Origin of the sequence: Bradyrhizobium sp. 157, assembly GCF_023073815.1 — a bacterium.
Classification (GTDB): Bacteria; Pseudomonadota; Alphaproteobacteria; order Rhizobiales; family Xanthobacteraceae; genus Bradyrhizobium.
On sequence record NZ_JADPKF010000106.1, the window covers coordinates 1 to 41,821 of the forward strand.

Sequence of the window (41,821 nt, forward strand, 5' to 3'; positions counted from 1 at the left end):
CCAAGGTACTGCGCGAGTCCGGCATCGAGGTGCGGATTGTCGACCCCAAACGGGTCCGCAGCTTCGCGCAGTCGGCCGGACGCCTGGCCAAGAACGATGAAGGCCTACTATGGCCGCCTGATTGCCAACGGAAAGAAGCCGAAGGTTGCGATCATTGCCTGCATGCGCAAGCTGATCGTCATTCTCAACACGATGGTCGCACGACGACAGAAGTGGGATCCCAGCCGCTACGCGCTCAACTCAGCGAGCGCCTGACCGCTCGGTCCCCGACCGAGCGCATGCCCAGCCAACAGACCGGCGAGCGGACGGGGTCAAGGCCGTCAGCCGCCGCAGGCGGTGGCGCGCGCCGCGCCAGCCTTGAGGCCGGCCGATCAACGGTCTACTTCGACACAGTTGCTCTGTTCTCATTGGGGGGCGAAAGATAAGGGCAAAGCTCGGGCGGAATGCGCCGCGAGATCGTGAAAGCATGTCAGTAATTGGATGTGTGCCAATCCCTCCCCGTCATTGCGAGCGAAGCGAAGCAATCCATTGCGCCGCATATGCGGAGAGATGGATTGCTTCGTCGCTTGCGCTCCTCGCAATGACGTTGCGGAGACAGCGGTGATCACGCCGAGAAGCCGCAGCGTACTGGATGCCCCGCCTGCGCGGGGCATGACACGTGGGGATGAGGTGAGGGCGTACCACGCGAGGAAGCGTAGCCGCCCTCATTCTTCTCTTTCACGCCGCGCGTTGGCCGCTGCCGGCGTCGAGCCCGGCGTACACTCCGCGCTCAAACCCGGCAAAGGCCTCCAGGCATTTTGCGTCGGCGAACGGCAACAGCTGCATCAGGATCACACCGCTGACGTCGCGCGTCGGGTCGATCCAGAAGTAGGTGTTGGCGAGGCCGGCCCAGGCCAGGCTGCCGGCGCTGCGCCCCTCGGCCGTCTGGGCGGTGGTGATGAGGAACGAGAGTCCCCACTTCTTGACGATGTCGGGATAGAGATCGACGTCGTTGGTGTAGATCGGCGCCACCGTCACCATCTTGCCCATCGTGAGATCGCCAATCTGGTTCTGGCTCATCAGCGCGACCGTCTCGGGCTTCAGCACCTGGTTGCCGTTGCCGCGGCCCTTGTTGAGGATCATCTGGGTGAACTTGATGTAGTCGGCCGCGGTGCCGTAAAGGCCGCCGCCGCCCATGTGAAATTCCGGCTCCTGTTCGAGCTCGAACGGGATTGGCGCCAGCGTGCCGTCCTCGCCGCGGGCATGCATGCCGACCAGCCGCTGGCGCATGGAATCGGTGATCTTGAAAGCGGTGTCGTTCATGCCGAGCGGCGTAAACATGTTATCGCGCAAATAAGCGTCGAGCCGGGTGCCGGTCACGGCCTCCACCGCCTTGCCGACGAAGTCGATATTGGTGCCGTATTCCCAGCGCGTGCCGGGCTCGGACATGATCGGCGTCTTCAGCGCGGCGTTCTGGCAGGTGGTGATCGCCGGGGTGCCGGTCTTCTCCAGATATTGCGCGCAGTCGCCGTTCCACATGTTGTAGGCGAAGCCCGCGGTGTGGGTCATCAGATGGCGCAGCGTGATCGGCTTGGTGGCGGGACGCAGCTTCGGCTCGCCATTGGCGTCGAAACCTTCCAGCACCTGTGGCGAAGCGAGATCGGGCAGCACGTTTCCGATCGGCTCGTCGAGCGAGAGCTTGCCTTGCTCCACGAGCTGCATGCCGGCCGCGGTCGTAATCGCCTTGGTCATCGAGGCGATCCAGAACACGCTGTCGGCGGTCATGTCATCGTCCTTGGAAAGGTCGCGCTTGCCGAACGCGCCCTGATAAATCACCTCGCTGCCGGTCGCCGCCATCGCGACGACGCCGGGAACTTCCTTCGCCTCGCATTTCTGCCGCAGAATCTGGTCGATCTCAGCCTTGCTTTGCATGGGTCTCCTCCCGCTTTGATTTTTATGGAAGTGGAACGATCTTCCTCCCGGCCGCGTGATCCCGCAAGCGCTCGGCGAGCGCCGCCGCTGATGTCGCGATCTCGTGATGGGCAAGGATGGGCAGCGGGTGCGCATGGCAGCGGCACCAAACTGCAACACCTCGCCACAATCCGCGATGGATGAGGGCTCGGCGGGTGACCGGATTGGGCAGCCACGATAACGTGATTCCGCGGCGATTCCCGGCGCCGATTTTCTGCAGTAAAGCGTTCAGATTCCAGCACAAACGATGCTGGTTGCAGCATTGATTTGATGAAAATCGTTGTAATTTCGAATTGCGAGGCGCGATGATCTCGACCTGGAGTGAATGGAAGCGGTATCCCCGTCCCGGACGAGGCGAGAACATCGAGGCGCCGATCACGCCCGGGCTCTACGAGGTCCGCTATGCCGGCACCGGCGCGCTGCACTCGTTCGAGGCGGTCGACAACGTCGCCCAGGCGCTGGCGCAGCTTGCGGTCGGCTCCAAATCCTGGTTCGGCCGCCGCGACACGGCCAAGCTGCCCGACCTCGAATACCGCACCTGCGCGACCTCCTCGAAGGCCGACGCCAAGGCCGCCGCGCAGCGCATGATCGGCCGTCGCGAAACCTATATGAGCGGCGCGGCGTGAGTCCGTTCCGTCATTCCGGGATGGTCCGAAGGACCAGACCCGGAATCTCGAGATTCCGGGCTCGGTCCTTCGGACCGCCTAGGAATGACGAACGACTGGCCTCCCTCAACATTCCTTGAAGCAGACCCGCGTCTCCGGCCGGTGCATAGCCGCTGATATCGGCCTATACTCGGGCCAATCCTTCAAGAAAATCCGAGGAGTAACGCCATGAACCCGCCCGTCGCCGCTCGCGCCCAATCCTCCCAGCCCTCACTGCATGACCGCCTGAAAGATCCCTCGCTGCTGCGCGACCGCTGCTACATCGACGGCGCCTGGGTCGGCACGCCGTCGCGCCCGGTCACCAATCCGGTCAATGGCGTGGAGCTTGCAAAAGTCCCGGCGTTCAGCACAGCCGAAGCAACGCAAGCCGTCGAAGCCGCCGAACGCGCCTTCCCCGCCTGGGCCAGGCTCACCGCCAAACAGCGCTCAAACATCTTGCGCAAATGGTACGAGCTGATCGCGGCGAACCGCGAGGATCTCGCGCTGATCCTCACGTCGGAACAAGGCAAGCCGCTGGCCGAAGCGCTCGGCGAAGTCGATATCGGCGGCGCCTATGTCGAATTTTTCGCCGAGGAAGCCCGCCGCGTCTACGGCGAAACCATTCCGACCCAGCGGCCCGATGCGCGGCTCCTCGCGATCAAGCAGCCGATCGGCGTCTGCGGCGCCATCACGCCCTGGAATTTCCCGTGCTCGATGATCACGCGAAAAGTCTCGCCGGCGCTCGCCGCCGGCTGCACCGTGGTGCTCAAGCCCGCCAATGAAACGCCGCTGACCGCGCTGGCGCTGGTCGCGCTTGCCGAAAAGGCCGGCGTGCCCAAAGGCGTGTTCAACATCCTCACCGGCAATTCGTCCGCGATCGGCAAGGTGCTGTGCGAGCATCCTGCCGTGCGCTTTATCGGCTTCACCGGCTCGACCGAAGTCGGAAAGATCCTCTATCAGCAGGCCGCCGTCGGCGTGAAGAAGCTCGGCCTCGAGCTCGGCGGCAACGCGCCGTTCGTGGTGTTCGATGATGCCGATATCGATGCTGCCGTCGAGGGCGCGATGATCTCGAAGTACCGCAACATGGGCCAGACCTGCGTCTGCGCCAACCGCATCTACGCCCAGGACAAGATCTACGACGCGTTCGTCGAGAAACTGTCGAAGAAAGTCGCGGCGATGAAGATCGGTGACGGCACCGAACAGGGCGTGACACAGGGCCCGCTGATCAACATGGACGCGGTACTCAAGGTCGAGAAGCATATCGAGAATGCGGTGCAGGGCGGTGCGAAGATCGTCACCGGCGGAAAGCGCCACGCGCTCGGCGGCAGCTTCTTCGAGCCGACGGTGCTCTCGAACGTGAAGCCGGATGCGCTCGTTGCGCACGAGGAAACGTTCGGCCCGCTGGCGCCGGTATTCCGCTTCAAGGATGAAGCCGACGTGATCGCGATGTGCAACGCCTCGCCGTTCGGCCTCGCCTCCTACTTCTATTCCCGCGATCTCGGCCGCGTCTGGCGCGTCGCCGAAGCGCTGGAGTCAGGCATGGTCGGCGTCAACACCGGCCTGATCACCACGGAAGTGGCGCCGTTCGGCGGCGTCAAGGAGTCAGGCTTGGGGCGCGAAGGCTCGCATCACGGCATGGAAGAATATGTCGAGATCAAATATGTGATGATGGCAGGGGTGTAGCTCCGGGCTTGCTACCTTCGCAACACCGCGATCGTGCGATTGGCGAAGGAAAGCCGCTCCGCCATGACCGAGACGAAATAGGTCAACAGCTTCTGGCCGAGCTCGGGGGCGTCGGCCTTGATCGCCTCGAACTGGTGCTTGTTCAGCACGTACAGCACGCTGGCGATCTCGGCCTGGATCGTCGCGCTGCGCGGCGCGTGCGAGACGAGGCCCATCTCGCCGATCGTGGTGTAGCGGCCGAGGCTGCGCACCCGCGTGATGCGTCCGTCATCTGCCGGCACCATGATGCCGACGCGTCCGTCGAGGATGAAATGCATAGAATCGGCGGCATCGCCGGCGCGCACGATGATCTCGGCGGTGTCGACCTCTATGCGCTGGCAGCGGCGGATCAGCTCATCCGCGTCGTCCTCGCTGTCGAGTATCTCGGTGAACCAGTCGCGCAGATTGGCCGCTTCCTGCGCGAGTCCCTGATGCTGCATGATGATCTCGTTCTCGCACCATTCCAGCGCATGGTCGAGTTCGTCGATCGTGGTGACGCCATCGGTGATGAAGTCGCTCGAGCGCAGCACCTTCGCTGTGCTAGCGGACAGATGCACCAGCACCAGATGGACGCCGAGATCATGCGCGCTGCGTTTGATCTGGGCAAAACTGTGCGCTGCCGACGAATCGATGCCGGTGACGAGCTTGAAGTCGAACAGTAGATACCGGCACTCCGGCTGCTCCTGCAGCAGCGCCTTGACATGCTGATAGAGCCGGTTGGCGGAACCGAAGAACAGGTAGCTCTGCAGGTTCAGCCCCTGGATCTTGCCGCCATGGGCCAGTAGCACTTCCTGGTCGTCGCGCGAACGATCCAGCGAGCTGCGATATTCCGATCCGTCAAAGATGAACTTGATCGCCTCGATCCGTGCCGCGCTGAAAGCAAAGGTCGCGCAGCCGATAATGATCCCGATCAGAATGCCCGGCACGAAGCCCCACTGGACGATGATAACGATGATCACCAGCAGCGACGCGTATTCGGTCCTGGTCAGGCGCTTGCGCGACTCGATAATCCATTTGTGCAGTTGGTCCGCACCCAGATAGAGCAGGAGCCCGCCAAGCACGAATTTTGGCATGTAGCCGAGCAGTTCGGGCGCAATCGCCAGCATCAGCAGCGAGACGGCCGCGGCCGTCAGGCCGGACAGCCGGCCCCTGCCGCCGCTGCTGAAATTCAGGATGGTGCGGCTTACCGAGATGCAGCCGGCATAGCCAGCCAGCGCCCCGGCCAGGATATTGGCAAAGCCGGTGACATTGAGTTCGCGTTCCAGATTGGCTTCGCGATGCGCCGCGATCTCAATGCCGGTGGTGTTGAACAGCGTGCTGGCCGCCGCAACGAAGACCACTGCAATCAGATTGCCGAGCAGGTCCGGCATCGCGGTCCAGGGATAGTGGGCAAGTGCGTCCGCATGCCAAGGCAGCATGAACGCCGAAGGCGGCGGAGGCCCAAAGGAGCCGGTCGCGCGGGCCTGTTCCGGCGAGATGCCGATGATCCAGAAGGCCAGATGCGCCACGATCACGCCGCCGATCAGGATGATCGGCAGGCCGAACGGGCCGCGCGAACGGTGCCATGTCAAATATAGCACCAGCGCCATCGCGCAGGCTGCGGCCAGTTCCGATATTGTGACGATATTGGCGAACTGAGGTAGCGAGCTGAATTTCATCGGATGATCGGTGATCACGCGGATCGCACCCAGCACGATCAGAAGCCCGGTCGCGCCCAGGAAACCGCCGACGACGGGATAGGGCACGTAGCGGATAGCACGGCCCATCCGGGTCAGGCCGAGGCCGCACAGCACCATGCCGGTGACGATGGTCGAGAGGCCGAGCGTGATCAGAACAGGCGTGAGCAGCGGCGCCGACGGATCGGCTGCGATGATGCGCTCGACCAGCGATGCGGCCAGAATTCCAGTCACTGCCGCGGTGGAGCTGTCGGGGCCGGCGACCGCAAATGACAGAGAGCTGCCAAGCGCGATGGTGGTCGCAATCACGGCCGAGCTGATGAAGGTTGCCGCGATACCATAGGACATGTACGGCGACAGCGGCCCCGCAAAGATCAGCAACGCGTAGGACAGGCCGAATGTAATGCCGAGGACGCTCGCCGCGCTCCCACCAAGAACATCATTGACAGCCCGCCTTGCCCGCGGGCCGAAATAGATGGATCGACTAATCACGCGAAAAAAAGCCCCAAACTTCAGCACGTTAGTCGTGGACGAGGGCGGCGTGGGACGACAACAACAATTTTATGACAACCGGGCTCTCAAAGAAGGCACATGGCTGCGCGGCGTCAGTCGGTTCCCACCTCGCCGCCGAACGCGCCATGCCGGCCCACGCCGGCGGCGAAACGCGTTGCGCCCGACAGCGTTTCGCCCGAGGCGATTACCTCGAGTCCGCCGCGCATTTCGTTGGCGATCGCTTCCTCCTCCGAAAGATCCCATTGCCGCAGCGCCGACAGCCGATCGGCGCGCAGGCATTTTTGCGGGAAGGCCGCGATGTCGCTGGCGAGCGCGATCGCCTGTGCGCGGGCTTCGCCCTTCGGCACGACGCGATTGGCGAGCCCCATGCGCAGCGCTTCCTGCGCGCCGACCGGTCGTCCGGTGAGAATCAAGTCGATCGCCTGCGAATGGCCGATCAGCCGCGGCAGCCGGATGGTGCCGAGATCGATCAAGGGTACGCCGAAACGTCGGCAGAAGATGCCGAAGGTCGCGTCTTCCGCGACCACGCGCATGTCCGCCCATAGCGCGAGCTCCATCCCGCCGGCCACCGCAAAGCCTTCCACCGCGGCAATCACCGGCTTCGACAGCCGCAGCCGGCTCGGCCCCATCGGCGCGATCGAATCGTGGCCGCCGAGCTCGCGCGTCTTGTTCGGATCGCCCGCCGCCACCGCCTTCAGATCGGCGCCAGCGCAGAAATAGCCGCCGGTGCCGGTGAATACCGCAACCGACGCACTCTCGTCGGCATCGAAAGCAAGAAACGCATCGTAGAGCTTCCGCGCGGTCGCGCCATCGACGGCGTTGCGGCAATGCGGACGGTTGATGGAAACGATGGTCACGGGACCATCGCGTTCGACGATCACGGAATCGACTTCGGTCATGGGGCGCTCCCTGGATATTATTTCCTGGAAGCTTGGCATTAGACGTGAGGATGACGCAATCCCAACGCCTTCATTGCGAGCGAACCGAAACGTGCGGCGGGATGGATGACGCGGTTAGATATTCAACTCTTCCCCCGTCACGCGCCGGTACGCTTCGAGATAGCGCTTGCTGGTCTCCTCCACCACGCTGTCCGGCAGCGGAGGCGGCGGGGCGTCGCCGTTCCAGCGGCCGGCGCGGCGCTCGGCGTCGAGATAGTCGCGCAGCGGCTGCTTGTCGAAGGAGGGCTGCGGCCGGCCGGGCTTGTAGACGTCGGCCGCCCAGAACCGCGACGAGTCCGGCGTCATCACCTCATCGATCAAGATGATGCGGTCGTCGGCCGCGCGACCGAACTCGAATTTGGTGTCGGCGATGATGATGCCCTGATGGCGGGCGATCCGCTCGCCGAAATTGTAGACCGTGCGCGCCATGCGCTCGAGTTTTTCGGCGACGTCGCCGCCGACGATCTCGCGCATGCGCGCGACCGTGATGTTCTCGTCATGGCCGGTCTCGGCCTTGGTTGCCGGACTGAAGATCGGCGGCTCGAGCTTTCCGCTTTCGAGCAGGCCTTCCGCCAGCTCCTCGCCCGCAAGCGTGCCGGAGGCCGCATACTCCTTCCAGGCGGAGCCGGAGATATAGCCGCGGATCACGCATTCGACCGGAAACACGGTGGTGCGCCGGCACAGCATCGCGCGGCCCAAAATGTCGGCACGATGATTCTTCAACGCGGGCACCTTGCGGATGATCTCGTCGGCGTCGGCGCTTATCATGTGATGCGGCACCACGCCTTCGAGCTGGCGGAACCACCACGCGCTGATCTGCGTCAGCACCGCGCCCTTCATCGGGATGGTTTCCGCCATCACCACGTCAAAGGCGCTGATTCGGTCGGTGGTGAGCAGCAGCACGCAGTCGCTGCCGACGGCGTAGATATCGCGCACCTTGCCGCGGCCGATCCGGGGCAGGGGCAAATCGCTGGCGAGCATTGCGTTCATCTGATCAGGCTTTCGAACAGGCCCGCGCGTTGGCGCGCGGGGCACGAATAAAAGAAAGCGGAGCAATAGCTCACTCCGGCAGCGGAATGAACTCATGTTCCTGCGGAACGGCGGCAAACCGTCCTGTTTTCCAATCCTGTTTGGCCTGCTCGATCCGCTCCTTGCTGGAGGAAACGAAATTCCACCAGATATGCCGCGGGCCTTCCAGCGCGTCGCCGCCGAGAAACATCATCCGCACCGGCGTGACCGCCTTCACCGTGATGCGGTCGCCGGGCCGAAAGATCAGGAGCCGCGGTCCTTCGTAGCGTTCATTCGCGATCTCGACCTCGCCGTCGACGAGGTAGATCGCGCGCTCTTCATGGTCGGGGTCGAGCGGCACGCTGGTCCCGGCCTGCGCCGTCACTTCGGTATAGAACCAGGGCGAGACCATGCTGACCGGCGATGTCACGCCAAAGCCGTGGCCCGCGATGATGCGTGCGGTAAATCCGCTCTCCCTCACCGTCGGCAGCGCTTCGGCCGCGTAATGCTGGAACGACGGCGCGATCTCTTCCGATCCCGCCGGCAGCGCGATCCAGCTTTGCAGGCCCAGCATCTTCTGGCCGTCGCGGCGCTGCACGTCGGGCGTGCGCTCGGAATGCGCGATGCCGCGGCCTGCCGTCATCAGGTTCATCGCGCCGGGCTGGATCTCCTGGATGTTGCCCTCGCTGTCGCGGTGCATGATCGAGCCGTCGAACAGGTAGGTGACGGTGGCAAGCCCGATATGCGGATGCGGGCGGACGTCCATGCCCTTGCCCGCCATGAACTGCACGGGGCCAAAATGATCGAAGAAGATGAAGGGCCCGACCATCTGCCGCTTGCCATGCGGCAGCGCGCGCCGCACCGCAAATCCGTCGCCGAGATCGCGGGTGCGCGGCACGATGATGAGATCGAGCGCGTCGCAGCTTTTGGCATCGCCGAGCACGGGATCGTTGGAGGGTTGCCAGCTCATGGGGACTCCTTCGGGTTTGCGGCGATTATAGCAGGAATTGCGGCGCGGCCTATCCACGTCATTGCGAGCCAACGGGTCGCGCGAATGCGCGCCCGATGACAGGCCCGCGAAACAATCCATAGCGCCGCTTGCCGAGAGATGGATTGCTTCGTCGCTGTCGCTCCTCGCAATGTCGACAGTAAGCGCGTAGATTGGGAAGGCAGAGACAGGAAGCCAATGATCCCTCCGCTCAAACCCGGCGCAAAATTGCTGAAGGTCGACGGTCCCATCATCGAGACCGCGCGCCTGGTCCTGCGGCCATGGCGCAGCGATGACATTGCCGCGAATACGGCGATGCTGTCCGATCCCGACACCGCGCGTTTCATCAGCCCGACGGCAAGGCGATCACCACCGAGGTCGGCGGATGGCGCAACGCCGCCGTGATCTCAGGGCATTGGGCGCTGCACGGCTTCGGCATGTTCGCAGTCGAGGAAAAATCTAGCCGCCGCTATATTGGCCGCGTGGGACCGTGGTGCCCACCGGGGTGGCCGGGGTTTTGAGGTCGGCTGGGGTATTGGCCGGGAATACCGCGGCAGGGGCTACGCAGTAGAAGCCGCGCGGGCGTCGATCGACTGGGTCCTTCGCGACCTTCGAGATCGAGGAGATCATTCATTGCATCGAATCCATCAATGCACCGTCGCAAGCGGTCGCGCGGCGATTGGGAGCGAGGAGGGATGGCGAAGTTGATCTATCCGGCAAGACCAATGAACGCTGGGTGACGTCGCGCGTTCGGTGGAACGCGTTAATCGGCAGAAATTGAATCGCGGAACGATTCACACTAGATTGACCGCGCGGGATGACCCGCGCGAACGGACCATCCGATGCTGCTTTCCACCTTCGACATCGCCTTGCGCGGCGCCACCGTGGCGCTGCTCTTGGTCTTGGCAGCATCACTGTTTCACGGTTTCGGAACGGTGCTCGCCGGACGGCTCGCTGCGGCATTTGCAGTAGGGTCGGCGGCGCATGCCGTGATCTCTTCGATCGGTGTCACATCGAAGGTGCCTCCGGCGCTTGCGCCCGTGATCGCGCTGTCGACCGGCAATGCCGTGGTGTTCTGGCTGTTCACGCGCGCGCTGTTCGAGGAGACGTTCAAACTGCGCTGGTGGCACGCGTTGACCTGGGCAGCGATCGCGGCTTTCAGTTTCGTCAATTGCATATGGCTGGCGCCCGCATCCGGCGTGCGGCTTTCCATCATCGCCGTCAATCTGCTCGCGCTCGGCTTCATCGTGCTGGCCGTAGTGCAGACCATCGCGTCCTGGCCTGCTGATCTGGTCGAGGGCCGGCGCCGCATCCGCGTCTTCATTGTCAGCGTGGCGGCACTGTACGGCGGGCTGAATGCGGTGCTGCAGATATCGCTCTCTGGCAGCGGCGCCGCGGAGATTGCCAACACGCTGAATTCGGCGCTGCTCGCCGCCGTGGTCGCGGCAATCGCGATTGCGTTGATGCGTTTCGATGGCGCCGATCTATTCCCGGCCGCAGCAGTCGTCCGGACCGACCCAATCGAGGCGGCAGCCGCCGTCGAAGCCAGCGCCGCCGATCAAAAACTCATCGATGCACTGATGCGGCTGATGGCCGACGAGCGCAACTATCGCCACGACAACATCACCATCGGCACGCTCGCAGCCAAACTCGCCATTCCCGAATACCGGCTGCGGCGGCTGATCAACCAGCGGCTCGGCTACCGCAATTTCAATGTCTTCCTCAACGAGCACCGGATCGCCGAAGCCAAGGCGGCGCTGGCCGACCCGAGCCAGGCCGAAGTCCCCGTGATTACCATCGCGATGGATGCCGGCTTCCAATCGCTTGGGCCCTTCAACCGCGCCTTCAAGGCTATCACCGGCGTCACGCCGACCGAATACCGCCGGCTCAAGGCGACCGCGGCCTAGCTTGTATCGTCTTGCTATTGCTGTCTAATTTTGGAATCGGCGAGGCGCGTTGAGTATTCGACCAGCGCGCATTCCAAATCCGGCGAGCGGCCATGAGCCGCTTCGTGAACATCCCCGGCACGCGCTGATGCGTCATGCCGGAGGCCTCCGTGACCAGACGAAATCTCATCCTCATCCTCGCCGCCACCACGGCGCTCAGCGCGCTCGCGCTCTCGGCCGCCCACGCCCGCGACGTGCCGAAGGTCGTGACCGGCTTCGTCGCCAGCGTGCTCTGCACCGAGACCTTCGTCTCCGGCCTCGATCCGGCACGGGTGTTTGCCGAGACCTCGTCCGCGATGCCGGGCGCCGGCCTGATCGCCTGGGCGCTCGACTATCGTGTCGATCGTGCGCGTAAGGACGTTACCGTGACGCTGTTCGGCCAGGGCCGGAGCCACGCCGTCTATCGCGGCGAAGGGCTCGGCTGTTATCTCGATCATGGTGGTCCCGTGGCGGCGATTGTGTTGCCGCAGTCGGAGGCCAGGCCGGCATTGCTGCCTGACATCGCCGGTCTGCCGGTCGTGGTGCCGCAGACGCCGCAGCTCGCCGCGGCACTCGACCGCGCCTTCGCCGAGTCGGACAGATCGACGCCGCGCAACACCCGCGCCGTGGTGATCCTGAAGGACGGGCGCATCATTGCCGAACGCTATGCCGAGGCCATCGGCATCGACACGCCGCTGCTTGGCTTCTCCGCCACCAAGTCGGTCATCTCGGCGCTGGCCGGCATCCTCGTGCGCAAGGGCGCGCTGAAGCTTCATGAGCCGGTGCCGATCGCGGCATGGCAACAGCCTGATGATGCAAGGCGCGCCATCACGCTCGATCATCTGCTGCGGCACACCGCGGGGCTAAAGCTCGGCAGTTCGCTGCAGGCGTCACTGGCGTCCGCGCTCGAGCCGGTCAACCGCATGAAGTTCATGGAGCCTGACATGGCCGCCTATGCAGTGAGCATGCCGATGGCGTCGGCGCCGGGCGCAGCTTGGAACTACCATGACGGCAACACCGTCATCCTCGCGCATCTGATCCGCCAGGCCACCGGCGGCAGCGCGGCTCATATGATGGCCTTCGCGCGGCAGGAAGTGTTCGAGCCGCTCGGCATGCACAATGTGACGCTCGAATTCGACGCGTCGGGCAATGCGGAAGGATCGAGCCACTTGCTCGCCAGCGCCCGCGACTGGGCGCGCTTCGGCCAACTCTATCTCAACGATGGCGTTGCCGGTGGAAAGCGCATCCTCCCCGAAGGCTGGGCGAACTATACGGCGACGCCGACGCCGAACGGCTGGATCGGCCAGGGCGCCGGCTTCTGGACCAATCACGGCGACAGTTTTGGCGCTACCTACCGCACCGAGCGCGGCTGGCCGCGCGATGCGTTCTACGCGAAGGGCACGCTCGGACAATATGTGATCGTCGTGCCCTCCCAACGGCTGGTGATCGTCCGGCTCGGGCGCTCGCCGAACTGGCCGCCCGAAGCCGACGGCGTGTTCGAGCTCGTGCGCGACGTGGTCGCGGCAACCGACAGCAAGGGAAGGCTGGCAGGCGCGAATTGAACTGCGCGGCAAATCTCCTTCTCCCCTTGTGGGAGAAGGTGGCGCGCAGCGCCGGATGAGGGGTTCTCTCCGCGAATGCTAATGCGAGAGGTTCACTCGCGGAGAGAACCCCCCACCCGTCTCAATCGTGCTTCGCACGATTGATCCACCCTCTCCCACAAGGGGAGAGGGTACACCGCCGATGTTGAAGCTAGACGCGTAGCCCGGATGGAGCGAAGCGAAATCCGGGGACTGCCAACGGATGGTCTGATCCCGGATTGCGCTTCGCTCCATCCGGGCTACGTACTGAGGCTGGCAGCTACTGCCGCCCTAACTGCGTGGCTTTCTCGACGCGATCGAATCTCTCCAGCGACAGGATCGCATCGGCGAGCTGATCGGCGCGGCCGTTCAGCACGGGGCGGGCGAGCGTGAGGAATTTTTGCTGCATCGCCTGCGCGTCGGGAAACGTATCCGGCTCGCCGGAAGGATCGGCATAGAGCCGCTCATGCACGCCGTCCTCGGTGGTGATCGAGACGCGCGCGCCAAAAGGATGGGTGCGGCCGATCTCCAGTCGATCGTCCTGCACTACGTCGAACTTGTCGGCGAGCGCATTGACGGCGGCATCACCGAGCCGCTCGTAATCGTCCCAGCCGAAGCTGCCTTGGTCGAGCGCCAGCGCGCCGGTGAAGAACATCGAGAATTGGCCGCCGACGATCGAGGTCGGATGCCGCTTGGTGGCGGCATCGCCGGTCAGCGTGATGCCGTTGCGATGAAGACCGATCTCGACGCGCTTGATCTGATCCGGCGTCAGATTGTGTTCCCTGCGCATCGCGATCAGCGCATCCAGCGCCGCATGGGTGTAGCGGCAGCTCGGGTATGGCTTCACACCAATCTTGAGCGTCTCATAGGTCTTGCCGAGGCCTGCGACAGCCTTGTCTGGATGTGCATCGTCGCTGTAGCCCACGAGGAGCCCATGCTTGCCCTCGACCGACTCGGTCGAGCCGATAAAATTGTTGCGCGCCAGCGTCGCGGCAATCACGCCGTTCATCGCGGCGGCGCCGACCTGATAGCGCTTGTTCCAGGCGCCATTGACCAGAAACTGCAGCGAGCCCGCGGCCTGGCTGCCGGAAACGCCGAAGGCCGAGATGATCTGGTCCTTCGAGAGGCCGAACAACTTGCCCGCCGCGGCCGCAGCACCATAGGTTCCCGCCGTCGCGGTGGGATGAAAGCCGCGCGCATAATGCGAGGTCGGATCGAGCGCGTTGCCGAGCCGGCAGCACACTTCATAGCCGGCCACGATCGCGGTCAGTACGTCGCGCCCGGATGCGCCGACCATTTCGCCAACCGCAAACGCCGCCGGCACCACGGGCGCGCTCGGATGCAGCGAGGAGTCGGCATGCGTGTCGTCGAAATCAAGCGAATGGCCGAGCGCGCCGTTGAGCAGCGCGGCCACCGCGGGCGTCCAGGTCTTCGCATCGCCGAATACGGTGGCTTCGCCCTTGCCGTCCAGCGCCAGTGCTTCCAGCATCTTGAGCAGCGATGGCGTCGATTCCGCATCGCGCCGGGCCCGGATCGCGCTGCCGAGGAAATCCAGCGTCAGCACCTTGGCGCGCTCCAGCACCTCTGGCGGGATGTCGGCCAATTTCAGGTCGGCAACATAGGCTGCGAGCGTTGCGGTTTCGTGGGCCATCGTGTTTCCTCGTTTTGCCGGGCAGGGTAGGCGGGCTGATTTCGCCTTTCAAGCCGCCTCCCGTCGCGGGCATCAGCTATGCCTGGTGTCGTCTAGCACAGGCGCGGCGTGCAGATTCTGGAATGCGGCGCATGATGGCCTTCGCGAAACGCATGCTTCGCGGTCCAGGCTCGCCGTCGCCACGGTGGTGATGCCGGCCTCAGGGCGCAACTTGCCGCAGCAGGGCGGGCACGATCAGCCGATGAAACGGCAGGATGATTGCGAGATAGATCCGGCCGAGCCAGTTGTGCGTCTTGACCAGCGTCGTCGCGGTGACCTGCCTGACGGCGCCGGGAGGCGTTACGTCCACCACGACGCGAAAGTCGAGATGACGGTCGTTGAAGCCGGCGATCAGGCGATCCGGCGTTTCGCTGACGACGGGAAAGATTCCGACCATGTCGCGGGGGTCGCCCGGATCGTCACCCGACGTTCTCAGCCCGAGTGGCGCGACCAAAAAATTGCGCAGCGATAACAGCGCCTCGGCCCATCGGGGCTGACGCGCCATCATCCGCTCTGCTGCACGGCGGGCGTCGAGATCGCGGTCGCTGATTTCAATACAGAAGGCGTCGGCGAACTGAGCGCCGGCCAGCAGCGCACCGGCATCGACGGCAGGCGTGATTTCGCGGACGGTCATGGAGACGCCAGTCTGCTCGCCAGCAGCCGGAATCGCAAGACGAGCAGACTGGCGAAGACAACGGTACCGATCGACAATCCGATCCAGACTCCGCTGGCGCCAAGCGGTGTCCAGAACCCGAGTGCGCAGGCAAAAGTAAAGCCGATCAGCCAGTAGCTGAAGGTGGCAAATAGCAGCGGCACGCGCGTGTCATTCATTCCGCGCAGCGCACCGGCGGCGATGGTTTGGATACCGTCCGCGACAAAGAAAGTGGAGCCGATCAGCAGCAGCGTTGCCGTCAGCGTCGCCGTCGCGTCGACGGCTTCGCCGAGGAATATCTCGGCAATCAGGAACCGTCCAAGGATCACGGCGAGTGTCATCGTGGCCATGAACGCCGCGCCGAGGAGTATCGCCACGTAGCCTGCGCGCCTGACGGCGTTGCTGTCGCGGCGCCCGACCGCATGACCGACCCGGACGGTCGCTGCCATACTGATTCCGAACGGTACCATGAACAGGATGGCTGCGATTTGTAGTGCAATCTGGTGCGCTGCGAGTGCTGTGGTGCTGATCAGACCCATCAGCAGGCCGGCAGCGCCGAACAACCCGTATTCCAGCAGAAACGCCATTGAGATCGGCGCGCCGACGATCACGAGCTTCGCCATCAACGGCCAGTCGATACGCCAGATGTTGCCGAGCACGTGGTACTTTCGAAACGGCTGGCGCAGCGCGGTGAACCACAGCCCGGCGAGAAACGTGCCGAGATTGACCATGCTGGTAGCAAGGCCCGCACCGAACAGCCCGAGTTCAGGCAGGCCCCATTTCCCATAGAGCAGCAGATAGACCAGCAACGCATTCGCCGGGATCGCGGCCAGCGTGATCCACAGCACGGGCTCGGGCCGGTTCACCGCGCTCATGAAGCCGCGGATCGCGATAAACCACAGCGCCGGCAGGATGCCCCAGGCGAGGCCGAACAGGTATTGCTGCGCGGGCCCGGCGACGGTCGGCGCCTGGCCAAGTGCAATCAGGATCGCCTCACCGCGGAATGGCAGTGCCATCAGCGGCAGCGCGATCAACAGCGCCGCCCACAAGCCGACGCGCAGCGCGCGCCGTACCATGCGCGGATCGCGAGCACCGAAAGCCTGCGCCGCTAGCGGCGCGACGGCCGATACCAGGCCCATGCCGAAAGTGAAGGTGACGAAGAACACCGTGTGGGCGAGGGCTGCCGCAGCTACCGTTTCGCTGCCGAGCCGACCGATGAACGCCAGATCGGTCGTCATCATCGCGATCTGCCCGAGTTGGGTCAGCGCGATCGGCACCGAAAGCTTCAGCGTCTCGGTAAGCTCAATCGCGAGATGACGGCCGGGCACCGCAGCCGCGGCGGGCGGCGCAACGCTTGCGCGTTCGATTTTGTCGAGCGAGGTCATGGCAACAGACTAATACCGGCGAAGGACGAAAAAGTGACGCCGGCGTCCGCAGCCTAGTGGCCTTCGCGTGCCGGAACTCGGGTGATTCGCGCGCCCAGCGCATTGAGCCGCTCCTCGATGCGCTCATAGCCGCGCTCGATCTGGTCGGCGTTGTTGATCGTTGAGGTGCCTTCGGCCGCGACCGCCGCCAGCAGCATCGCCATGCCGGCGCGGATATCGGGCGAAGTCATGGGGGCGCCGCGCAGCCGGCTCGGGCCGGCCACGATCGCGCGATGCGGGTCGCACAGCACGATGCGGGCGCCCATCGAGATCAGCTTGTCGACGAAGAACATTCGCGACTCGAACATTTTTTCGAACATCAGGATCACGCCGTCGCATTGCGTGGCGGTCACGATCGCAATTGACATCAGGTCGGCCGGGAACGCCGGCCACGGCTGATCCTCGAGCTTCGGTACATGACCACCGAAATCGTCGTGGATCTTCATGGTCTGCCCTGAGGGCACCACGAGATCGTCGCCCTCGACGCCGCAGACGATGCCGAGCCGCTCAAATCCCATCCGGATGGAGCGCAGGTGCTCGACGCCGGCCTTGGCGATGCGCAGCGGCGAACGCGTCACCGCGGCGAGCCCAATCAGTGAGCCGACTTCGATATGATCGGGCTGGATCGAATAGCTTGCGCCGCCAAGCGTCGCCGGGCCGTGCACGATGATGGTGTTGGTGCCGATGCCCTCGATCTTGGCGCCGAGCGCGACCAGAAAATGCGCGAGGTCCTGCACGTGCGGCTCGGAGGCCGCGTTGCGCAAGTATGTGGTGCCATGGGCGGCAACTGCCGCGACGAGCGCGTTTTCGGTGGCGGTGACGCTCGGCTCGTCGAGAAAGACGTCGGCGCCCTTCAGGCTGGCGGCGCGGAATTCCAGCCGGTGGGTGGCCGTGACGGTGGCGCCCAACTGCTCGAAGGCGAGGAAATGCGTATCGAGACGACGGCGTCCGATGACGTCGCCGCCGGGCGGCGGCAGCGCTACCTCGCCGCAGCGGGCCAATAGCGGCCCCGCCAGCAGGATCGAAGCGCGGATCCGCGCGCAAAGTTCAGGATCGAGATCGGCGGCGCGGACCTCCTTGGCGTGGATCGCAAGCCGGTTGCGCGCCTGCCATTCGGCGGAAGCGCCGACCGAGCGGATCAGTTCGACCAGCGTCTCGGTGTCGCGGATGCGCGGCACGTTTTCCAGCGTGACCGGATGCTCGGTGAGCAGGGCGGCCGCGATGATCGGCAGCGCAGAATTCTTGTTGCCGGACGGCTCGATCGTGCCCGAAAGCCGGTGGCCGCCTTCAACGATGTACTGAATGGGAGGCACGGGCGCGTCCTGCCTCACACGTCGACATTGGCGCTGAGCGAGTTATCCTGGATGAACTCGCGGCGCGGCTCGACAACGTCACCCATCAGCTTGGTGAAGATGTCGTCGGCCTCGTCGACCTCCTTGATCTTCACTTGCAGCAGCGAACGCCCGTTGGTATCGAGCGTGGTGTGCCAGAGCTGATCGGGGTTCATCTCGCCGAGGCCTTTGTAGCGCTGCAACGCCACGCCTTTGCGGCCGGCGTCGGTTATCGCCTCGAACAGGCTGACCGGTCCATAGACGGCGGTTTCCGTATCCTTACGGCGCAACACCCCGGTCGGGTTCGGATAGGCCTCCTGAAGTCTCACGGCATAGTCGTCGAGCTTGCGGGCGTCGGCGGAGCCGAGCAGAGCGTCGTCGATGATGGCGACATCCTTGACGCCGCGGATGGTGCGCTCGAAGAAGAAGCCCTCGCCATCGGTGAAGCGGCCGGTCCAGCCGCGCTCGACCTCGTCGGCCAGCGCATCGAGACGCCTGGCTATGTAGTCGGCGGCGGCATTGGCGGTGGCGATGTCGCCGGTGATCCTCGGATTGAGCACGCCCGCGATCGCGGCCTGCTCGACCACCTTGCGGTTATAGCGGCTGTGCAAATTGTTCAGGATGCCGCGGATGACGCGCGCGTCCTCGACCAGCGACAGCAGGTCGCGGCCGCCGCGTTCCGAACCCGACGCCGGCTTGAACACGCAGTCATCGAGGCCGGTCGCAATCAGGTAATCTTCCAGCGCGCGCTCGTCTTTCAGGTACTGTTCGGACTTGCCGCGCGTCACCTTGTAGAGCGGTGGCTGTGCGATATAGAGATGGCCGCGGTCGATCAATTCGCGCATCTGCCGATAGAAGAAGGTCAAGAGCAGCGTGCGGATATGGGCGCCGTCGACATCGGCGTCCGTCATCACGATGATCTTGTGGTAGCGCAGCTTGTCGACGGAGAAGTCGTCACTGATGCCGGTGCCGAGCGCGGTGATCAGCGTGCCGATCTGTTCACTCGACAGCATCTTGTCGGTGCGGACGCGCTCGACGTTGAGGATCTTGCCGCGTAGCGGCAGCACCGCCTGGAATTCGCGGTTGCGGCCCTGCTTGGCGCTGCCGCCGGCCGAGTCGCCCTCGACGATGAACAGTTCGGACTTGGCCGGGTCCTTCTCCTGGCAGTCGGCGAGCTTGCCGGGTAGCGAGGAAACGCTGAGCGGGCTCTTGCGCGTCAGTTCGCGCGCCTTGCGGGCGGCTTCGCGCGCGGCCGCCGCCTGGATCACCTTGCCGACGATGACCTTGGCCTCAGCCGGGTGCTCCTCGAACCACGCCGCCAGCGCCTCGTTGATGACGTTCTCGACCACCGGGCGCACTTCCGAGGACACCAGCTTGTCCTTGGTCTGCGACGAAAATTTCGGGTCCGGCACCTTCACCGACAGCACGGCGGTGAGGCCTTCGCGGCAATCGTCGCCGGTGAGCGCGATCTTCTCCTTCTTCGCGTTAGCGTCGGCATAGCCGTTGACCTGGCGTGTCAGCGCGCCGCGGAAACCGGCGAGATGGGTGCCACCGTCACGCTGCGGGATGTTGTTGGTGAAGCACAGCACGTTCTCATGGTAGCTGTCGTTCCACCACAGCGCCGCCTCGACGCCGATGCCGTTGGATTCCGACCGCACCATGATCGGGGCGGGGACGATCGCCTTCTTGTTGCGGTCGAGATATTTGACGAACTCCTCGACGCCGCCGCTGTAATACATCTCCTCGCGCTTCTCGACCGCGTGTCGCATGTCGGAGAGGATGATGTGAACGCCGGAATTGAGGAACGCGAGTTCGCGCAGCCGGTGCTCCAGCGTCGCGAAATCATACTCGATGTTCTTGAAGGTCTCGCCCGAGGCGAGGAAGGTGACCTCGGTGCCGCGCTTGCCCTTGGCCTCGCCGATCACCTTCAAAGGCGCCAGCGAGTCGCCATGGGCGAACTCGACGAAATGCTCCTTGTCGTCGCGCCACACCCTGAGCTTCAGCGAGCTCGACAGCGCGTTGACGACGGAGACGCCGACGCCGTGCAGGCCGCCGGAAACCTTGTAGGAATTCTGGTCGAACTTACCGCCGGCGTGCAGCTGGGTCATGATGACCTCGGCGGCGGAAATGCCTTCGCCCTTGTGGATGTCGACGGGAATGCCGCGGCCGTCGTCGCGCACGGTCACGGAATTGTCCGCGTTCAGGATCACTTCGACGCGCGTGGCGTGGCCCGCGAGCGCCTCGTCGATCGCGTTGTCGACGACCTCGTAGACCATGTGGTGCAGGCCGGAACCATCATCGGTATCGCCGATATACATGCCCGGCCGCTTGCGCACGGCATCAAGGCCCTTCAGCACCCGGATCGATTCCGCACCATATTCGACGGGAATGGGATGCTCAGTTTCGGCAGGGGTCTGCCGGGCAGGTTCTGTCATGTGAAGCCTTCGAGGATGTCCCGAATCAGCTGCGCAATATGAGGCGCTGATTGATCTATTTGTGCCATGAAACAGGCACCGCGCCTAGCGCAATCTCTCTGTATGCAAGTTGTTGAATAAATGGCGGTTTTTTACTCTTTTTCAAGGTCTCCAAAGGCCGATTCTGGAGGCTCCGAAAAGCGCGATTCGGGGGCTGATTCTGCGCCCTCGAGCGCCGGATTTTTGAACGCCGCACGATGGGAAATGGCAGTCTGCTGCGGACCTGCTAGAGAAGGCGGTGCGGCAGCTTGTAGTCGTTGTCCGCCGTCCACAGCGATCCCGGGTTAGCCCTCCAATTGACCTCGCCTTCACCAAAATACCGGCCGGATGTCGACGGCCTCCGGGCCATCGCCGTGATGCTGGTCCTCAATTTCCATGCATTCCCGGACGCCATGCCGGGCGGCTTCATCGGTGTCGACGTGTTCTTCGTGATCTCGGGCTTTCTGATCACGGGGATCATCGCGCGCGAGCTGGAACTCGGTCGCTTCAGCCTGATCGAATTCTACAACCGGCGGATTCGGCGCATCTTCCCAGCACTGATCGTGGTGCTCTCTGCGACATTGGTGTTGGGCTGGTTCTGGATGCTGCCGTCAGCCTTCGCGCAACTCGGCGGCGACAGTTTCGCCAGCGCGGCGTTCTTGGCCAATATCGCGTTGTTGCTGCAGTCTGGCTATTTCGACGCCGAATCCGCCAAGAAGCCGCTGTTGCATCTGTGGTCGCTCGGCATCGAGGAGCAGTTTTATCTGTTCTGGCCGCTGCTGCTGATGTTCGCAGCCCGGCTGCGAATGAGCGTCATGGCGGTGGCCGTGGTGCTCGGCATCGGGTCTTTCCTGCTCAATGTCGCGTTGATCGGCTCGAATCCCGTTGCGACCTTCTATCTGCCGTTTACCCGCGCCTTCGAATTGCTCACCGGAGCGGCGCTGGCATACGGCTGGAACAGGGTTGGCCACAGCGTCAAAGCGAGCGATCGGCGCGCCTGGATCGGCGTGGCACTGATCGGTGTAGCTGCCGTGATGCTCGACAGCCATCGCGCCTTTCCGGGGTGGTGGGCGGTATTGCCGGTCGCAGGCACCGCCCTTCTGCTGTCATCGCCCGCGGCCTGGGTAAACCGGGCCATACTCGCAAGCCCGCCTTTGGTGTGGATCGGGCTGATCAGCTATCCGCTCTATCTCTGGCACTGGCCGCTACTGGTGCTCGGCGGGATCATCAAATTCGCTCCGCTGACCTTGCCGGAACGCGAACTGATATTGCTCGCGAGCGCGCTGCTGGCCTGGGCGACCTACCGGTTTGTCGAGATGCCGATCCGGTTCGGCCTGCCGAGCCGGCGCAAAATGTTCGGGCTTGGGGCGGGCATGGCGATGATCGTGGTCGCCGGTATCGCCGTCATCTGGGGACGCGGCTTCGATTTCCGGCTGCCGCCGGAAATCCGCGCGATGGCCAACGTGCAGACGGAGAGTTTCAAATGGCGGTTTCACGAGTGCCTGCTCGATCTCAGCCGTGAAACGACATTTGCCGATACCTGCATCGAACGCGATCGGCGTCCGCTGGTTCTGATATGGGGCGATTCGACCGCCGGCGCGCTGTTGCCGGGCCTGCGCAAAGCGCAGGAGGAGCGAGGCTTCGGCATCGCGCAGCTCACCTCGAGCTCCTGCATTCCGGCGCTGAACGCAGATATTGCGAGCACGCCCAACTGCCGTGCGATGAATGACAAGGTCTTGTCGCTGGTTCGGCAGATCAGGCCCGACATCGTGTTGCTGCACGGAACCTGGGAGAAACATCTCGACAACGTGACCGAGACGGTGGCCGCGCTGAAGAGGGAGACGAACGCCCGTGTCGTTGTTCTCGGCGGCGTGCCGATGTGGCGGCGCGGGCTTCCGTCCGAGGTGCTCCGATATTTCATGCTTCATCGCACGCTGATCCCGCAGCGTTCGCCCAATGGCATCCCGCCCAGCGCCTACGATGCCATCATGCGCGCCCGGCTCGAGCCGCTCGGTGCGGAATTCATCTCGGCGTCGGACGTCCTTTGCAACGCGCAGGGATGCCTGACGCGCATTGGCGATGCGGCAGGCGATCTCGCCGCGAGCGATCAGGTGCACCTGACCGAGAGGGCATCGATATTCGTGATCGAAGCGATCATCGACCGCCTGCTCGGCAGCGAGACATCTGCGAGCAAGCCATGATAGCGCGCTCAGTACATCTGCAGCGGCAGCACGTCGCCGCCGGGCCCGATCATCACGCCCCAGGTGTCGCCGGCGCCGATCTCGATCGAGTTATTGCGCGCTGGCCCGCCCGCAACTTTCAGCGCATACTGGTATTTGCCCGGCGGCAGATCGATCATCGGCGGCCTTGCCGATTGCGGTCCGCCGGCGGCGATCCTGATCGTCTGTTTGTTGATCGAAACCGTGGCGTCGCGCTTGCCGATATTGCCGAACATCAGTTTCCGATATTGCCGAACATCAGTTTTGATTGGCCCGGCTTCGGCACGACGTCGGCCTTGGCGGCTGCCGCCGGATATTTTTGCGCGAGATTGACCGTGATCTCGCCGTTCCTGCGGCCGAGCTTGAGGGTGGCCGGACCATCGGCAGAGGTGAACGCCAGTTGCGCCTGGTCCGGCTTCACAATGGCACCTTCGGTCTCCTGCCAGCCGCGCTTGCCGAGTTCGCTGCGGTAGAAGGCGAGCACCGTGTTGAGTTCGGCTGGGATACTGGCCTCCAACTCCCTGCGGAACGGGGCATCGCTGCCGGGCATTTTGCCGGTACCCATCGAAGTCATGGTGCGCTGCTTCGGTAGCGGCAAGGCGGAATCAGGATCGGGATCGAGCGTTTCTGCCATGGCCTTGCCGGACGAACCGCCGGGCGTCTTCGCGGTTTCGGATGCAGCGTTCGCCGTCACGAGCGCCGATCCATTGGCGCTGACGCGGACCTTGGGGCCCATCTGCATGGCAGTGAACGACAGGGTCTTGCGGCCTTTGGAAAATTCCATCAGCGCCATATTGGGTTGGTTGATGACCGAGGGCTTCTCCTTCCAGCCCTGCGGCTGCAGGGAGCTGCGATAAAAGGCTGCGACCGCCCTCACGCTGGAAGCGGAACTGAATTCGAGCCTGCCGTCCGCGCCGTCGAATTTCACATTCTCCGCATTCTCCGGCAAGGGCACCGGGCTCGCGCCGTCGCCACGCGCGCGGAGCGGCGCATCCGACAGATTGGCGGCTTGCGCGACCCGCACCGCCCCATCGGCGGCGATCACCTGCTTCGCCATAGCAGCGGCGTCCTTCATGAACTTCTCGTCCGCCTCCTTCTTCGCCCTAGCGCGTGCGGCCAGCGCCGCTTCGCTCATCTGCGTGACGAGACTGACGACCGTCAGGTCGTACTTTCGCCCGAGCGTCAGTGTTGCGGTCTGTTCGGCGGAGGAGAAATTCAGCGTGACGCTATCGGGCGTGACGACTGCACCCTTCGCCTCTTCGGTCCAGTTGCGGCTTGCGAGTTCGCGGCGATAGAAGGCAAGCGTTGCGGGAAGCTCGGCGATGACCGCTACTTCGAGCTGGCGGCGGACGGAATCGGAGCCGCCTACACTCTTCGCGGTCTTGGTCGGCTTCGGCTTGGGCAGGCCCGCCATTTCGGAATCGGCCTCGAGAGTCTGCGGCAAGGCGAATGGCGCAACCCGGATTTCCACCCCGGTCCGGCCGTCGTTCCGCCGCTGCAGCGTCAGCATGATCGGCCGTTGCCGATAGAAACCGTCGCCGTCGTCATGGGTGTAGTAGGCGCGGATGCCGTTCTCGATGGTCTCGCTGAACTCCGCGTTCGGCCATCGCGCCGCGGCATCGGCGGCGGTGAGCTGTTTCCAGCCGATCGCAGCCATCTCCTTGCGGAAGAAATCGAGCGTCGCGTCCAGGGCGGCAGGCACGATGCAGCCGAGATAGGGCCGGTGCTGGTCAAACACGATGCCGGTCGCCTCGGGCGGGAATGGTACGTTCGAGGTGATCCGGTCGGAGTTGTAGTACACGACGGATTGATCGGGACGGCCGAGGCCCTGAGTGAAACGTACGCTCAGCCCTTGCTGGGCTTTCTTGAACGTAAGGATGGAGCTCTTCTCGTCCAGCGGCCGCAAAAATTGCACCCAGCCGTCGGCGGTGAGCAGTTTTTTGGTGGCTTCAGCCGTGATCGCGACGGCGGTGCCAACGCCGTAGCTCAGGCTATGGGACTGGGTGCGAGAGGTATCTTCGATGGCGCCTTCCAGCCGCGGCAGCGTGCGGACGTCGACGATGCCGCCGTCGGCCCTGGCTGCTAGCGGCATTGCGGCGGCGACCGCGAAGATCAGCGGCAACAGGTGTTTTCGGGCCGGGATGATCCCGCGCTTGGTGTTGGGCATTTTCATCCCCGGTATTGATTGGCCGTTCTAGGCCGCGCGGCCACGAGGGCTGCGCCGTGGTAACGCCGCTTCCGAAAGCTAGTCGTTGCGATGCAGGATTTGGTTCAAGCAAGGCCGGTTCGCAGGCCTCAGGCCCGGCGGCTCACCTGGCCAGACTCGACGTCAAAAATCTCGCCGCCAGCGCCTATATCGACGAAAGCCGCAGGATCGGCGCCGGTCATCCAGACCTGCGCGCCGAGCTTTGCGAGTTCATCGAACAGCGCCTTGCGCCTGACGGGATCAAGATGGGCGACAACTTCGTCGAGCAGCAATAGCGGCACGATCCCGGTCATCTCGGCAACCAGCGTGGCATGGGCCAGCACCAGCCCGATCAGCAGCGCCTTCTGCTCGCCGGTGGATGCGTCGCGGGCCGGCATGTTTTTTGGTGCGTAGATCACCTGCAAATCCGTGAGATGGGGGCCGTCCAGCGTGCGGCCGGCCGCGGCGTCGCGGGCGCGGCTGGCGCGCAGGATCTCGCGGTAGCGATCCTCCACGGCGGTGGCGGATTCATTGACCAGCGCATTCTCCATCCAGCCGTCGAGCATGATCTGCGCGGACGGAAAGGCCGAAGCCGCGCCACGTTCACGCAGCATCGCCGCCAGTCTCGTCACCGTCTGGCCGCGCGTTGCGGCAACCGCAACTGCCAATTCGGCAGTTTCGCGCTCGATCGCGTCACACCAATGGTCGTCATAATTGCGCACTTCGAGCAGACGGTTGCGCGAACGCAGCGAGCGATCCAGCGCGGAAACGCGGCTGGAATGCTCGCTGTCGATCGCCAGCACCAGGCGGTCGAAGAAGCGCCGCCGCTCGGAAGCTGCGCCAAGGAACAGGCCGTCCATCGCCGGCGTCAGCCACACCATGCGCAAATGATCGCCGAACGCGGTTGCCGAGCTCACCGGTTCGCGGTCGATCCGGCACCGTCGGGTGGTGGAGGCGCCCTCCGCGGCCGGCGCATCGATGCCGGTGCCAAGCGTGGCAAGCCCCAGCGCGCCCTCGACCTCGGCCGACACCGCCCAGGAGCCGTCGCCCTGATTGTCGGCAACATCCTCCAGCGTCGCGCGCCGCAAGCCGCGTCCCGGCGAGAGAAACGAGATCGCCTCCAAGCAATTGGTCTTGCCGGCGCCGTTCGGCCCCACCAGCACCACCATATCGCCGCGCACCTGCACGCTCGCCGCGCGGTAGTTGCGGAAGTGCGTCAGCGAAAGGCGATGGATGCGGGAAGGGGTCATGGCGAATAAATCGTCGGCCTTTCTTCCCCTCTCCCCTTGTGGGAGAGGGTGGCGCCTCACGAAGTGAGGCGACGGGTGAGGGGTTCTTACCGCTCGGCGAGTTTTACGAAAATGTCCTCCAGCACGGCAGAGGGTTGTTGCAGCACGTCATTGTTCCAGTACCGCGCAATTCGAAATCCTTCGGCGATCATCACCGCTTCCCTCGCTTCGTCGCGTGTCGATGATGCGTGCTGACCTCCATCGATTTCAATGATCAGCCGCTTCTCGAAGCAGACAAAATCGAGAATAAAATTTCGAAACGGAACTTGCCGTCGACATTTGAAACGCGCGAGGCGTCGGTCGCGAAGCAGTCGCCACATCGCCAATTCCGCATCGGTGGGCTCGTGACGCATCTTCTTCGAAGCTGCGGATGCGCTTGGCAACCGGCCTATGATTTGGTGTATGCGGCGCGAACCCCTCACCCGTCGCCGAACTTCGTTCGGCGCCACCCTCTCCCACAAGGGGAGAGGGGAGGTCCGCGTTCGTTTTGGACGAAGCAGTCACACCCGCATCGGCATCAGCACGTAGAGCGCGCCCTTGTTGTCCTTGTCCTGCACCAGGGTCGGCGAGCCGGGGTCGGCGAGGCGGAGCACGGCGACTTCGCCTTCGATCTGGGCGGCGATATCGAGCAGGTAGCGCGAGTTGAAGCCGATATCGAGCGCGTCGGAGGCGTATTCGACTTCGAGCTCTTCAGTGGCGCTGCCGGAATCCGGATTGGTCACCGACAGAACGAGCTTCCCGGCGGACAACGCCAGCTTTACGGCACGACCGCGCTCGCTGGAAATGGTCGAGACGCGGTCTACTGCCGCCTCGAAATCCTTCTTGTCGACGATCAGTTCCTTGTCGTTGTTCTGCGGAATGACGCGGCCATAATCCGGGAAGGTTCCATCGATCAGCTTTGACGTCAGCACGACATTGCCGAGGATGAAGCGGATCTTGCCCTGCGACAGTTCGATTTTGACTTCGGCTTCATTGTCCTCGATCAGCCGCAGCACCTCGCCCACTGTCTTGCGCGGCACGATCACGCCGGGCATGCCGGTGGCGCCGGAGGGCAGCGCCAGATCGATCTGCGCCAGGCGATGACCGTCGGTCGCCACCCCGCGCAAGGTCGTGGCCTTGGCGCTGCCGGCCGTGTGCAGGTAGATGCCGTTGAGGTAATAGCGGGTCTCTTCGGTCGAGATCGCAAACTGCGTACGGTCGATCAGGCGCTTGACGTCGGCAGCCGCAAGCGAGAACGAGTGCGTCATGTCGCCGGCGGCAAGATCGGGGAAGTCGCTTTCAGGCAGGGTCTGCAGCATGAAGCGCGAGCGGCCGGCGCGGATAGCCATCACCGAGCGGTCGCCGTCGGCTTCCAGCACGATCTGCGCACCGTCGGGCAGTTTGCGGACGATGTCATAGAACATATGCGCCGGCACGGTGGTGGAGCCGGCGGTTCCGGTCTCCGCCGCCAGCGTTTCGGTCACCTCGAGATCGAGGTCGGTCGCCTTCAGCGACAGCCTGGCGTTTTCGGCGCGGACCAGCACATTGCCGAGGATCGGGATGGTGTTGCGGCGCTCGACCACGCGATGGACGTGACCCAGCGATTTCAGCAGTTGCGCGCGTTCGACGGTGACCTTCATTGCAATATCCGCCAGAGATGGAAAAGCCGGGCGGCCCGTCAAGGCAGCGCCGCGGCGTTGGAAACCCGAAAAGCCGGATCAGGATCGGATTTGATCAAACCCCCGGGGGGACCGCAAGGTGGCGCGGATGGGGCGCCGGTGCAAGGGAGGCAGGCCGCCGTTCCCCACTTTTGCGGCGAAAAATGGCGGCAGAAAAAAATTCTCCCGCCCTGGGATCAGGGCGGGAGAGGCTGGGGAGGAGCCAAATCCTGTTCCTGCCGCCGCTATTCCTGTAATTGCCGCTTCAGAGACTCGACCTCTTCGGACAGCGCGATATCCCGGGCCACCAGTGCCTCGATCTTGCGCACGGCGTGCAGCACCGTGGTGTGGTCGCGTCCGCCGAACCGGCGGCCGATCTCGGGCAGCGAGCGCAGTGTCAGCGTCTTTGCCAGGTACATCGCGACCTGGCGCGGACGAACCACGTTCGCGGTCCGCCGCGACGACAAGAGATCCGAACGGCTGACATTGTATTGCCGGGCGACAACCCGCTGGATGTCCTCGATCTTGATCCGCTTCGGTTCCTGCGGACGGATCAGGTCGCGCACTTCGCGCTCAGCCATTTCCAGCGTCACCGGCTGGGCGTTGAGCTTGGAATGGGCGAGCAGGCGATTGATGGCGCCTTCGAGGTCGCGGCCATTATGGGTGATAGTGCGCGCCAGATAATCCAGCACGGCCTCCGGCACATTGAAGCTCGCATGATGCGCGCGCGCAGCCGCCACCCGCGATTTCAGGATGCCGAGCCGCAGCTCTTCGCCAAGCGAGCCCATCTCGACAACAAGGCCGCCAGCCAGCCGTGAGCGCACGCGATCGTCGAGGCTCTCGAGATCGGACGGCGGGCGATCGGCGGCGATCACCACCTGACGTCCGGCATCGATCAGCGCGTTCAGCGTGTGGCAGAACTCGGCCTGGGTCGACTTGCCCTGCAGGAACTGCAGGTCGTCGATCACGAGCACGTCGATGCCGCGCAGCGCCTCCTTGAACGCCAGCGCCGTCTGCGTCTTCAGCGCAGCGACAAAGCCGTACATGAATTTTTCAGCGGTGAGATAGAGCACCTTGCGCTCGTTCCCCGAATTGCCGGCCCATGTCACGGCCTGCAGCAAATGGGTTTTGCCGAGGCCAACGCCGGCGTGAATGTAGAGCGGGTTGAACATCACAGGATCGCCGCGGCGGCCTTCTGCAACCTGGCGCGCCGCCGCATGGGCGAGGGTATTCGAGCGACCGATTACAAAACTTGCAAAGGTCAGGCGCGGGTCGAGCGGCGAGCCGCCGAGCGCATCATGGCTGGCGGACACCGGCGCAGTGGCGGTCGCGCGCAATTCGGGCGCGGGTCGGCCATTGGCGTGCTCGATACGGCGTTGATCGGTAGGCGCCGTCGGTTCCTTGGCGGGCGCGGCGGATCGCATCGCCGTGCGCACGGTGAGGTCGATCCGGTGTACTTCCGGCATCTCGGCCTGCCAGCAGGTCAGGACACGGTCGGCGTAATGCGCCTGGATCCAGCTCTTGAGGAACCGGGTCGGCACCGACAGGTGGACGCTTTCGTCCTGCACGGCTTCGAGGTCCATGCGCGCAAACCAGCTCGTATAGACGTCCTCGCCAACGCTCGTCCGCAACCGCCCCTTCACGCGCGACCAGCGATCCTGTTCCGTATTTGTCATTGCCTGAGAACTTTTCTGAATGAGTAATGGTGTCTTGTGAAATCGGCTGGCGGTACCCTTGCAGGTTTCCTGCCAGACATGACCTCGGCGCGGTGCTTCAACCACCAGACACAGATCTAACGTTCGGCGGAATCGCCGTTGCTCAGATCAAACGCTGGATGGAGTGAGAGAGGCTACCGCGAGGTCAGCGCGTACTCGATGCTCTCAGCGGAGTTCGTGTGGGAGGACGGCCAAAAACGTTGTTCAGGGATTCCGAAGCGGTCGCGATGGAAATGAGCGTGCCGAATGTCGCGTTGATTTCGTAAAGCATAGTACCTCCCCCTCTCGCCGCGAAAGCGCGCGGCGAGTAACCACATCACCAGTGTTTCAAAGCCAGTCTGCCGCTACCGAACATCCGCTTGTTCGCCGCTGCGTCCGCCGCGTACCTCAGTCTGTCGTCTTCAACACGTTCACAAGCTCCGCGTTCCCAATCGCTGCATCGTCGGCAAGCATCTTATTCCCCTTGTCTGGAGCGCGCTTGAACGTGAGCGCCCCCTGCGGAAATTTAGACACAGAACAACCGTCCTCATATTGCTATGAGTTACCAACTCAGCTTCGCTTGGAAAGCGTCGCTAACGCGCACACCGCCGCCGATTTGCACGTCCGTTCTTGGGTCTCATACCGCGCTGGTCAGGAGAGCCTAGAGCGTCGCGAACGAGTAACAAATACACCAAGCGCGATTTCTGACAATCCGTGATTCGACGATGTCGCGTGACTCTTCGGCGGTGTTGCAACACTGCAAATGCGACACTCCACACCAAGTTTTTGAATCAGCGCAGAGAATCCCGCGGCGCGAACGAGCGTGACAATTTTCGCGGCACGCGCAAAATTTTTTAAGAAACCGTTACAATCTTGGTTACCGGGACCAATTTTCAAAACGCTTGTCCTCGCTATGTGGATAAGTGATTAGCGAGACGAGGCTTTTCGGAATTGTTTTTGCAGGGTAACTCGCGCGAGCGGTGCGAGCGATCCGGCGGCGCGGGCGGAGGAGGCGGGTGTTGTCTGATCAGGTCAGCCGCTGCGGTCGCATTTCTCGCAAATGCGCATGGCAACGCCGGTGCAATAAGTTGCACCTCGTAAGACTACGGGTGCCCGAAATATGACATGCAAGCGGGCGCTCAGCAACGAGACAATTGAATTGTCACAGTCGATCCGGCGCGCGGGTTTTGGTGTGTGCCCGAAATCCAACAGGATGCACGTCCGTGACAGCAGTGAATTTCGGGCTCGTGCTCATGCGCCGGCATGGCAGAAAAACGAAAAGCCCGGCGGGGCCGGGCTTTTGACGAATATCTATTTCTGTCAGTTCACTTCGCGAGCTTGGCGATCGCGTGGGTCAGACGCGACACCTTCCGGCTCGCATTGTTCTTGTGAATGATATTGCGCTGCGCCGCTTGCATCAGTTCCGGCTCCGCGCGCTTCATCGCTTCCAACGCCGCATTGCGGTCGCCGCTCTTGATCGCTTCCTCGACGGTGCGGACGGCGCCGCGCATCTGGGTGCGACGCGACTTGTTGACAATGGTGCGGCGGGCAATCTTGCGGGTCGCCTTTTTGGCGGAAGTGGTATTTGCCATGTTCTCAACTATCCTTCGGCTGTCATCGCTCGGGTGGTCGGCCCTTGAGCGCGCCGGCCGTTCAAATTGCGTGATCGACGCTGGTTGTGTTTTCCAGGGTGTTCTGACGTAAGCCGTTCTTGAGGGTGCCATGGACGGAAGCCAAAATGCTCCCGCAACCGGCGCTGCTCAAAGAACAGCGGCGGCGGGATTGCGCCCGCCGCCATTGGGGGTCTTATAGAGGGCGCATCCTGCACCGTCAACGCTTTCCGGCCTCCCTGAAAGGTTGAAATAGCGGCGGAAAAGGGCGCGTAAGGTGCTGATGAGGTTGAATTTCCAGGGTGCCCCCGGTATTGGCTGACGGCCTTTTGGGGGCGACAGATATAAGGTGACGCATGATCCGCGGTTTTTTCCGGCTTATCGGCCTGCTCCTTCTGGCCGGCGGATTCATATTCATGGTCTATGACGGGGCCCGTTTCGTTGCCGACCAGACCCTGCGGTTTACCAGGTTCGGCCAGTTCTGGAACGACGTCCATCAGTCCAGCCAGCTTGCGTTCCGGACCTGGATCGAGGGTAACGCACCCTGGCTATGGAACAGCGTCATGAAGGTCCTGTTGGACCAGCCGGTCTTTGCCGTGCTGGGCGTGGTCGGTATTCTGCTCATGATCCTGTTCCGGCCGCGCAAGCCGCTGATCGGCTATTCGCGGGACTGACATGGTCGGTGCCGCCCCGGGGCGCCCACCGTAACAGGGCTGCGGCAACAGGCGTAAAGACATATATAGAAGTCCAACCGGCCGATGCCGTCGTCGCATCCGCCGATGCCCCGCCTGGAGGTACTCCATGTTGTTCATGCGCAAGACCACCGCGTTGCCGAGCGCAGCCGAAGCGCTGCCGGGCCGTGCCACCCCGATCCCGACCGCAACCACGCATTTCGTCAACGGCCGCAAGCTTCAGCCGCCCTATCCCGCCGGCCTCGAACAGGCGGTTTTTGGATTAGGCTGCTTCTGGGGCGCAGAGCGCAAGTTTTGGGAGCTCGGCGACGGCATCTATGCCACCGCCGTCGGTTATGCTGGCGGGCATACGCCCAATCCGACCTATGAAGAGGTTTGTTCGGGCCGGACCGGTCATACCGAAGTGGTGCTGGTCGTGTTCGATCCGAAGAAGATCACCTACGAGCAGCTCCTGAAGACGTTCTGGGAAAACCACAACCCGACGCAGGGCATGCGCCAGGGCAACGATGTCGGCACCCAGTATCGCTCGGCGATCTACACGTTTGGCGATGCGCAGCGCCAAGCCGCCGACGCGTCGAAGGCTACGTACCAGAAGGCGCTGGCGGCGAAGGGCCTTGGCGCCATCACCACCGAGATCGCGCCGGCGGGCGAATTCTATTTCGCCGAGGACTATCATCAGCAATATCTCGCCAAGAACCCGGCGGGCTATTGCGGATTGGGCGGCACCGGCGTGTCCTGCCCGATCGGTGTCGGCGTGAGTGCTTGATTCTTGCTTCTCTCAACCTTTCCCCGTGAAGAACGGGGAGAGGTTGCTTTGAGCGACGTCGTCGCACTCCACCTTCCAAAAAACCGTTTATTAACCATACCCGGTGCAAGACTAGAGCTGTCTCGCTTTGAGGGATGGCTCTGGTGCGGGTTGTGCGCGCGTTTCGAATACCGATCACTGCGATCATCACCGCGCTGGCGCTGTCGGGCTGCATGCGCACGACCGGGCCGGTTGCGGTCGCGCCGCAAGGTGATCTCGACCAGATGGCCTATGGCCAGCCCGACAGTCCGCCGCCGCGGACGGTCGCGGTCGACTCCGGTGGCGGCGCCATTGGCGCGCTTCGCGCCGCCTTTGCCGCGGCGCCACGCACGGCACCGGCACCCGCCGTCGTTGCCGCGCCTGTCGTTTATGCCGAACCCGCGCCCGTGCGATACGACGCGGCCTATCATCTCGATGCCGGCGACAAGCTGCGCGTCGTCGTCTATGGCCAGGAGGGCCTGACCAACACCTACGCAATCGACGCCGGCGGCGCGATCACGATGCCGCTGATCGGCTCGGTGCGGGCGCGCGGCCGCACCACGGCGGGGCTGGCAGCGGAGATTTCAGCGAAACTGCGCGCCGGCTTTATCAGAGAACCATCGGTCGCCGTCGAGATCGAAGCCTATCGGCCGTTCTTCATCCTCGGCGAGGTCGCAGCACCCGGGCAATATCCGTACGTCCCCAACATGACGGTCGAGAGCGCGGTGGCCATCGCCGGCGGCTTTTCGCCGCGCGCCCGCCGCGACAGCGTGACCGTCACCCACACCGATGCGTCCGGCACGTCACGCTTCGTCGTTCCGCCCGGCAGCCCGATCAGCCCCGGCGACACCGTGCTCGTCAGCGAGCGCTGGTTCTAGGAAGCCTTTTCATCGACTGTTATCTCGACTGCGGTTCTTTCCTGAGCATTTGCGTCAGGCAAATGCCTCGCATTTGACCAAGAATATCCACCATTCGTTTCGCGTTAGCGCGAACGCTGCGTCCTACATCATGTTGCGGAAGCAAATTTAGCAAATCGCTAACTTGCAGTGGCAGACCTGCGGTTTCGCACGTGCCTGGCGTGCTGTTGGAGCCCCGCAGCAGCCTCGGACCGGCGCGGTGCGATGAATTGGCGCTATGCGCTGAATGCGTTCGAAACCATGTTCCATCTTGCGCTGCAGCGATGTAGAAAGCCGTCGTTCAAATCTAGGCGCGCCGGTTTGTCGGTAGAGTGCCTGCAATCCGGAGTGTGACCATGAACTATCATTTGCCGGTCCGCGTGGTGCGTGCGGCAACGGCTTTAGTGTTGCTCGCTTCCATCGCCGTGACCGCGTTGTGCGCCTCTTCGCATCAAGCATCGGCGGCCGATCCTTATCCGAGCCGCCGCATCACCTTCGTGGTGCCCTATCCCGCGGGCGGCGCCACCGACGTCTTGGCTCGCTTGCTTGCCAACAAATTGCAGGAGTCGTGGAAACAGACCGTCCTCGTGGAGAACAAGTCGGGCGGCGGTGGCGTGGTCGGCAACGACTACGTGGCCAAGGCGCAGCCCGATGGCTACACCGTGCTGATCGGCATTACGCAGATCATTCAGGCGCCGAGCCTCGTTACGAAGCTGCCCTACGATGTCTTCAAGGATCTCGCGCCTGTCACCCAGCTCGCTTTGTCGACCATCGTTCTGGTGGTCCCAGAGCAGCAGCCGATCAAGTCCGTCAAGGAGCTGATCGATTATGCCAAGGCGAACCCCGGCAAGCCTTACGGCACCTTCGGCAACGCCACGACGTCCCACCTCTACGGGGAATTGCTCAAGAAGACCGCCAATATCGACATGACCCATGTCCCCTATCGCGGCTCGGCTCCTCTCACGAACGATTTGCTCGCTAACACGGTTACCTCGGCGTTCCAGGACCTGACCACGGCGAGCGCGCAAATCAAGGCGGGCAAGCTCAGGGCGCTGGCGGTTGGCGGTGAGAAGCGCAGGAAAGCGTTGCCCGACGTGCCGACGATGGCCGAACTCGGTTACCCCGGGTTTGAGATCGAAGGCTGGCTCGGCGTGTTCGTACCCGCCGCAACGCCCAAGGAGATCGTGAAGAAGCTTTCGGATGAACTCGCCCGCATCATCGCCTCGCCCGAGGGCGTCGCCGGGATCGAGACGCTCAGCCTCGTGCCGGTGGGCGGATCGGCGGAAGCGTTCGAGAAGGTCCTGCGCCGCGACTATGAGAAATGGGCCGATGTCGTGAAGGCAACCGGCGTCAAGGGCGAGTGAGATCCCTGCTTCGTCGTTCCGGGTTCGCGCTATCGCGCGCCCCGGAATGACGACAGATCGTCACTTCAAATACTTCGCGAAAAACGCCAGACTGCGCGGCCAGGCGATGTCGGCGCTGGCCTTGTCGTAGCTGGCGCGTTCGTCGCAGTGAAAGCCGTGCTGCGCGCCGGGATAGAGATGGATTTCGACCTCCGGCCGCTTGGCCTTGATGGTCTCGACGTCGGTTAGCGGAATGCCCGCGTCCTTTTCGCCGAAATGCAATTGCGTCGGCACTTGCGGCTTGTCGTCGGCAAAGCGGACAATGGCGCCGCCGTAATAGCCGACCGCGGCAGACAAGCCCGACAGCTTGGTCGCTGCCGCATAGGCGATGCTGCCGCCGAGGCAGAAGCCGATGATGCCGACCGGGCCGACATCCTTCACGGCGTCAATCGCGGCCTGGGTATCGCGCAGCATCGCGGCCCAATCCGGATTGGCGACGAATTTTCGCGCGTTCGCTACCTCATCCGGCGAATAGCCGCTGGTGAAATTCGGCTCGATGCGATCGAAGATCGACGGCGCAATCGCGACATAGCCTTCGCCCGCCAATCGGTCGCACACCGAGCGGATGTGGTGGTTGACGCCAAAAATCTCCTGGATCACCACGATCGCCGCTTTCGGCGCACCAGCGGGATCGGCGCGATAGCCGCCCAGTTTGAAACCGTCCGAAGCCGTCAGTTCGATATCCTGTCCCACGGGTCATCCATTTGCGTTTGAGTTGCACGAAATCTTGCGAGAAGGTCCATCCAACAGGCGCTACTGCCACATCCAGTTGTGACCCCAGTCGCCCTTCCAGCCGGCCAGCCTGCCCTTGCGAAATTGCAGATAGAGCCGGTCCTTTTTGTAGAACAGCCCGCTGCCGCCGACGTTGCGGAACGCGAGAAAGATTTCATCGCCCGGACGGCCCCTGATGTGATTGAACGGGACGCCGAGCGCGCGGGCGGCTTCATCGGCCTGCATGCCGAACGCCAGCGGGACGTTGTTCGACAGCGTATCGGTGAACGGTGGCGGGTAGGGGCCGCCGATCGGCGGCAAGTGCTGCGCGGCAGCTTGCGTGAAACTGCTTGCGATAAGAGCGAGGGCCACCGTGGCTGTCTTCATGAAGCGGCCTCCTGTGGTGCCTTGGCATCAAGGCTGTCGAGGAACGGCAGCACCGCGTCGATGAAAGCCTGCGGCTGGTCGATGTTCACGGCGTGGCCGGCAGCCGGGATCACCACCTTCTGCGCGCCGGGAATCTTGGCTGCCATGTAGTCGGAGGCGGCGAGGAACGGGGTGTCGTCGGCGCCGACCACGATCAGCGACGGCACCTTGATATCGGGCAAGGATTCAATCACGCGGGCATCGCGCTGGGTCAGCATGCCGCGCGCGGCGCGCGCCAGTCCCGACGCATCGCGATGGGTGACGCTGGAGCGTTCCCGGCCGGCCGATTTCAAAACCTCCAGGCCCTCGCGCTCGAAGCGGTCGCCGGTATCGTGCGCGCGCTTGTTCCAGACCTCGCGGGCATCGTCCTTCTTAAAGCCCGGGCCGGTGTCGATGATCAGCAGCGCGCGGACGCGACTTGGATGGGCGCGGTAGAACGCCAGCGACATGTAGCCGCCCAGCGAGAGCCCGCCGACGATTGCCTTCTCGGTGGCAACGGCGTCAAGCAGCGCCGCCATGTCGGCAACCGTCAGCGCTTCGCTATAGGCTGCGGGATCACCGGGATAATCGGATTGGCCGTGGCCGCGCATGTCCCACAATACGAGCTTGTGATGCTTCGACAAAGCCGCGATCTGGCCCTGCCACATCCCGCTGGTCGACGAATAGCCGTGGGTCAAGAGCAACGGTGGGCCGGAGCCGTGAACCTCGTAATAAATGCGGACGCCGTCGCGATCGATTGTCGGCATTGCGGTTCCTTGGGGTTCCCATGCAATTGTCGGCCTCATCCTAGCGCGATCTGATCGCGATTGGGAAATGCGGAAAGCGAGGGTGGTATCGGCGCATTGATAGGACCAGACTGCTTGTTGACGGGCAGTCTGCATTGCGCCACCGCGAACGACACGAGCATCGGCCCGCGATCTCGGCCGCTTTAACATTTCATCCCTGTACCCCTTCATGCTTCGACAGAACCGTCAGCCAAGCCGGCGAGGGTGGTTGCCGCACGAGCTCCCGCAGCAAGCATAGCGTCGGACAACGTGGGATCACTCACGGCCCTCGAAAGCTGAAGCGTTCCGATGAAGACGGCTAAAATTGCGATCGCTGTGTCCTGCGATTCGGGGATGGAGCCATTCTGCGGCAACCGTCGCGCCATCTGCTCGATGAGCGTGCGTAACCGAACCGTGTAAGCCTTCCGCACGGAGAGAGGCTGGCGGGCAATTTCGGGCAGTAGCGCCGCGGAGGCACAGCCGGTGCCGGGCCGGTCACGATGATGCTGGGACAAATAAGAACGGATCAGGTGAGCTAATGCGTCCGGCTTGGGGTCGGGTGCGGCCAGGCTTTGCAGTTGGTCGGCGAGCGCTCGCTCAAGGCCTTCCCTGACTAGGTCGCTCTTCGAGCGGAAGTGCGAGTAGAACCCGCCGTTCGTCAGTCCTGCCTCCGCCATGATCCCGGTCATTCCGGCGGCAGCAATGCCGTCCCGTCTGAACCTATTCGCTGCAGCCCTCACGATTCGCTCGTGCGAGGTCTCTTTTTGCCCCTTGGCGTAGCGCATAGTGGATCCTCCGGCCAAAAGCCTATTGCATTATGATCGTCATGTGATATTTATAGCTTAATCTAAAGGATTGTTCAATGCGTCCATGGAGGTTCTCATGCAGCAAAGCGGTAAAGTGGCGATGGTGACCGGGGCTTCCACGGGCATTGGGCTGGCGTCAGCAAAGGCCTTGCGCGAGGCTGGATTTCGCGTGTTCGGCACTAGCCGACGGATGGCCGCAAGTGGCCCCGACGGCATTGCGATGGTCGCCTGCGATGTGACCGATGACGGTTCAGTGAAGCTTGCCGTCGACAAGGTGCTCGATATGGCGGGCAGGATCGACGTTCTGGTCAACAACGCCGGAACTGGCCTGATGGGCGGGGCTGAGGAATCGTCAATCGGTCAAGCCCAGGCGCTGTTCGACGTAAACCTGTTCGGAGTCATGCGCATGAGCAATGCGGTCCTGCCGCACATGCGAGCTCGGAAAGATGGAAGGATCATCAATATAAGTTCGGTGCTTGGCCTGATACCGGCGCCGTTCTCGGCGCTCTACGCCTCCACGAAGCATGCTCTCGAAGGCTATTCGGAATCTCTCGATCACGAGGTAAGGAGCTTCGGCATCCGCGTTTGCTTGCTGGAGCCGGCGTATACCAGCACTTCCTTCGAACAGAACATGGTGCTTCCCGACCAGGCATTGGATGCGTATGTCTCGGCACGAAAACGCGCCGTCGCAGTTATGCAGGAAGTGATGAAGACGGCGGACAGGCCCGAAGTGGTCGCCAAGAGAGTGGTTGAGGCCGCGACTACAGCATCGCCTCGTCACCGGTACACGTGCGGTAAAATGGCTGGCCAGGTGAGCGTTCTGCGCCGTTTTGTTCCGGAGCGCATGTTCGACAAGAGCCTTCGTAAGCAAATGGGGCTGCCGGTATAGCCGTTTCACGCGCCCACGCTCGGCAACGTCATCTTCAACGCCTGCGGCGCGCGCATCCGCTCGTCACGGCGTACTGGATCATCCGCTTTCGCGGATGATGACAGTTGCGGGAGTAGCGTGGGTGCAGCGCATCACGAACCAGATCGTTAGAATTTTAGCGTTCACATTAGCCTATATTCACGATGCCTCTTAAGCCCCGGGGAACTCCTTATCCGCTAGCCTCGGTTGCAAGTCATCACCGCTAGGGGTCTGGGGTTTCATGACATCCGCAACCAACAAGGCTTCGACCAGGCGCCGGCTATTGCTCGCTTCGGATCGGAGCGATCAGAGCAGCGAACTCGCCAGTATTCTGCGATCCGTCGGTCAGGTCGACACCATCGCGACTTCTGACATTCCCGACAGCCCGGAACGGGACCTGGCGGGCATCGTGGTCGACATCAACCTGCGTTCCGCCGAGAGCGTACAATTGGTGCGCAACAAGCTGCGGGCCGAAGCCTATCGCGAGATGCCGCGGCTGTTCGTGCTGGCGGACGCGCTTCACCACGGATCGATGCAGGCCTGGGCGCTCGGCGCCACCGACACGATCGCACGGCCGTTCGATGCACAGGGCATCCTGCAGCGGATCCGCGCCGCGTTTCCGGACAGCGACGGCTACGACGAGACCGATCGCGGCAAGGCCCTCAACAGGGGCGTCGAGGCAGCGCATGCCGTGATGGTCAAGATCTTCGAAAAGCTTCCGGCCGGCGTTCCTCTAAAGTTCAGCGACATCATCGAGGCCGAGAGCAAGATTCTGAAGGCGATCAAGCATTCGTCCTTGCGGGAATGGCTGACGACGGTCGGCTGTCATCACACCGGCAGCTATCGTCATTGTCTCTTCGTCACCGGCTTTGCGGTGGCGTATGCGCAGCATCTCGGCATGCGCGACGATGACCAGCGCCGTCTCGCCCGCGCAGCCCTGCTGCACGACGTCGGTAAGGCGTTCATTCCGGTGGGGATCCTGGACAAGCCGGGTCCGTTGACGTTGGAAGAGATGGAAGAGATGCGCCAGCATCCGCGCCGCGGCTACGACGCGCTGTCCGCGCAAGGCGGCTTCCCGCCCGAAATGCTCGACGTGGTGCTGCACCACCACGAATTCCTCGATGGCACCGGCTATCCCAACGGGTTGAGCGGCAAGGAGATCAGCGACATCGTGAGGCTGACCACGATCGTGGACATCTACGCGGCCCTCGTCGAGAAGCGCGCTTACCGGCTGCAGTTCACCCATGCCCGGGCCTACGGCATGATGGAAGAAATGGGCGATAAGCTCGACCAGCATTTGCTGCACGCCTTCCGCCCGGTGGCGTTCGGGTATTATTGAGGGGCTGCCGGATTCCCTGGCGATCCGCGCCATTTTATGAATGGCCCGAAGAATCTGCCGCTCCGGTTCGAGGTGGATTGAATTGTCACCCGTCATTCCGGGGCGATGCGAAGCATCGAACCCGGAATCTCGAGGTTCCGGGTTCAACGCTGCGCGTTGCCCCGGAACGACGCGGAAAGCCTCACCCCAGCATCTTCCGCAATTCCGCCTTTGCCACCTTCTCCAGCGTCGAGCGCGGCATGTCGTCGACGAAATGAATTTCGCGCGGCACCTTGAAATCGGCGAGGGCGTTTCTGCAGGCGGCCATCACGGTGTCGTGCAGATCGCGAGGCGCGCCCGCCACGCCGGCTTGCGGAATGATGAAGACGACCGGCACTTCATCCAGCATCGGGTGCTTCTTCGCCACCACCGCGGCCTCGCGCACGCCCGGCACCACCGCGATCACCTGTTCGATCTCAGAGGCCGCGACGTTCTCGCCGCCGACCTTGAGCATGTCCTTGGTACGATCGCCGAACCGGATGAAGCCGTTCTCGAGCAGCGTGACGCGGTCGCCGGTGATGAAATAGCCGTGCTCGTCAAAACTCTCGCGCGTGGCTTTTTCGTTGTGCAGGTACTCGGCGAATAGCGACAGGCCGGGGATGCCCTTGATCAGGAGATTGCCGGTGCCGCCGACGGGCGTCGGCGTGCCGTCGTCTTCGACGATGCGGATCTGATATTCCGGCGCGGCGCGGCCGATCGACATCGGCGTATTGGGCTGATCGACCTCGCCGACGATGCCGTGGGTGATGGTTTCCGTCATGCCCCACCAGCCGATCGTCTTGACGCCGAAGGCAGCGAATGGCGGCGGCTCGGATACTGCGGTGCCCCAGAGCCGGAATTTGTGGTTGTTCGGAATCTCGTGTTCCAGCAGCGCCTTCATGCAGAAGGGAATCGTCGAGGTCCAGGTGCAGTTGTGCTCGAGCGCCACGCCCCAGAACCGGCTCGCCGAAAACCGCGGCTGGATCACGCATGTCGCGCCGACCCATAGCGATGCCAGCATCGAATAGGCCAGCGCGTTGGTGTGAAACAGCGGCAGATAGGTCTGGTGCACGTCGCCAGCATGCAGGTCCTCATGTGCAGCATTGATCTTGGCGCCCCACAATGCGTTGGCATGCGTCCACAGCACCGCCTTCGGCCGTGACGTAGTACCGGACGTATATTGAACGCTGCACGGCGCGAACGGATCGGCGGCGCGGCGCGGCCGGTCGGCGCTGTCGGCGAAGAGTTGCTCAAAGCTGTCGCCGCGCGGCGCGACTCGCGCCGGTGTACTGCCAGCGTCGTGCGAGATCACGGCGATCCAGCGCAGGCCGCGGCAGTTGGCCGAGATCAGTTCGGCATAGGCAGGCTGGGTGATGGCGGCAACCGCGCCGCAATGGCCGGCGAAATATTCCATCTCGGCCGCCGCCGAGCGGGTGTTGGTGGTGACCGCGATCGCGCCGAGTTCAACGCAGGCGAACCAGGCCAGCATGGCCTCGATGCAATTGTCGAGATGGATCAGAACATATTCGCCAGGCTTGACGCCGCGTTTGACCAGCCCTGCGGAAAGTTGGCCAACCCGTTCGTGAAATTCACCGTAAGACCAGCTCCGCGCCGGCGCCTCGAACGGCGCCCAGATCAGGAATGGATGGTTGCGGCGGCTTTCGGCGCGCATCCGCAGCAGCCACGGCACATCAAGCCCTGCGAACGGCCCGACAATGCCTGGGGCTGGCTGTGAGATTGGCATGGTTCCTCCCGTGCGGCTCTACGGCCGCCTTGGCTTTTGCTTGGGAGTATTTCTGCCATCGGATGGCGCGACGGGCAAATCGGGATTCTGCAGGGCTCTCTCCACGTCATGTATGGACGGCCCCCTCTCGGCAAGGGCTTTTTGGTGCTTCGGCAACGGATCGGGGAGCGGTCATGTATACGGCCTCGAGAAGCGGCCATTGA

34 protein-coding genes and 2 pseudogenes are annotated in these 41,821 nt (G+C 63.4%); 14 read left to right on the forward strand and 22 right to left on the reverse strand.

The window, feature by feature from the left end; all coding sequences use genetic code 11:
* Positions 1-99: 99 nt before the first annotated feature.
* Positions 100-255: pseudogene (locus IVA95_RS33315) on the forward strand (IS110 family transposase); the annotation flags it as partial.
* A 462-nt stretch (positions 256-717) separates the two neighbouring features.
* Here the strand turns inward: IVA95_RS33315 and IVA95_RS33320 are convergent.
* Positions 718-1,911: a serine hydrolase domain-containing protein gene (locus IVA95_RS33320; RefSeq protein ID WP_247514359.1), complete on the reverse strand. Its 1,194-nt coding sequence runs from the start codon at positions 1,909-1,911 to the stop codon at positions 718-720.
* A 344-nt stretch (positions 1,912-2,255) separates the two neighbouring features.
* On the opposite strand from IVA95_RS33320, the gene IVA95_RS33325 reads away from it, so the two are divergent.
* Both IVA95_RS33325 and IVA95_RS33330 read left to right on the forward strand, forming a co-directional pair.
* Complete coding sequence (locus tag IVA95_RS33325; RefSeq protein ID WP_065726288.1) at positions 2,256-2,576, forward strand: hypothetical protein; 321 nt, start codon at positions 2,256-2,258, stop codon at positions 2,574-2,576.
* 207 nt (positions 2,577-2,783) lie between these two features.
* Positions 2,784-4,277: an NAD-dependent succinate-semialdehyde dehydrogenase gene (locus IVA95_RS33330; protein WP_247514360.1), complete on the forward strand. Its 1,494-nt coding sequence runs from the start codon at positions 2,784-2,786 to the stop codon at positions 4,275-4,277.
* An 11-nt stretch (positions 4,278-4,288) separates the two neighbouring features.
* On the opposite strand, the gene IVA95_RS33335 is transcribed toward IVA95_RS33330, so the two are convergent.
* The 4 genes from IVA95_RS33335 to IVA95_RS33350 form a co-directional block, all read right to left on the reverse strand.
* Positions 4,289-6,481, reverse strand: a complete 2,193-nt coding sequence (locus IVA95_RS33335; protein ID WP_247514387.1) for a SulP family inorganic anion transporter — start codon at positions 6,479-6,481, stop codon at positions 4,289-4,291.
* Positions 6,482-6,597: 116 nt separating this feature from the next.
* Positions 6,598-7,404 carry a crotonase/enoyl-CoA hydratase family protein gene (locus IVA95_RS33340; protein WP_247514361.1) on the reverse strand — a complete coding sequence of 269 codons (807 nt, stop codon included), beginning with the start codon at positions 7,402-7,404 and terminating at the stop codon, positions 6,598-6,600.
* A 114-nt stretch (positions 7,405-7,518) separates the two neighbouring features.
* A complete protein-coding gene (locus IVA95_RS33345) occupies positions 7,519-8,433 on the reverse strand; it encodes a phosphoribosylaminoimidazolesuccinocarboxamide synthase (protein WP_247514362.1) in 915 nt (304 codons plus the stop codon).
* 70 nt (positions 8,434-8,503) lie between these two features.
* Positions 8,504-9,421, reverse strand: a complete 918-nt coding sequence (locus IVA95_RS33350) for a pirin family protein (protein WP_247514363.1) — start codon at positions 9,419-9,421, stop codon at positions 8,504-8,506.
* A gap of 216 nt (positions 9,422-9,637) precedes the next feature.
* Between IVA95_RS33350 and IVA95_RS33355 the strand changes: the two genes are divergently transcribed.
* The 4 genes from IVA95_RS33355 to IVA95_RS33370 all read left to right on the forward strand — a co-directional run bounded on the left by IVA95_RS33355 (position 9,638) and on the right by IVA95_RS33370 (position 12,926).
* Positions 9,638-9,844 (forward strand): GNAT family N-acetyltransferase, encoded by a 207-nt coding sequence (locus tag IVA95_RS33355; RefSeq protein WP_247514364.1) that lies wholly within the window; start codon positions 9,638-9,640, stop codon positions 9,842-9,844.
* Positions 9,845-9,913: 69 nt separating this feature from the next.
* Positions 9,914-10,147 carry a GNAT family N-acetyltransferase gene (locus tag IVA95_RS33360; protein WP_247514365.1) on the forward strand — a complete coding sequence of 78 codons (234 nt, stop codon included), beginning with the start codon at positions 9,914-9,916 and terminating at the stop codon, positions 10,145-10,147.
* Between the two features lie 134 nt (positions 10,148-10,281).
* The gene (locus tag IVA95_RS33365; protein WP_247514366.1) at positions 10,282-11,346 is read left to right on the forward strand and encodes a helix-turn-helix domain-containing protein; all 1,065 of its coding nucleotides are present in this window, start codon (positions 10,282-10,284) and stop codon (positions 11,344-11,346) included.
* Between the two features lie 149 nt (positions 11,347-11,495).
* Complete coding sequence (locus tag IVA95_RS33370; protein WP_247514367.1) at positions 11,496-12,926, forward strand: serine hydrolase; 1,431 nt, start codon at positions 11,496-11,498, stop codon at positions 12,924-12,926.
* Between the two features lie 298 nt (positions 12,927-13,224).
* Here the strand turns inward: IVA95_RS33370 and IVA95_RS33375 are convergent, their stop codons facing one another.
* The 5 genes from IVA95_RS33375 to gyrB form a co-directional block, all read right to left on the reverse strand.
* Positions 13,225-14,595, reverse strand: coding sequence for an MmgE/PrpD family protein (locus tag IVA95_RS33375; protein ID WP_247514368.1), 1,371 nt, complete (start codon positions 14,593-14,595; stop codon positions 13,225-13,227).
* Positions 14,596-14,794: 199 nt separating this feature from the next.
* Positions 14,795-15,268: a DUF2867 domain-containing protein gene (locus IVA95_RS33380; RefSeq protein ID WP_247514369.1), complete on the reverse strand. Its 474-nt coding sequence runs from the start codon at positions 15,266-15,268 to the stop codon at positions 14,795-14,797.
* Entirely contained in the window at positions 15,265-16,671 is a 1,407-nt protein-coding gene (locus IVA95_RS33385; protein ID WP_247514370.1) for an MATE family efflux transporter, read from the reverse strand. The genes IVA95_RS33380 and IVA95_RS33385 overlap by 4 nt, the downstream gene beginning before the upstream one ends.
* 53 nt (positions 16,672-16,724) lie before the next feature.
* Positions 16,725-18,023: a UDP-N-acetylglucosamine 1-carboxyvinyltransferase gene (murA, locus tag IVA95_RS33390; protein ID WP_247514371.1), complete on the reverse strand. Its 1,299-nt coding sequence runs from the start codon at positions 18,021-18,023 to the stop codon at positions 16,725-16,727.
* A 14-nt stretch (positions 18,024-18,037) separates the two neighbouring features.
* Positions 18,038-20,476, reverse strand: coding sequence for a DNA topoisomerase (ATP-hydrolyzing) subunit B (gyrB, locus tag IVA95_RS33395; RefSeq protein ID WP_247514372.1), 2,439 nt, complete (start codon positions 20,474-20,476; stop codon positions 18,038-18,040).
* A 335-nt stretch (positions 20,477-20,811) separates the two neighbouring features.
* Here gyrB and IVA95_RS33400 point away from each other — a divergent pair, with 335 nt between their 5' ends.
* The gene (locus tag IVA95_RS33400; RefSeq protein ID WP_247514373.1) at positions 20,812-22,695 is read left to right on the forward strand and encodes an acyltransferase family protein; all 1,884 of its coding nucleotides are present in this window, start codon (positions 20,812-20,814) and stop codon (positions 22,693-22,695) included.
* Positions 22,696-22,703: 8 nt separating this feature from the next.
* Here IVA95_RS33400 and IVA95_RS39205 read toward each other — a convergent pair whose 3' ends face one another.
* The 7 genes and pseudogenes from IVA95_RS39205 to rpsT form a co-directional block, all read right to left on the reverse strand.
* The gene (locus IVA95_RS39205; protein WP_346658089.1) at positions 22,704-22,949 is read right to left on the reverse strand and encodes a hypothetical protein; all 246 of its coding nucleotides are present in this window, start codon (positions 22,947-22,949) and stop codon (positions 22,704-22,706) included.
* On the reverse strand, positions 22,949-24,880 hold the full coding sequence (locus IVA95_RS33405) for a hypothetical protein (RefSeq protein WP_346658090.1): 1,932 nt from the start codon (positions 24,878-24,880) through the stop codon (positions 22,949-22,951). The genes IVA95_RS39205 and IVA95_RS33405 overlap by 1 nt, the downstream gene beginning before the upstream one ends.
* A gap of 128 nt (positions 24,881-25,008) precedes the next feature.
* Positions 25,009-26,148 (reverse strand): DNA replication/repair protein RecF, encoded by a 1,140-nt coding sequence (recF, locus tag IVA95_RS33410; RefSeq protein ID WP_247514374.1) that lies wholly within the window; start codon positions 26,146-26,148, stop codon positions 25,009-25,011.
* A gap of 86 nt (positions 26,149-26,234) precedes the next feature.
* A pseudogene (locus IVA95_RS33415) lies at positions 26,235-26,559 on the reverse strand (endonuclease domain-containing protein).
* A gap of 128 nt (positions 26,560-26,687) precedes the next feature.
* Positions 26,688-27,806 (reverse strand): DNA polymerase III subunit beta, encoded by a 1,119-nt coding sequence (dnaN, locus tag IVA95_RS33420; RefSeq protein ID WP_247514375.1) that lies wholly within the window; start codon positions 27,804-27,806, stop codon positions 26,688-26,690.
* Positions 27,807-28,069: 263 nt separating this feature from the next.
* The gene (gene dnaA, locus IVA95_RS33425; RefSeq protein ID WP_247514376.1) at positions 28,070-29,500 is read right to left on the reverse strand and encodes a chromosomal replication initiator protein DnaA; all 1,431 of its coding nucleotides are present in this window, start codon (positions 29,498-29,500) and stop codon (positions 28,070-28,072) included.
* 1,343 nt (positions 29,501-30,843) lie between these two features.
* On the reverse strand, positions 30,844-31,110 hold the full coding sequence (rpsT, locus tag IVA95_RS33430) for a 30S ribosomal protein S20 (RefSeq protein WP_028347803.1): 267 nt from the start codon (positions 31,108-31,110) through the stop codon (positions 30,844-30,846).
* A 374-nt stretch (positions 31,111-31,484) separates the two neighbouring features.
* Between rpsT and IVA95_RS33435 the strand changes: the two genes are divergently transcribed.
* The 4 genes from IVA95_RS33435 to IVA95_RS33450 all read left to right on the forward strand — a co-directional run bounded on the left by IVA95_RS33435 (position 31,485) and on the right by IVA95_RS33450 (position 34,864).
* Positions 31,485-31,802: a hypothetical protein gene (locus IVA95_RS33435; protein ID WP_057844693.1), complete on the forward strand. Its 318-nt coding sequence runs from the start codon at positions 31,485-31,487 to the stop codon at positions 31,800-31,802.
* 127 nt (positions 31,803-31,929) lie between these two features.
* Positions 31,930-32,586, forward strand: a complete 657-nt coding sequence (msrA, locus tag IVA95_RS33440) for a peptide-methionine (S)-S-oxide reductase MsrA (RefSeq protein ID WP_247514377.1) — start codon at positions 31,930-31,932, stop codon at positions 32,584-32,586.
* 134 nt (positions 32,587-32,720) lie between these two features.
* Positions 32,721-33,482, forward strand: a complete 762-nt coding sequence (locus IVA95_RS33445) for a polysaccharide biosynthesis/export family protein (RefSeq protein WP_247514378.1) — start codon at positions 32,721-32,723, stop codon at positions 33,480-33,482.
* Positions 33,483-33,856: 374 nt separating this feature from the next.
* Positions 33,857-34,864, forward strand: a complete 1,008-nt coding sequence (locus tag IVA95_RS33450) for a tripartite tricarboxylate transporter substrate binding protein (RefSeq protein ID WP_247514379.1) — start codon at positions 33,857-33,859, stop codon at positions 34,862-34,864.
* A 60-nt stretch (positions 34,865-34,924) separates the two neighbouring features.
* Here IVA95_RS33450 and IVA95_RS33455 read toward each other — a convergent pair whose 3' ends face one another.
* The 4 genes from IVA95_RS33455 to IVA95_RS33470 all read right to left on the reverse strand — a co-directional run bounded on the left by IVA95_RS33455 (position 34,925) and on the right by IVA95_RS33470 (position 37,589).
* Positions 34,925-35,596, reverse strand: coding sequence for a dienelactone hydrolase family protein (locus tag IVA95_RS33455; protein ID WP_247514380.1), 672 nt, complete (start codon positions 35,594-35,596; stop codon positions 34,925-34,927).
* A 60-nt stretch (positions 35,597-35,656) separates the two neighbouring features.
* On the reverse strand, positions 35,657-36,001 hold the full coding sequence (locus IVA95_RS33460; RefSeq protein WP_247514381.1) for a hypothetical protein: 345 nt from the start codon (positions 35,999-36,001) through the stop codon (positions 35,657-35,659).
* A complete protein-coding gene (locus IVA95_RS33465; RefSeq protein ID WP_247514382.1) occupies positions 35,998-36,786 on the reverse strand; it encodes an alpha/beta fold hydrolase in 789 nt (262 codons plus the stop codon). Before IVA95_RS33465 ends, IVA95_RS33460 begins: the two co-directional genes overlap by 4 nt.
* 206 nt (positions 36,787-36,992) lie before the next feature.
* A complete protein-coding gene (locus tag IVA95_RS33470; protein WP_247514383.1) occupies positions 36,993-37,589 on the reverse strand; it encodes a TetR/AcrR family transcriptional regulator in 597 nt (198 codons plus the stop codon).
* Between the two features lie 97 nt (positions 37,590-37,686).
* On the opposite strand from IVA95_RS33470, the gene IVA95_RS33475 reads away from it, so the two are divergent.
* Both IVA95_RS33475 and IVA95_RS33480 read left to right on the forward strand, forming a co-directional pair.
* The gene (locus IVA95_RS33475) at positions 37,687-38,499 is read left to right on the forward strand and encodes an oxidoreductase (protein ID WP_247514384.1); all 813 of its coding nucleotides are present in this window, start codon (positions 37,687-37,689) and stop codon (positions 38,497-38,499) included.
* Between the two features lie 259 nt (positions 38,500-38,758).
* Complete coding sequence (locus IVA95_RS33480; RefSeq protein ID WP_247514385.1) at positions 38,759-39,856, forward strand: HD domain-containing phosphohydrolase; 1,098 nt, start codon at positions 38,759-38,761, stop codon at positions 39,854-39,856.
* A 181-nt stretch (positions 39,857-40,037) separates the two neighbouring features.
* Here the strand turns inward: IVA95_RS33480 and IVA95_RS33485 are convergent, their stop codons facing one another.
* The gene (locus IVA95_RS33485; protein WP_247514386.1) at positions 40,038-41,618 is read right to left on the reverse strand and encodes an AMP-binding protein; all 1,581 of its coding nucleotides are present in this window, start codon (positions 41,616-41,618) and stop codon (positions 40,038-40,040) included.
* Between the last annotated feature and the right edge of the window lie 203 nt (positions 41,619-41,821).

Excerpts from the sequence above, each read along its gene's own strand:
- IVA95_RS33465 (WP_247514382.1), bottom strand. The coding sequence starts at position 36,786 with ATGCCGACAATCGATCGCGACGGCGTCCGCATTTATTACGAGGTTCAC.
- IVA95_RS33375 (WP_247514368.1), bottom strand. The coding sequence starts at position 14,595 with ATGGCCCACGAAACCGCAACGCTCGCAGCCTATGTTGCCGACCTGAAA.
- IVA95_RS33345 (WP_247514362.1), bottom strand. The coding sequence starts at position 8,433 with ATGAACGCAATGCTCGCCAGCGATTTGCCCCTGCCCCGGATCGGCCGC.
- IVA95_RS33480 (WP_247514385.1), top strand. The coding sequence starts at position 38,759 with ATGACATCCGCAACCAACAAGGCTTCGACCAGGCGCCGGCTATTGCTC.
- IVA95_RS33470 (WP_247514383.1), bottom strand. The coding sequence starts at position 37,589 with ATGCGCTACGCCAAGGGGCAAAAAGAGACCTCGCACGAGCGAATCGTG.
- dnaN (WP_247514375.1), bottom strand. The coding sequence starts at position 27,806 with ATGAAGGTCACCGTCGAACGCGCGCAACTGCTGAAATCGCTGGGTCAC.
- recF (WP_247514374.1), bottom strand. The coding sequence starts at position 26,148 with ATGACCCCTTCCCGCATCCATCGCCTTTCGCTGACGCACTTCCGCAAC.
- gyrB (WP_247514372.1), bottom strand. The coding sequence starts at position 20,476 with ATGACAGAACCTGCCCGGCAGACCCCTGCCGAAACTGAGCATCCCATT.
- msrA (WP_247514377.1), top strand. The coding sequence starts at position 31,930 with ATGTTGTTCATGCGCAAGACCACCGCGTTGCCGAGCGCAGCCGAAGCG.
- IVA95_RS33380 (WP_247514369.1), bottom strand. The coding sequence starts at position 15,268 with ATGACCGTCCGCGAAATCACGCCTGCCGTCGATGCCGGTGCGCTGCTG.
- dnaA (WP_247514376.1), bottom strand. The coding sequence starts at position 29,500 with ATGACAAATACGGAACAGGATCGCTGGTCGCGCGTGAAGGGGCGGTTG.
- IVA95_RS33385 (WP_247514370.1), bottom strand. The coding sequence starts at position 16,671 with ATGACCTCGCTCGACAAAATCGAACGCGCAAGCGTTGCGCCGCCCGCC.
- IVA95_RS33325 (WP_065726288.1), top strand. The coding sequence starts at position 2,256 with ATGATCTCGACCTGGAGTGAATGGAAGCGGTATCCCCGTCCCGGACGA.
- IVA95_RS33435 (WP_057844693.1), top strand. The coding sequence starts at position 31,485 with ATGATCCGCGGTTTTTTCCGGCTTATCGGCCTGCTCCTTCTGGCCGGC.
- IVA95_RS33320 (WP_247514359.1), bottom strand. The coding sequence starts at position 1,911 with ATGCAAAGCAAGGCTGAGATCGACCAGATTCTGCGGCAGAAATGCGAG.
- rpsT (WP_028347803.1), bottom strand. The coding sequence starts at position 31,110 with ATGGCAAATACCACTTCCGCCAAAAAGGCGACCCGCAAGATTGCCCGC.
- IVA95_RS33330 (WP_247514360.1), top strand. The coding sequence starts at position 2,784 with ATGAACCCGCCCGTCGCCGCTCGCGCCCAATCCTCCCAGCCCTCACTG.
- IVA95_RS33340 (WP_247514361.1), bottom strand. The coding sequence starts at position 7,404 with ATGACCGAAGTCGATTCCGTGATCGTCGAACGCGATGGTCCCGTGACC.
- IVA95_RS33355 (WP_247514364.1), top strand. The coding sequence starts at position 9,638 with ATGATCCCTCCGCTCAAACCCGGCGCAAAATTGCTGAAGGTCGACGGT.
- IVA95_RS33475 (WP_247514384.1), top strand. The coding sequence starts at position 37,687 with ATGCAGCAAAGCGGTAAAGTGGCGATGGTGACCGGGGCTTCCACGGGC.
- IVA95_RS33405 (WP_346658090.1), bottom strand. The coding sequence starts at position 24,880 with ATGCCCAACACCAAGCGCGGGATCATCCCGGCCCGAAAACACCTGTTG.
- IVA95_RS33485 (WP_247514386.1), bottom strand. The coding sequence starts at position 41,618 with ATGCCAATCTCACAGCCAGCCCCAGGCATTGTCGGGCCGTTCGCAGGG.
- IVA95_RS39205 (WP_346658089.1), bottom strand. The coding sequence starts at position 22,949 with ATGTTCGGCAATATCGGCAAGCGCGACGCCACGGTTTCGATCAACAAA.
- IVA95_RS33460 (WP_247514381.1), bottom strand. The coding sequence starts at position 36,001 with ATGAAGACAGCCACGGTGGCCCTCGCTCTTATCGCAAGCAGTTTCACG.
- IVA95_RS33350 (WP_247514363.1), bottom strand. The coding sequence starts at position 9,421 with ATGAGCTGGCAACCCTCCAACGATCCCGTGCTCGGCGATGCCAAAAGC.
- IVA95_RS33450 (WP_247514379.1), top strand. The coding sequence starts at position 33,857 with ATGAACTATCATTTGCCGGTCCGCGTGGTGCGTGCGGCAACGGCTTTA.
- IVA95_RS33365 (WP_247514366.1), top strand. The coding sequence starts at position 10,282 with ATGCTGCTTTCCACCTTCGACATCGCCTTGCGCGGCGCCACCGTGGCG.
- IVA95_RS33445 (WP_247514378.1), top strand. The coding sequence starts at position 32,721 with ATGGCTCTGGTGCGGGTTGTGCGCGCGTTTCGAATACCGATCACTGCG.